Below are 57,671 nucleotides of genomic sequence, written 5' to 3' on the forward strand. Positions count from 1 at the left end.
CTTTGTATAGCTTGTAAAGGCGATAACAATCTTGATGAAATAAAATAAACAATAAAACATGATAAAATTAAAATCACAATAGATGTTATAATTTGATCAAACACATCTTCAATAACTAATTTATCTAAATCATCTTGTTTTTGAATTGCACACGCTACATAGTTAACATGAGTATTTGAATTATTAATATTTGCACAAACTCCAAATCTTTTTTCTCCATTATTTATCCCAGTATATTCAAAAGTCTTATAATCACCTACTATTTTATGGTGATTTTTAATCTCATCGATGTTTGGGTATGATTTTAATATTAAAGACTTATCGTTAGATGCAAAAGGTATTGAACTAGTATTGTCAAAAACAAATACACTTCCTGGTAATTTTTCAAATGTTTTTTGTAGAGATGTTAAAAGTAAATCAACACCCAAAACAGCTATAAGTTTTCCATTTTTTTCAATAGGTACAGAATAAGTAAAACTAGGGAATTTTGTTACTGAATCTTCGTACACATCACTTACAAAAACACCTTTATTTTTTAATGCTCCCTTGTACCAATCTCGCGTAGTCGCATTATATTGAGGATCATCATAATAACTTATACCACCACCTCTTTTTCTAAAAGGTATTCCTTTTTTATCTGATTCTGCATCACTAACAAGCATAGTTCCATCAGGAAAACCAAGATATACTGCTAAAGTATTTGAACCATCTTTAAATACTTTCAAATCCTTAGCAAAATATTCCCCTAATTTATCAAAATTTTCTGTCTGGTATTTTGGTAATGAATCTATATATTTTTTTATAGATAATAGAATTTCAACATAACTTTCAATATAAGTTTCCACTTGAGCAGTAGTTACTAATAAATAATCTTTATTTGCATTTTTACTATTTATAATAAGATTTTCTCTACTTGCATAAAAAGCCATTGCCGTTACTATAAACAAAGCTAAAGCAACTATAATCCCTGTAGTATAAGAAAGTTTATTTTTTACACTAATAAAACTATTTTTAAAAAGCATTTATTTTCCTTGAATTTTATTATCATTATATTAGTAATTCTATTAAAAAATTATAATAATAATTTTAAAAATTCATAAAAAACAAAATATTTTTTAAAAATGTAAAATAAAGTGATAAATATAGAAGTTTTTTAGAAAAATAGCAGTGAAGTAAGACTTCACTGCTATAAAATTATAGTTTACTTTCGTTTTTGCTTAGATAATCAGCAACACCTTTAGGGTCAGCTTTCATGCCTTCATCACCCTTATTCCAACCAGCTGGGCAAACTTCACCATATTCATTAGTAAATAGCATAGTATCAACCATTCTAATCATCTCATCAATGTTTCTTCCAAGTGGCAAGTCATTGATCACTGCATGACGAATTGTTCCATCAGCATCAAGCAAGAAAGAACCTCTTAAAGCAACCGCCTCTTCAAATAAAACATCAAAATTTCTAGCAATTTGTTTAGTTAAATCAGCTACTAAAGGAAATTTAACTTGTCCTATACCACCTTGATTTACTGGCATATTTTTCCATGCAAAGTGAGAAAATTCATTATCGCAAGATACGCCGATTACTTCAATACCTCTATCTTTAAAATCTTGATATCTTTTATCAAAAGCAATGATTTCAGATGGGCAAACAAAAGTAAAGTCTTTTGGATAGAAAAATACTACCGCGCCTTTTGGTCCTATATTTTTATAAAGATTAAAATCTTCAACTATTTGGTTATTTCCTAATACAGCTGGTGCTGTAAAATCAATAGCTTTTTTAGTAACTATCATTTTTTATCTCCTAATTAATAAATTTTATTTGTAACAAAATAATATCATTTGTAAATTTAAAAATTTATTAATTGTGTAAAATTATCCATAATTTAATTTTATTATCAAAATTAATAGATTTTAAGAATAAAATTAACACAATTTTGATAATCTTGCATTCAACATTAATATTAAGGAGTAAAAAATGGCAGTTAAAATTACTGATATTTGTATAGCATGTGGTTCTTGTATAGATGAATGCCCAGTAAGTGCGATCGTAGATGATGCAAATAATCCTGAGGGCGAAGACAGATATTATGTTTATGCAGATAAATGTGTTGAGTGTGTAGGACACAATGATCAACCAGCCTGTGCAAGTGCTTGCCCAACTGATGGCTGTATTGTATGGAGTGATGTAGTGGGTGGTCAACCAAGTCGTGATAACATCGGTAGTGATTTAAGAGACGGTTCAACTCCAGTATTTGCTTAATAAATTTAATGTAAGTATCTTGATTTCAAGTTACTTACAAACCCTTCAATAACTCTAAACTTTTATATAAATTTAAAGCATTTTTTGGTATAATTAGCTCTTTTATAAATATAAAACTTATTTAAATTAAGGGGACAATTTTGGAAAAAACACTTTCTATTATTAAACCTGATGCAGTAAAAAAAGGTGTTATTGGTCAAATTTTAACACGCTTTGAAAACAATGGTCTAAGAATAGCAGCAACAAAAAAAATACAGCTTTCAGAAAAAGAAGCGCAAGAATTTTATGCTGTACACAAAGACAGACCTTTTTTTAAAGATTTAGTTGAATTTATGATCAGCGGTCCGGTTGTGGTTTCTGTTTTAGAAGGCGAAAATGCAGTGTTAAAAAACAGAGAATTAATGGGTGCTACAAATCCAAAAGAAGCAGCTCCTGGTACTATTAGAGCAGATTTTGCAGATAGTATTGACGCAAATGCGGTTCATGGAAGTGATAGCTTAGAAAATGCAAAAATTGAAATAGAATTTTTCTTTTCAAAAACTGAAATTTTATAATGAAAATTGCCTTTGCAAAACTTAGCTCTGTAGCTTATCCTTTTAAGCTAGATCTTGATAATATAGTTTTTGAAGGAACTATTACAAAAGTTAATCCAAAATTAGCAAAAATAAAAGCTAATTTCAAAGGATTTACTTATAGAAACTGTGATCGATGTGGCGATGAAATGGAGCTTGAAATCGATCAAAATATAGAGCTTTTTGCAAGCGATGGAATTTTTAAAGATAAAAATAACACTTTAAGTGACACTATGGAGTTTTTTGACTCTCATGTAGATTTAATAGAACTTGCCACAAGTGAGTTACAATCTTATTTAAGTGATTATTTTTATTGTAATAAATGTTTAAATTAATAAAGGAGTAAAAAATGGCAGTACCTAAGAGAAGAGTGAGTAAAACTCGTGCAGCAAAACGCAGAACTCATTATAAAGTTACCTTACCTATGCCTATAAAAGACAAAGATGGTAGCTATAAAATGCCTCACCGTGTAAATCCAGTAACTAAGGAATATTAATAACGATGACAAGCATTGCTATTGATGCAATGGGTGGTGATTTTGGGGAAAAACCTATTATAGAAGGTGTGATTCAAGCTCTAAAAGAGCGTGAATTTAAAGCTATCTTGGTAGGGGATCCTCAAAAACTAAAAACCTTGATTCCTCAAGAATTAAACTCATACATAGAATACGAAGAAGCTTTTGATGTGTTTGCTATGGATGAAAATTCCACAGATGCACTAAAAAGAAAAGATAGTACTATTTACAAAGCCATTGATTTAGTAAGAAATCAAAAAGCAAAAGCTGTTGTTTCTGCTGGGCATAGTGGAGCTACTATGAGTTTAGCTACATTAAGGCTTGGAAGATTAGCAAATATTGCTAGGCCTGCAATTGCTACTTTAATGCCAAATATCCATTCAAGAACACTTGTACTAGATGTTGGAGCAAATGTTGATTGTAAAAGTGAGCATTTATTTCAATTTGCTATTATGGGCGAAGCCTATGCTAAAGAGATTTTAAAAATTACCAAACCTAGAGTTGCTTTACTATCAAATGGTGAAGAAGAATGTAAGGGAAATGAGCTTACTAAAGAAACTCATCAACTCTTAAAGCAACTTCCAAATTTTGTTGGAAATGCCGAAGGTAGAGATATCTTTAATGGTACTATAGATGTATTAGTATGTGATGGATTTAATGGAAATATTTTACTTAAAACCGGCGAAGGTGTAGCGAGTGTTATTACAAAGCTTCTAAAACAAGAAATTCAAAAATCTTTTTTAGCAAAACTTGGCTATCTTTTAGCAAAACCAGCATTTAATGAATTAAAAACTCATATTGACTATGAAGAATATGGTGGAGCCCCACTTTTAGGCGTAAAAGAATGCGTCATTATAAGTCATGGTAAAAGTGGTCCAAAAGCTATAAAAAATGCTATTTTTCAAGCATTAAATTTCGCACAATCAAATATAAATCAAACCATAGAAAAAGAACTTTCTAATTATGAAATCAACTAAAGCTTCCTTAAAAAGTATAGCTTCTTATATCCCTACAAAAACTCTAAGTAATTTTGACTTAGAAAAAATGGTTCAAACTAGCAATGAATGGATATTAAGAAGAACCGGTATAGAACAAAGACATATAGCAAGTGATGATGAGAATACAAGCAATCTTGGTACTAAAGCAGCTATTAAGGCTATACAAAGAGCTAATTTAAATCCTCAAGATATAGATGCGATCATCGTAGCTACTTTAAGTCCTGATTATTTTACCATGCCATCAACCGCATGCAAAATTGCTCATAATTTGGGCTTAAAAAATATCACCGCTTTTGATATTTCTGCTGCATGCTCGGGATTTATTTATCTTTTAGAGCTTGCTAAATCTATGGTTGAAAGTGGTACTAAAAAAAATGTATTAATCATAGGAGCTGAAAAAATTAGCTCTATTATGGATTATACCGATAGAAGCATTTGTGTGTTATTTGGTGATGGAGCTGGGGCTGGAGTTGTGTCATTAGATGATAATTTTCCTATTATAGACACTCATACTGCAAGTGATGGAGAATTTGGAGATTTATTAATGACTCAAAGAGCTCAAAAAAGCAGTATTTGCTCTCCACTTTCCATGCAAATGAAAGGAAATGAGGTATTTAAAATCGCAGTGAATACTCTAAGTAATGATGTTATTGAAATTCTTGCAAAAAATAATATAAAAAGCGAAGAAATTGATCTTTTTATACCTCATCAAGCTAATTTAAGAATTATCAAGGCCGTACAAGAAAAATTAAACTTCAAAGATGAACAATGTGTAGTTACTGTCCAAAAATATGGCAATACCTCAGCTGCTTCAATTCCTATGGCAATGAATGATGCTTACGAGCAAGGTCGCTTGAAACAAGGCTCACTAATATTGCTTGATGCTTTTGGCGGAGGCTTTACTTGGGGTTCAGCACTACTTCGTTTTGGTGGAGAAAATAACAAATAAGTTTTTTACTTATTTGTTATTAAAAGCTCCGATTTGATCCAATACTGACTTTCTAGTTTGATTATCTGAAGAATCTACACGGATATAAAATTCAACCCTATTGTTTATCTCATCTTCTTTGTTTGCGCTCAAAGGATAATTTTCACCAAAACTAACCACTATAAGCTGAGCTGGGTTAATCCCTCTAGCAATCAAATAATCAGCCACAACTTGAGCTCTTTTACTTGCTAAATCAAAATTTCTTTTAGGGTCTTTATCGCTTGCGTCAGTATAGCCTCTAAGTTCTATTTGAGCTTGCGCAGGCATTCTTTTTAAAACTTCACTAATACGCTTTAGAAAATCTTGTACATCAGCTGAATCAATTTGTGTGCTACCCCTAGCAAATTCAACCCTTGCAGGTAAATTTAAAACGATATTATTTTCTCTTTGATCTAATGCTGCTTTTAATTTTTCTATATTTTCTTGTTGAGTGATACTTAATTTTTTAAGCTTTTCAAGCTCTTCAACATTTGCATTAGATGGTGCACTGTATTTATTATGCACTTTACTTTCTTTTTCCAAAGGATTTGAAGCAGTAAATTCAAAAATTTTAACAAATTCAGTTTTTAAAGCCTCAGTTTTAGCGGGGTTACTTTCAGAAATCGCCCAAAGAGCAATAAAAAGTGCCAAAAGCAAACTTAAAAAGTCTGCATAAGGCACAGCCCATTTTTCACCTGCTGGACATTCTGGACATTTATGTTTTTTTCCCATTTTTTAACTCTTACTTATCAAACTGAGAAATTCTAGGCTCGCCTTGTCCAAGATAATTAAACAATTTAGCCTCTAAATCCCTAGGATTAGCTCCCTCTGCAATACTTACTATAGCATGCGAAATCACTATCCTTTCTTTAATGAGCTCATGAGCATTAGCTTTGATTTTATGACCCCAAGGACCAAATAAAGCATAAGCACCAAAAATCCCAGTTACTGTTGCGGTAAATGCTCCTGCAATACCTGCTGCCATAGCTTGAGGATCATCTAAAAGTTGTAACGCAAGCATAAGCCCCATAACCGCACCAACAAGCCCCATAGTAGGACAAGTTTCACCAAAACGTATCCAGTATTCTGCCGTTTCTTTGTAATATTCTTCCATTTCTTCTATTTGGATTTCCATACTCTCTTTAATCTCTTCTACACTCTTACCATCAACCATCATCATCATGGTTTCTTTTAAAAACTCATTATCAATTTCATTAGTTTTTGATTCTAAAGCTAAAAGTCCATCTCTTCTTGCTATGATAGAGTATTCTACAAGCTCAGCTATTCTCTGACTTAAATTTACCCCTGCACCTTTAAAGGCAAGTTTTAATTCTTTATAAGCTGCTTTAACAAATTTTTTATGAGTTGCTGTCATTGCACAAAATGCTGCAGTTGGAACCACGATCAAAAATGAACTTAAGTGCAAAACATGCAAAGGGTTACCACCCTCTAAAATATCCCCTACAGAAATACTAACAACAGCTAATACCATCCCAAGTATGGTTGAAAGATCCATTAGTTATTCTCCTTATTTTAATGCGCCCCAATTTTTGGCAATACTTGATGAAGTTTTTAATTTAACTTTTAATTTTACAATATTTTCCATAATATCACTAGCATTTTTTGCAAATTCCTCACAAAGTTCATCTTTTACTTCAAAAATAAGCTCATCATGAATTTGTAAAATCAAGCGTTTATTTTCATCTAAATCTTTTGCAATTTCTATCATTGCAAGTTTTATTATATCGGCAGCAGAGCCTTGAAGTGTAGAGTTAATACTCTCTCTTTCATACATTGCCACATGCATAGGCTTTGCATTTTCAAAGTCAAAATAACGCTTACGACCTAGTAAAGTCTTTATAAAACCATTTTGCTTAGCTTCATTTTTTACCTTTTCAAAATAGGTTTTAATGCTAGTAAAATTCTCAAAATATTTCTCAATATATTCTTTAGCTAATTTTGCTTCTATTTTTAAATTTTGACTTAAAGTCTTATAACCCATACCATAAATAAGACCAAAATTTATACTTTTAGCAATACTTCTTGTCTCATAATCACTACGATTAAAAATCATAATAGCAGTTTTTGCATGAATATCCTCATCGTTTGAAAACGCTTCTAGTAATTTCTCATCTTCACTAAAATGCGCTAGCATTCTAAGCTCAATTTGCGAATAATCAAGTGAGATAAAACTAAATCCTTCTTTTGCGACAAAGCAGGATTTATAATCTTTAGCATATTGGCCATGTGCAGGGATATTTTGCAAATTTGGATCTTTTGATGAAAGGCGTCCCGTGGCTGTTCCTGTTTGTAAAAAGCTTGAGTAAATTCTTGAGTTTTCATCTTTTTTAGCTAATTTCAACAAAGGTTCACAATAAGTAGAAACTAATTTTGCAAGCTCCCTATAAGCTAAAATTTCTTTCACAATCAAATGTTCATCTAAAATAGTATTTAAGACTTTTTCATCAGTAGAATACCCTGTTTTGCTTTTTTTACCACTTGGTAGCTTTAGTTTTTCAAATAAAATATCCCCTACTTGTTTAGGAGAGTTAATATTAAATTTTTCACCTGCTAAATCATATATTTTTTCGCTAAGTATTTTGATATCTTGATTAAAACTTTGCATTAAGCTTTCAAGCTTTTGAGTATCAAGCTTAATGCCATTATTTTCCATCATAATAAGCACTTTGATAAATTCAAACTCACTTTTTTGTGCAAGCTCAAATAAAGGCTTTTCTAAATTTTTTAAAAAATACAAATAAAATCTTAAAGTAATATAAGCATCTTCAGCTGCATATTTACAAGCTTTTTCTACATCCACTCCCGCAAAACTTTCTCCTTTTTTTACCAAGTCTTCAAAATGCAAAGTCTCATAATCAAATAATCTTTTTGCTAAATCATCCATATTTACACGTAAACTTGGCTCTTTAAGCCATGCAAGTATCATAGTATCAGCATAATTTTTTGGAGGAAGTAAATTAAAATTATTTTTTATAATCTCAAAATCATATTTAAGATTATGACCTATAACCATGCTTTGATAGATTTTTTCTATACCCCTTTTAGCCACTTGCATAGAAATTTGCTTACAAACACCTAAATAATCATGCGCAAGTGGTACATAAAAGGCTTCACTTTCATGAAAACAAAAACTAAACCCTACTATCTTTGCTTCTTTAGTATCTAAGCCCGTAGTTTCAGTGTCAAAAGCAACAATGCTTTGATTATCAATTTTTTCTAAAATTTCAAATAATTCTTTCTCATCTAAGATTAATCTTGCATTAAATCCTAAATTTTTATCTTTATTAGTAGGATTAGTGCGTAGTTTTTTTAACAAAGCATTTAATTCATACTGCTCTAAAATATCCATAATCTTAAGCAAAGGCTCATCTTTTGGATACTCACAATTTAAAAGCATATCTTTTACATCTAAATCCTCATACAAAGAAGCAAGTTTTTTACTCAAAAAGGCATTTTCTTTACCCTCAAGCAACAAATTACGACTTCTTTCATTACGCACTAGTGTTAAGTTTTCATAAATTCCTTCAATACTTTCAAACTCATCAAGTAAATTTTTAGCACCCTTAGCACCAATTCCTTTTACCCCTGGGATATTATCTGAGCTATCTCCACATAGAGCTAAAAAATCTCTTATCTGGCTAGGTTTTACCCCATATTTTTCCAAACACCCTGCTTCATTATAATCATTTTTTGAAATAGGACTATAAATACTAACTTTATCATCTTTTATAAGTTGATACAAATCTTTATCTTGAGTAATAATTCTTATAAAAATATCCTTATTTTCACACTCTTTAACCAAAGATGCGATGATATCATCAGCCTCATATCCTTCGCAAGAAAAACTTGAAAAACCCATTTTTTCTATCATTTGAATGCAAATTGGAATTTGAGCTAATAAATCAGGTGGAGGTGGAGTGCGGTTGATTTTATAATTTGGATCAATTTCACTTCTAAAAGTTTTTCCTTTACTATCAAGAGCAAAAATAATCATATCGCTAGGATGTTCATTTTTCAAACTATAAATAAAATTAGCAAAACCGCTTATCATATTACTAGGCTCACCTTTTGAATTTTTCAAACCCTTTAAAGCATAAAAAAGTCTAAAGAAAAAGCCAAAAGTATCAATTATCGTTAAAGTTTTCATTTGTTTCCTATATTAAAAAATAATAATAATTATCGCCCAAAATTATTTAAAAGTCGGTAAAAAGTATTAAATTTCCATTTTAAGCATTTTTGAAATTTCAAATAAAGGTTTAATCTTGCAAACAAAATCAATCGCGGATGAAAATTTTCAAACTCCACAAGGAAAAAAGGCCTTTAAAAAGGCTGTGTTTTCGTGTTGGCTAGGAACTGCTATGGAATATGCAGATTTTGCACTTTATGGCTTAGCTGCAGCTACTGTTTTTTCAGAAGTTTTCTTTCCTGAGCAAACTCCTGTTATAGCATTATTGCTTAGTTTTGTTACTTATGGTATAGGTTTTATTGCTAGACCTATTGGAGCTTTATTTTTTGGATATTTAGGAGATAAATACGGAAGAAAAAATGTATTGATGAGCACCATTGCATTAATGGGTATTTCAACTACTTTAATTGGTTTTATACCAAGTTATGCAGTAATTGGAATTTGGGCTCCTATATGTTTGGTTATTTTGCGTTTTATACAAGGCTTTGGCGCAGGCGCTGAGCTTTCAGGTGGAACCGTCATGCTTGGAGAATACGCTCCTAGTAAGCATAGAGGCTTAATCTCTTCTATCATCGCTCTTGGATCAAATAGTGGAACCTTACTTGCAGCTTTTGTGTGGCTTTTAGTTACAAGCATGGATGATGCTAGTTTTAAAGAATGGGGATGGAGAATTCCTTTTATAGGAAGTATCTTCATAGCACTTTTTGCTGTTTATATGCGTTTAAATGTAAAAGAAACTCCTGTTTTTGAAAAACAAAAAGAATTAATGCTAAAAATTCGTCATGAAAATGAAGTGCATATGAAAAAAGATGAAAGAACTTTTTGGCAAAAAAGTCGCGCATTTTGGACTATGGTGGGTATAAGGATAGGAGAAAATGGACCATCTTATCTTGCACAAGGCTTTATAGTAGACTATGTAACTAAAATTTTACTTCTTGATAAATCAGTAGCCACAACTGCTGTTGTTATCGCTTCTTTGGTGGGATTTTTAGTTATACCTTTAGCAGGATATTTAAGTGATAAATTTGGAAGACGCATTACTTATAGAACCTTTTGCTTACTTTTAATGCTTTATGCTTTCCCTGCTTTTATGTTGCTTGATAGTAAAAATGAAATTATCGTGATTTTAACTATCATCGTAGGTATGTCTTTGGCATCTTTAGGAATTTTTGGCGTGCAAGCTGCGTGGGGTGTGGAGCTTTTTGGAGCAAAAAATCGCTATACTTTCAGGGGGAACTGCTCCTATGATAGCTTCAGCTTTGCTTGTTTATTATGGTGCTTGGTGGCCAATAGCCTTGTATTTTGTTATCACTGCAGGAATTGGTTTTATCACAACTTTCTTTGCACCAGAAACTAGAGGCAGGGATTTAAATTTAATAGAAGATGCGATATGATACGCCTTATTTTAGATACTGATATAGGCAATGGCATAGTAGGGACTAATACCGATGATGGTTTAGCCCTTGAGCTTATTTTAGCCTCCAAAGAAATCAAACTTGAAATGATTAGCACTTTAAGTGGTAATGTACAAGCTTTAACCGCTTATAGCGTTGCTAAAGATTTATTAAATAAGCTTAATCTAGACATACCTTTGTATCTAGGTGCTCATGAAGCTTTATGTGAAGATAGTCATTTTTGGAGACAAAGACTAGATAAAAGCGTAGAAGAGTTTAAGCTTACTCATCTTTGGGATCATATAAAACCTATAAAAATCTTAGAAAACATAAGCCCAAATGCTTGTATGAAAATGGGTGAGCTTATTATGCAAAACCCAGGTGAAATTTCAATTTGCGCTATAGGACCTTTAACAAATATAGCCATAGCTATGAAGCTTTTTAAAGACTTTGATAAAAATGTGAAAGAAATTTTTATCATGGGTGGGAGTTTTGATATGCCTTATCATATCAAAGATACAAATTTTGGTTTTGATCCTGAAGCTGCTAGTATAGTTTTAAACTCAAGAGCTAAAATCACACTTATTCCTTATAATGCAACAATGCAAACTATGCTCACACATGAAGATTTAAATGCTTTAGAAAATCAAAATCCTCTTTGTGATTTTTTAGTACAGACTTTAAGAGTTTGGATTGATTATGCAAGCAAAACAAGAGGTACAAATGGCACATGGATACACGATGCATTAACTATTGCTTATATGCTTGATCCTAATTTAGCAAATTTTGATGAGTATTTAGTAAATGTCATTTGTGATAGTGCTTTTGCTAGAGGAAGCACGATAAGGTGTTTTAAAGATGCAAAAATGCCTATGAAAAATCATGAATTAAAAAACACTATAAAAGTTTTAAAAGATATTGATAATGCTAGACTTTTAAATCTTTTAAAATCAAGACTTTTAAATGGAATTTGCTATGAAAATTACAAAAGCATAACGACTTAATTTACCCAAGGCTATAAAAATACTTGCTTTTAAAAAAGAATACTTGGCAAATCCAAGCCCTAGCGCAAAAAGATCTCCCACTATGGGTAAAAAAGTAAAAAAAGCATACAAAGAGCCAAATTTTTTAAAGTTTGCATTGATTTTTTCTAATTTACGCAAAGAGTCTTTAAAATATTTTTCTAAAATTTGACTCTCTCCAAAATAAGCTAACGCATAAGTACTTAAACTACCCAAAGTATTTCCCAAACTTGCTACAAATAAAACCATATAAGCATTAAAATCTAATTTCACAAAAGCAAGTACAAAAGCTTCACTTGCCATAGGCAAAAGTGTGCTAGAGAGAAAACATACTACAAAAAGCCCTATATAGCTTATATCATTATATAAAAAATCAAACATTGCAAATTTTCTTAGTATTTATTTTCCAAACTATCATTTTAAAGAATTTTTAATAATAATTATCTTAGAATGTAAAGTCATTTGGCAATTTTTTAAAAGGAAAAACTATGGAAAGGAAAAAATTTTCTAAACTAAATTTAGAATACTCATTTAACAAAGCTTCTTTTTCTTGGCGTTAAGCCTACTACTACATTTTCAATCATTTTTTATTTTACATTTTTAGTTTTAGTTGATCATTTTTGATTTTATATTGTTAATCATTTTAAGGAAATACTATGAAAAAATATTACGGAAAATTTGGTGGGCAATTTGTGCCAAATGAAGTAAAAATAGCATTAGATGAAGTAGAAAAAGCTTTTTTAAAACTCAAAAAAGATAAAGATTTTAACACAGAATTAAAAGAACTCTTAGTTAATTATGTAGGAAGACCTACGCCTTTATACTATGCTAAAAATTTAAGCAAGCTTTATAATCACGAAATTTATTTAAAAAGAGAAGACTTAACTCACACAGGAGCTCATAAGATTAATAATGCCATAGCTCAAGCTTTAATGGCAAAGAAAATGAATAAGAAAAAAATTATTGCAGAAACCGGAGCAGGACAACACGGGCTTGCAACCGCTACTGCAGCAGCTCTTTTGGGACTTGAATGTGAGATATTTATGGGGGCTATTGATGTAAAAAGGCAAGCCTTAAATGTCTATAAAATGGAGCTTTTAGGAGCAAAAGTTCATGCTGTAGAAAGTGGAAGTAAAACTTTAAGTGATGCGGTGGATGAGGCTTTAAATTTTTGGGTTAAAAATACCAAAGAAGTATTTTATGTAGTGGGAAGTGCAGTGGGGCCTTATCCTTATCCGCAAATTGTTACGCATTTTCAAAGTATTATAGGTAAAGAATGTAAAATGCAACTTAGAAAATTAAATAAAAAAGTAGACTACATCATAGCAGCAGCTGGAGGTGGTAGCAATGCTGCTGGAATTTTTCATGCATTTTTAAAAGATGAAAAAGTTAAACTCATAGGCGTTGAAGCAGCAGGTTTAGGCAAAGATACACCTTATCATGCAGCCACACTTACTAAAGGTAAAGAGGGTGTTATCCATGGTATGAAAACTAAGGTTTTACAAGATGATAAAGGAAACATTGCTCATACTTTTAGCATCTCTGCTGGACTTGATTACCCTGGCATAGGTCCTTTACATGCATATTTACAAGAAAGTAAAAGAGCAAGTTATCATGCTATTAGCGATGATGAGTGTATTAATGCTTTAAAATTATTATGCAAAGAAGAAGGTATTATACCCGCTATTGAAAGCTCACATGCATTAGCTTATCTAAAAAAACTTTGTCCGACTTTAAAGAAAAAAAGTGTGATAGTTGTAAATCTTTCAGGAAGAGGAGATAAAGATATGCAAAGTATTTATGAGTATAAAAAAGGTGAAATTTATGGTTGAAGGATAACTTCAACCAATTTATTTTTTTGTGCTTTTTAGCTCTAAATTTAGATAATACCCTGTATAAGAACCACTTTTTTTATGATTTTTTGCAAGCTCTTCAACGCTACCTTTAGCTATAACCTTACCACCTTTAACTCCACCTTCAGGTCCCATATCGATGATATAATCAGCATTTTTAATCACATCTAAATTATGCTCTATCACAAACACACTATTTCCAAGATCAACTAAATGTTGCAAAACCAAAATAAGTTTATGAACATCTTCAAAATGAAGTCCTGTTGTAGGTTCATCTAAAATATAAAGAGTTTTTCCTGTATCACTTCTGCTTAATTCTTTAGCTAGCTTAATACGCTGAGCCTCCCCGCCACTTAAAGTAGTTGCATTTTGTCCTAAGGTAAGATAATCAAGCCCAACTTTTACCAAAGTATCAAGCTTTTGTTTTATTTTTGGTACAGAAGTAAAAAACTCACTTGCTTCAATAATACTCATATTTAAAACATCAGCTATGCTTTTACCTTTATATTTGATCTCAAGTGTTGCATCATTATATCTTTTACCATTACAAACATCACAAGTTACCATCACATCAGGTAAAAAGTGCATTTCTATTTTAATCTCACCATCGCCACTACACTTTTCACATCTTCCACCTTTAACATTAAAAGAAAAACGCCCTGCTTTATAACCTCGCATTTTAGCTTCTTTGGTGGCTGCAAAAAGATTACGAATTTCATCCATAGCACCTGTATAAGTAGCAGGATTTGAACGCGGGGTGCGACCTATAGGACTTTGATCAAGATAAATCACCTTATCAAGTTTTTCTAAACCTTCTATTTTAACCCCGCTTAGTTTTTTAACTTTTTTAGCACGGTTAAGCTCTTCTTTTGCAAATGGAAGCAAAGTTTGTAAAATCAATGAGCTTTTACCACTTCCTGAAACACCTGTAATTGCCACAAGGTTACGTAATGGAAAATCTACACTTAAATTTTGAATATTATTAATACTCACATCTTTTAAACTAATAAAATCTTTTTGTTCTCTATTTTTTTGATGGGCAATTTGCTTTTTGCCACTCATATAAAGGGCGGTTTGGCTTTTACTTTTTAACAATTCTTTATAAGTCCCACTAAATACAACCTCACCACCAAATTTACCAGCATTTGGACCAATATCTACGATAAAATCTGCCTCTTCTATGGTCATTTTATCATGCTCAACTACGATTAAAGTATTACCCTTTTGCTGAAGATTTCTTAAAGTTTTAATGAGTTTTGCTGTATCTCGCTCATGCAAACCAATACTAGGCTCATCTAAAACATACATCACCCCGCTTAATCCACTACCAATTTGAGATGCTATACGAATTCTTTGAGCTTCACCTCCACTAATGGTTCTAGCATCACGTCCTAAGGATAAATACCCAAGTCCTACATCATAAAGAAAAAACAATCTTTCATTAATTTCTTTAAAAATAGGCTTAGCTATCAATCTTTCTTGCTCACTCAAATACGCAAAATTAGCTTCTTTTGAAAAAAATGCAGTGGTGTTTTCTATGCTCATATCTAAAATTTCACCCAAATTTTTCTCAGCTACTTTTACAGCTAAACTCTCAGCTCTTAAACGATGACCATTACAATCTTTGCAAGTTTTTTCGCTCATATACTCGCTTAAATCTTTTTCATCTTTTAGCATTTCATAGGCATATTTAACCGCACCTTCAAATTTACGATTTAAACGATGTCTTTTCCATAAAAAGTAAATTTCCTTGGCATTACCATAAAGCACTAGACGCTTTTCTTCTTCGCTTAGCTCATTATATGGAATTTTTACCCTGATATCATTTTGCTCACAAAAAGCCATTAAAAACTTATAATAATAACTTTTATTAAACCCATATAATAGCTTTATAGCTCCTGCTTCTAAGCTTAATTCTTCATTGATAAGCTTTTTCATATCAAGCGTATATCTTATACCAAGACCATCACAACTTGGACAAGCGCCTTTTGGAGAATTAAAAGAAAAACTCAAAGGCTCAAGCAAAGGAAAAGAAATTTTACAATCAAAACAAGCATTATGCTCACTATAATGAAAATGTTTTGCTATGTTTAATTCTTCATTATTTAAAACTTCAATTTCCACTTCACCAAAACTCTCACTAAGGCCTTTTTCTATATCGCTTGCAAGTCTTGCTAGCATATCATCTTGCACTTGGAGTCTATCTATTACAAGTTTTATTGTATGTTTTTTGGTTTTAGCAAGCTCAATATCCTCATCAAGACGTGTTAAAACCCCATCAATTTGCGCTCTAACATAGCCTTTTGCGACTAAATTTTCTAAAAGATCTGCAAAAGTTCCCTTTTTTTCTTTAATCAACGGCGCATAAATAATGATTTTTGCTCCTTTTGGAAGCTTTAAGATTTCACCTACGATATCTGCTGCACTCATAGATGAAATTTTTTGACCACATTGATGACAATGTTGTGAGCCAATCCTTGCGTATAAAAGTCTTAGATAATCATAAATTTCAGTAATAGTTCCAACAGTTGATCGAGGATTTTTAGAAGTTGTTTTTTGATCAATAGCAATAGCAGGAGTTAAACCTTCTATTTTATCAACATTTGGCTTACCCACTTTATCTAAAAACTGCCTTGCATAAGCACTTAAACTTTCAATATAGCGACGTTGTCCTTCTGCATAAAGCGTGCCAAAGGCTAAAGTGGATTTACCACTTCCACTAAGTCCTGTAAATACTATGAGTTTATTTTTAGGAATTTCTAGGTTGATATTTTTAAGATTATTCTCTTTAGCACCAATTATATTAATAGTATCATTCATAACTTTTCCTAAATATTTAAAAATAAATTTATGATTTTAACATAAGAAAAATTAAAATATTTTTCTTTTTATAAAGGAAAAATTAAAATACATTCTTAAGTTTTATATAAATAAAAATATATATAATGATTATCAAAATTATTTTAAAGGAGAAAAAATGAAATTTTCAAAAATGGTGTTTTTGAGTTTTTTTATAGCAAGTTCTGCTTTAGCTCATCAATTCTTTCCTATGCAAACTAGCAATGGATATGAAGTAGGTTTTTGGGCTGATGATCACTGGGTACAATATCAACCCGATAGGGTTTTTAGTATAAGTGCAAAAGATTCTCAAGGAAAAAATTTAAAAGCTGGCTATGGCTACGAAAATAACAAAATATTTATTGAGGGAAAACCTGCTGTTGCAAGTGTTAATTATGATTTTGGATATTACACATTTACAAAAAATGGAAAACATTATGCACAAAAAAGATCTGATATTACAGATATTGCTGGTACAAATGAAGTCACTCAAACAAGAAAAATTTTCAAAATGGGAAAAAGTATTTTTTCTTGAGATGAAGGTTAAAAAAACCATTAGGATTAAAATTTGAAATAGTTCCTTTACAAAATCCTTTAACACTACATGAAGGAGATAAATTAAAACTCCAAGTTTTGCTAGATGGAAAACTCGTAAAAGGAGTTCAATTTGAAGATCAAAATGATGATATCGACAACATAGCAACAATCACACTCACAAAACCAAAAGATGGTTTGCAAACAATAGCTGCAAACATCAAATTACCATACAATCTAGACAGATATGGCGATACTTTACAATTGACAGCGACACTAAGTTTTAAGTCTAAATAATTTCAAATTCTTAGTCAATAAAATTAATTTTTAATTGACTAAGAAATATGTTACATTTTGTAATATATTATTTTTTTATTTATCCTATATAGCAATAAAATATAATTCTACGATACACTAAATAAATTCACTAAAGCAAAGGAATTAAATGAATATTACTAACAAAATATTATGGTTTTTTGTTGCCATTATCGGTGCTGTTTGTTTTGGCATATTAGCACTCCAAAATGGCGAAAGTATTTCAGCGATTTATCTTGTTATTGCTGCTTTATGTATTTATATCATAGGGTATAGATTTTATGGTAGATATATTGCCTATAAGGTGCTAGAGCTAGATAAAAACAGAGCAACTCCTGCTGTAGTTAAAAATGACGGATGTGATTTTGTCCCTACAAATAAAATTGTGCTTTTTGGACATCATTTTGCCGCTATCGCAGGAGCTGGTCCTTTGGTAGGTCCTATACTTGCTGCACAAATGGGTTATTTACCCTCTATACTTTGGATATTAATAGGCGGTGTTTTAGCAGGTGCGGTACATGATTTTGTAGTTTTATTTATATCTACGCGTCGTAATGGAAAATCTTTAGGAGAGATGATAAAAGATGAATTAGGACAATTTATCGGCGCAATAGCAATGATTGCTATATTTGGAATTATGCTTATAATTATTGCGATTTTAGCTATGGTTGTTGTAAAAGCTTTAGCAGAATCTCCATGGGGATTATTTACCATCGCAATGACCATTCCTATTGCTATTTTTATGGGAATTTATATGAGATTTTTAAGACCTGGTAGAGTTGGTGAAGCTTCTATTATAGGTTTTATATTGCTCATATTAGCCATACATTATGGAAGTGAAATAGCTGCTGATCCTTATTGGGCGAAAATATTTACCTTTGATGCACCAACTTTAGCGCTTATTATGATGGCTTATGGTTTTATAGCTGCAATTTTACCTGTTTGGTTTTTACTTGCTCCAAGAGATTATTTATCAACTTTTTTAAAAATCGGTGTTATTGTGGTTATGGCTTTAGCTATTGTATTTGTAGCACCTGATCTTCAAATGCCAAAAATTAATTCTCAATATTTAGATGGAAGTGGGCCTGTATTTGCTGGAGCAATTTTTCCATTTTTATTTATTACCATTGCATGCGGAGCTATTAGTGGTTTTCATGCATTAATTTCAAGTGGTACAACTCCTAAAATGCTTGAGAATGAAACTCATGCATTAGCTGTTGGATATGGCTCTATGCTTATGGAAAGTGCTGTAGCGATCATGGCTTTAATTTGTGCTTGTATTTTACACCCTGGTCTTTACTTTGCCATCAATGCACCTACTGCTACTATAGGTGTAGATGTTGCAAACGCAGCTGCCACTATTTCTGGCTGGGGTTTTAAAATAACTCCTGAGGAAATCACTACTTTAACTACAAATATAGGCGAACAAAGCATACTATCAAGAACTGGTGGAGCACCAACATTTGCCGTAGGTGTTGCTTTGATTTTACATGAATTATTTGGCGGAGTGAATTTAATGGGTTTTTGGTATCACTTTGCTATTTTATTTGAGGCCTTGTTTATTTTAACTGCTGTTGACGCTGGAACAAGAGCTTGTAGATTTATGGCTCAAGATATATTGGGTAATGTTTATAAACCTTTAGGAAATATCAATAATACCTTAGCAGGAATTTTTGCAACAGCTTTAAGTGTTGGTGGATGGGGGTATTTTCTCTACCAAGGAGCGATAGATCCAAAAGGCGGAATTTACTCATTATGGCCACTTTTTGGAGTGAGTAATCAAATGCTTGCTGGCATGGCATTGCTTTTAGCAAGTGCGATTTTATTTAAAATGGGGAAAGTAAGATATACTTGGATTACTCTCATACCTGCTTGTTTTGTTTTAATCGCAACACTTTATGGAGGTATTCAAAAAATTCTTCCTTATAAAGAAGGAGATCCAATCCATAATGCTATAAGTCATGTTGCTGCTGTACAAATAAATACGCAAAAAATACAAGAATTTAATTTAAAACTTTCCCAAACACAAGATGAAACAAAGATTGAGCAAATCAAAAAAGATATAAAATTAGCATCTCAAGCTAAAAATTCCAATTTAATAAATACAATTTTATGTGTGTTTTTCATGATTACCACTTTGCTTGTTATACTTTCTTGTTTTGGAATTTTTATCAAAAAATTAAACATTCCTTTAAAAGAAAGCCCTTATATAGCATTAAAAAAGGAAAAAACATGATAAAAAAACTTAAATTATGGTATGAAAAATCCGAAAGATTTTTTCATCCCTTAGTTGGAGTTGCAAGCTATGATAAATATCTTGAACATATGAAAGAAAAACATCCTAAAGCATCTTGTAAAAGTAGAAAAGAATTTTTCAAAGATTTTCTTGAAAAAAAATACAATAGTGGCTTAGGAAAATGCTGATAAATATTAAAGAGTAAAGTTTTTACTATACAAATGATTTTTGGTGAAAATCACCAAAAATCAAGCATGTTTTTTAGCAAAATCTTTCATAAATTCACTTAGCTTTTGAACTTTTTCAATGCTGATAGAATTATAAATACTAGCACGAATTCCACCTAAAATTTTATGCCCTTTAAGACCTATCATGCCATTTTCTTCAGCTTCTTTTACAAAAACTGGCTCTAAGTTTTTATCATGAGCTATGTTAAAACTAACATTCATTAATGATCTATCTTCTTTTTTAGCATGACCTTTATAAAAACCATTACTCTCATCAATCACATCGTATAAAATTTTAGCCTTTTGTATGTTTTGCTCATTGATTTTATCTAAGCCACCTTGATTTAAAAGCCATTTCATTTCAAGATTAAACATATATATAGCAAAGGTTGCAGGTGTATTAAATAAAGAATTATTTTCAGCATAAACACTGTATTTTAACATACTAGGTATATTTTTATTTTTACTACGCTCTATCATATCTTTGCGGATAAATGCACAAGCAAGTCCTGAAATTCCTGCATTTTTTTGCACCCCACCAAAAAGCACAGCAATATTAGAAAAATCTATCTTTTTGGAGAAAAAATCGCTAGAAGCATCAATTATCAAAGGACTTTTAGTCTTTGGATAGCTTTTATATTGGGTTCCATAAATGGTATTATTAGAGCATATATAAGCATAGTCTGCATTATCGCTAAATTCAAATTGTGGGATATGATCAAACTCACTTTCTTGGCTACTTGCTACTATTTTTGTATTTACTCCTAAAATTTCAGCCTCTTTAATAGCTTTTTTAGTCCAAACTCCCGTATTAGCAAATTCACAAAATCCACCCATATATAAATTCATAGGTATCATAGCAAATTGCAAACTAGCCCCACCTTGCATTAAAAGCACTTCATAATCATCATTTGCACCATAAAGTTCTTTTGCCATTTTAATAGCTTCAAAATGCACTTCTTCAAAAACCTTTCCACGATGAGAAACTTCCATAATAGAAAAGCCTTTGCCATGATAATCAAACAAATGTTCCTGTGCTTCTTTTAAAACCTCATCGGGCAAGTTTGAAGGACCTGCGCTAAAATTCATTACTCTCATTTTGTCTCCTTTTTATAGTATTTGAGCTTCTTTACTCTCATTTATTGAGCAAAGTTTTATAATATCTCCTTTTTTTAGTTTTTCAAGAGAGATATTTTTGCCATCTTTTTGTAAATTTATCAAATTTTTGCTTTTATCAAAAAAATTTTTATGCTGAGTTAAAAGCTCTTCAAAATTATTAAGTCTGTTTTCATAATTTAATAATTTTAAATTTAAAACGCTCTTTAGTTGACTTTGTAAAAAATCAAGCTTTTGTTTTCTAAGAAAAAAAGCATTTTCTAAAGATTTAGCTTTGGCTAAATTTTGTAAATGATCGATTTTATTTTGATAAAACTTAAGATGATTTAACATTTGGTTTTTAAAACGCATAGCAAGCTCATCAAGTCCTTGCTCCAAACTTAGTTTATTTGGAAAAATCATGTCAATAGCCGCACTTGGAGTTGGTGCTCTCAAATCTGCTACAAAATCACTAATAACATAATCAATCTCATGTCCAATAGCAGAAACAATAGGCGTTTTTAAAGAAGAAATACATCTTGCAAGTTCTTCATCATTAAAACAAAACAAATCCTCTCTGCTTCCACCACCTCTTGCCAAAATAATCGCATCAAAATTAAACTCATCAGCTTTTTTTAAAGCATTTATCAAAGAATTTGGAGCGCTTTTTCCTTGAGTAAGTGCATTAAAAATAGTTATTTTACAAAGATTGTATTCTTTTTGTGAAATTAGCTTTAACATATCTTGCAAAGCAGCTGAAGTAAAAGAAGTGATTATGCCTATTTTTTTAGGAAATTTAACAATGCTTTTTTTAGCATTTGTATCAAACAAACCTTCTTTTTCAAGCTTTTCTTTTAGAGCTAAAAATTTAGCTTCTAAATCCCCAAGGCTTGTTTTTTGCATACTTTTAGCGATAAATTGATACCTACCGCTTGCTTCATATAAACTCACATAACCTCTAAGATCAAGCATATCGCCAACTTTAGGTTTGGCTTGAACAAATTGATTAAAGCCTTTAAACATCACACAAGCTATGCTTGATTTTTCATCTTTTAAGTCAAAATACCAATGTCCTGAACTATGAATAGTAATTTTAGAAATTTCCCCACTAAGCTCTATATCATCAAGATGAAATTCTAATAAACTTTTAGCTTTTAGATTAAGTTCTGAAACTTTCATTTTTTTCTTGCAATAAACATAGAGCAAACACCAAAGCTAAAACTTTTATACTCTAACATTTCAAAATGCTCACTCAATTCTTTAATAAATTCTTCTTTGCTTAAAAAATCTTCTATAGAATTTGGTAAATACTCATAAGCGCTATAATTTTTACTGATAAATCCACCCACTTTTGGTAAAATATTTTTTAAGTAAAAATCTCTACAAGCAGCTATAAAACCACCCTGCTCTCTTTTGGTAAATTCGAGTACAAGTAAAATTCCATCCTTTTTCAATACTCTTGCAAATTCCTTTATAGCTTCTTTTCTATTTACCACATTGCGTATACCATAACTTATGCTTATGATGTCTGCACTTTCATTTTCAAGTGGAAGTTCTTGTGCTTTTGCTTGGACAAAAGTTGCTTCAGGGATTTTTTTCTTAGCCACTTCAAGCATACCCGCACTTGGATCAACCCCTTTTATACTAATGATATTTTTATTTGCCCTTAAGGCTTGATTTTGCCATTCTATAATCATATCGCCCGTACCACAAGCTACATCAATAATATCAAGTTCATCATTAGAAAATTTAAAAACATCCAAACAAGCTTTTTTTCTCCAACTCACATCACTTCCAAAACTTAAAATTCTATTAGCCTTATCATAAGTTGGTGCTATATCATCAAACATTTTGACTATTTTTTCTTGTTTTTGCATGTTTTTCCTAACTATATATTTTTAATTTTTTAATACTTTTTTCAATTTGTTTTATTATATTTGCATCATATGAAATTTGCTCTAAATGATTGTATTCAAAATAATTTTTTAGTTTTTCAATACTTTTTTCTTCGAACATAGTTGCAAAATAGCATAATAAAAATTTTATTCTTTCTACTTCTTCTTCAAGATTTCTTTGAGATTTTACATTTTTTTTCTTTAAAAAAACTAATTCTTTTCTTAGTTTAAAAGCTACTAAATACTTTAAAATTTGATTTTTTTCTCCTTGATAAAAATCACAATCATTCTTTAAAATAAAATCCATATCAAGAAAAATATCATTGATTTTTTCATCGCTTAAAATAAAAATATATTTTTCTAGTTCAAACTCATGGTATTTTTTCATATTAATTTGATTTATCAAAAATGAAAATTGTTGTTTTAGTTTATTTTGAATATTTTTTTCAAAAAGAGTATCAAAAACATCAAGACAAAAACAAATTTGTTTAAGGCTTATAAAACATTGTTCCAAGTTTTTTTCACTTGAATTTTTTAAAAAATTTAATCTGTCATTTTTTAAGTTTTTTAAAAGAACAAAAAGTAAAATTTTACCAGCTGAAAAACTTTGAATTTGATTTGGAAAATGCAAGTTAATATCTTTTTGTTTATCTAAAATTTTAATACATCTAGCACTATCAAAAACTTTAGAAAGATCCCCATATAATGCTAAATTTTTACTATAAAAATTCTCATCATCTGTAATTTCTTTATAATTTTTAAAAAAATGAGGTAAATCAAACCGCTTTGCTTCTTCAACGGTGGAAAAAATCACTTTTAAAATGACTAAATTTTTTAAATTGTTTTTAAATTTATAAAGGAAAAATTGGGTATTATCAATCTCAAAACTAATTCTTGTTTTTTTTATTATATTGGCTATAGCATTTTTACTTTGATGTTTAAAATCTTTTTTAGATATTTTATGAGTTTTTTTATCTAAAATATCATGTAATTTATAAAATGTAAATTGATAATAATCTTGATTTATTTTTTTATATTTGATATCACAAAAAGGATTTATACATGTAAAAAATACACGTATTTTATCCTTAGAATAAGCAAGTTTTTCTTCTTTTAAAATTTTGATAAAATCATCGTTTTCAATTAAAAAGCGTCTTTGTACTTCACAAATCATTTTACTTGCAAAATTTACAACCATTCACATAAGCAAACACGCCAAGATAGTCAATAATATTACCAATCTTTTTCTCAAGATCTTCTTGGTATTTATTAATCCCACTATCTTCATAGCGTACATCTTCTATGTGATTGCATTTACTGCAAATTACATGAATATGTGGATATTCATAAATATCATAACAAGTCTTTTGATTTGGAGTATTAATTTCTACTACCAAACCTTGTTCTTTTAAGGTATTTAAATTTTTATATACCGTAGCTAATGAGATAGAAGGATATTCTTCTTTAATACTTTCATACAAAGATTCTATATTAGGATGCTCGTGGCGTTTTAAAATTTTTAAAATACAAAGTCTTTGTGGAGTAGCTTTTAAATCACAGTTTTTAAGCATTTGAATAAGTTCCATAGTCTATTCTCCAAATATTTTACTTATAGTATAACTCTTTTTTTATAAAAAAATGATTATATTAAAAGATATTTTTTATCTTTTAATAAATTTTAATTTTTTGACACAATGAATCAATATCAAGTTCTAAAAATTTTTCCACTTCACTTGTTTTGCCATGGGCTATAAATTGATCTTCAAATTCAAAACTTACTAGTTTTATATGATAAAGATTTTCTTTTTGTAAAAAATTTGCAATCAAACTTCCCACTCCACCTATTTTAGCACTATCTGAAAAAACAAACCAAGTTTTTGTATCTTTTGCCAACTCTTTTAAAAGCTCTTCATCTAAAGGCTTTGCAAAAATCAAATCTATTAAGCTCGCATAATCTAATCCAAGTTTATCTAAAGCTAATTTTGCCTTAGCCACACCTTGACCAAAACCTAAAAATACTTTATCGCTTTGTACTTTAGATAAAATTTGAGCTTTAGCAAGTTTTATCTCACATGGATTAAAATCATCATTTAATAAAAAATTACCCCTAGGATAGCGAAAAGCAAAAACGCCTTGATGAAAATATGCATATTCCATAATATTTTCCATCATAGCCTCATCTCTTGGAGCTGCTAGAGTAATATTTGGTATAGCACTTAAAAAGCTAATATCAAAAACACCCTGATGAGTTTCCCCATCTTCTCCTACAATTCCTGCTCTATCCATAGCTATAACTACATTTAAATTCATAATAGCACAATCATGAATTACTTGATCATAAGCTCTTTGCATAAAAGTACTATAAATTGCTATAAAAGGTTTAAAACCTTCTTTTGCCATAGCCGCCATAGAAGTAACTGCATGTTGTTCTGCAATTGCGACATCCCAAAAACGTTCAGGATATTTCTCTATTAATTTATCAAGTCCAGTACCACTTGGCATAGCAGCAGTTACACCCACTATATTTTCATATTTTTGAGCTAAATTCAGTAGGGTATTTGAAAAAATTTCTGTGGCGCTTTTTTTATTTATATTTGCCTTTAAACTCTCCCCGCTACTTCTATCAAAAGCACCTACTCCATGCCATTTAGCATTTTTTCCCTCGGCTAATGCATAACCCTTGCCTTTGATAGTTTGCACATGCACAACGCAAGGTTTTTTCATAGCTTTTGCTTGATTGAGCGCATTAATAACCTCATTTAAATTATGTCCATCAATAGGCCCAATATACTCAAGCCCTAATTCTTCAAACAAAAGTCCTGGTGTAATAAGTCTTAAACCTTCTTCAAAACGCTTTGCCATATAAGATGCACCTTGAGGAAAGTATTCTAAAAGATTTTCTATGCGTTTTTTAAACTTTTGATAAAACTGCGTTGCCATTGCTTGAGAAAGATATTTTGAAATAGCTCCAATTGGCCTTGATATACTCATCTCATTATCATTTAAAATAATTACACAAGGATATTCTCTATCACCAAGCTCATTTAAAGCTTCATAAGCCATACCCGCACTAAGTGCTCCATCGCCTATTAATACAACAGGCAAACGATCTTCGTTTTTTAATCTTATAGCCTTGCAAGCTCCAACTGCTAAAGATATAGAAGTGCTTGAATGTCCTGCTACAAAATAATCTCCCTCATCAGGCTTTGTATAACCACTTAAACCATTAAACTGTCTTAGAGTATGAAAATTATTTATTTTACCACTTAAAAGCTTGTGTGGATAAGATTGGTGTGAAACATCAAAAATAAAAGGATCTTTTTTTACATCAAAAACATAATGCATAGCTATACTAAGCTCAACTACACCCAAATTCGAACTTAAATGCCCACCATTTTTACTCACTGTGTCTATAATAACTTCACGCAAATTGTTAGCTAAATTTTCTAACTCTTTAATTTGCATATTTTTAATATTTAAGTTATTTAAGTCTATCATTCATTAACCATATTTTTGATTTTTTGCAAACGATTATTAAGGTTTGATTCTATATTGCCTGCATCACTTAATATTAAAATACTCCCCTTATTAATCGCATCATCAAGGCTAAATTTGATATTATTTTGCTCTTGTTCTAAATGTGATTTTACATATTCAAAATCATCAGGGCTAAGTTTTAATTCTATTTTAGTAGCATTTTTAAGCTCATTCATAAGCTCTTTTGCTAAATTTAATGCTATAAGTGAGGAATTTTCCTCAAGTTCTTTTGCAATCACTTCTTTTGCGATAATTACAGCTGTATCGGCTAATTCTTTTTCATTTTTAGATAAAAACTCATTTAAATTTTGCACTGTGTTTTCAAGTTTTTCCACACTTTTTAAGTATTTTTCTTTTAAAGCTTCTAATTCACTTTCAAAATTTTTTTGAGCTTGTTCAAAACCTTCTTTGGTAAATTTTTCTTTTGCATGTTCTAATTCTGTATTTAAGCGATTATTAAATTCAGCCTCTTGGCTTTCTATTTGCATTTGTAACTTAATAATATTTCCTGACATTTCATCAGTTTTTTTAAGCAAATCTTCTACAAAATCAGGTTGGATTTGTGGTTGTGGGGCTTGTGGGGTAGTTTCTACTGTTTGATTTTCCACTGCTTGCTGAGTAGTATTTTGAGCCAGAGGAGTTTGATTTATAGTTTGAGTTTCTTCTTGTTTTTGCTCTTCATTAGAAGACATTTCACTCATAACTTTAAAATGATATCCCTCAACTACATGAGCAGAAATATTTTCAGGTGAAATTACATTAGTTAATTTAGCCATAATCTTACTCTATCATCTCATCAGCCTCACCCACTTGGATAAGACCTTGTTCTGCAAGTTTTTGCACCACTTCTACAACTTTTCTTTGAGCCTCTTCAACATCTTTTACACGCACAGCACCCAAAAAGCCCATTTCTTCTACAAAAGCTTCAGCAGCACGCGTTGACATATTTGCCATAAATTTTTGTTTTAAATCCTCGCTTGCACCCTTTAAACCTATCATCAAATCGCGTTTATCAGCAGCTTTTAAAACTTCTCTAATCGCATTAGTACTAAGCTGAGAAATATCATCAAAAGTAAACATTAAATCTTTAATGGTTGTAGCAAGTTTTTCATCACTTTGCTCAATATAAGAAAGTGTTGTTTTAGATGCTTTTTGACCCAAGCGATTAAGCACTTCAGCAACCGCTCTTGGACCACCCACTTCAACTTTATAAGAAGTAAGACTTTCAAGTTTACTTTCAAGCACAGCAGATACTCTTTTGATAATTGAAGGTGAAATATCCCCAAGATTTGCCATTCTTATTACAACCTCAGCCCTTAACTCATCACTAAAATATTCCAAAGTTTCAGCAGCTTGAGTAGTATCCATATGAGCTAAAATCAAAGCTATGGTTTGAGGATGTTCTTTAATGATAAAGTCAGCAAGCTGTTGTGGTTTGATTTGAGAAAGATAAGCAAAATTTTGGTTATTTTCCATACTTTTGGTAAGTTTTTCCAAAATTTTATTGGCAATTTCAGGACCAAAAGTTCTAAATAAAATTTCTTTTGCATATTCCAAACCGCCGCTTTTTAGATATTGGTTTGATTGTAATAAAGTATAAAATTCTTCTAAAACTGCAGTAGCAACTGGTTTGTCAACATTTTTTGCTAAAGCGATATAGCGAGAAATTTCAGTGATGACATTAATATCCATATGAGAAAATAAAACTGTCGTTACATCTTCTCCAAGTTGAATTAAAAAAATTGCGACCTTTTCTGGCATAGAAAGGTCATCATAGACCATTTTTTGTTCTTCACTAAGCTTTATCATCAGATATCCTTCTCACCAAATTCAGCTTCATTTTCAACAAGTTTTTGTAACAATAATGCCACTTCTTCACCTTTTTCATTAGCCACTACTCTTAATTTTTCGAGCAAGACATCATATTGAAGCGCATCTTCATCAAAATTATCCCCAAAGCCAAGTTGTTCTTCAACTTTCTTACGTGCTGCGTTGAATTTTTCAATAGCATCTTCAGCCTCATCAATGATTTGCCCGTCTTTTCCTTCCATCTCTTCTTCAAGCTTGATATCTGCAAGCATTTTTTGTGAAAATGGCACAATAACTTTTTTATAAAAGATGAAAAGTAAAATCGCAGCAAAGACATACTTAACAGGTGGGATAAATGGCTCAACAAATCTTGAATAGAAAGTTTGAACCTTATTTTCAACTTTAGCTGTTCTATGAAATTCCAAATTATTTACTTCAACCGCATCACCTCTAGCAAGATTAAAACCTATAGCGCCTTTAGTGAGATTTTCAATAGCTTGAATTTCTTTATCGCTCAAAGGAATATATTCATTAGTAATATTTCCCTGATCATCAGTAATTACTTTGTATTTTCCATCTACTACAACGGCTGCAGAAATTCTTTTAACGGTCGCAAATTGCTTAGTGGTATTGGTGATTTTTTTAGAAATTTCATTATTAGTTGTGGTTTGGTTTTTAGTGTAAACCTCGCGTGCACCTTTATCATCTAAACCTTCTACAGGACCGATGTTTGAAACAGCACCTGGCACACCTTGAATTTCTTTATCTTTATAGCCTTCTCTATGTTCTTCTAAAGTTTGTTCACTACGCACGACTGTGTTTGGATCATATACTTCACTTTGTGATTCTTCTTTAGAAAAATCATAATCAATACTAACCTTTGCCACTACTCTATCATAACCACCCGCAAATGGAGCAATAGAAGCAATAATTTTTTGCTCTAATTCATATTCTTGATCTCTTTTATATTTAATTTGAGCAGCAATTAAATCACTCTCAAAAGCACCCTCATCATCTAAAGGAATACCTTTTTGATCCATGATTTTTACATTTTCAGGGGTAAGTTTTGTCACTGAAGAAGCAATTAAGTTTTTAATCCCCATAATTTGCTTTTTATTAAGCTTTAAGCCTTCTTTTATCGTCAAAGTTACTGAAGCAGTTGGTGGGACTTGTTGTTGAGTAAAAAGTGTATCTTTAGCAAAAGCAATATGCACTGTGGCACTATGGATAGGCTCTAAACTTTCAATCGTTCTAGCAAGTTCACCTTCTAATGCTCTTTGGTATTTTACCTTTTGCTCAGCTTCTGTTGCGCCAAATTCTTGTTTATCAAAAAGCTCAAAACCTACTTTATTATCTTTTGGCAATAACCCTGCAGAAGCAATAGCTAAACGCTGTTTATACACTTGTTCATTAGGTACTAAAATAGTTCCCTCATCACGCAAAATATAAGGAACCCCGCTTTTTTCAAGTTGCGTTACTATCATCGCTGAATCACTAGTATTAGCATTTTCAAATAATACTGAATATCCAGCCTCACTAGCTACTGTAGAACCACTTCTAAAAAGGGTTAAAAATACTAAAAATCCAACTACAACAACAATAGAAGCAGCAATGATAATACGCTGTCTTAAACTTAAATTTTGATAAAGCTGACCTACTTGGTGCAGTATAGTTTTATAATCCATTTATTTCCTACAAACTAAAAATTTTTAGAAAACTCTTCAAAAAACCTTGAATTTTCATACTCTGTACCTATACTTATACGCACAGCATTTAAACCATAACTTTGTAAATTTCTTATTATTATACCGTTTTTAAGCAGTTTTTCAGATAAATCTGTACTATTTTTTTCATCAAAAAAATAAGTAATAAAATTTGTATAGCTTGGAATATATCGAATTTTATAATTTTTAGCAAAATCTTCATAAAGTTTCATTTGCAAAAAATTATTTTCCAAAGTTTTTTGCACAAACTCATCATCATCTAACGCAGCAACAGCAGCTTTTAAACTCAAATTAGTCACATTAAAAGGTGCTCTTAATTTATAAAACGCATTAATAATTTCCTTGCAAGCTATACCATAACCTACTCTCATACCACCCAAACCATAAAGCTTAGAAAAGGTTCCTAGATATACTGTATTTTGAAATTTATGGATTAATTCCTTAGGGTTGATATGTTTTTTGCTATCTTTAAATGAAGCAAATTCATTATAAGCTCCATCAATGGCTACCAAACAATCCTCATCAATTTTTTCTAAAAACTCAAAAACCGCACTTGCGTCTAAACACTCACCTAAAGGATTATTTGGCAAACATAAAAAGATTACTTTGATTTCATTTTTATGCTTTTGATATAACTCATACAACTCATTTAAATCATGGGTTAAGCTTGGAGTTTTATAAACCTTAACTCCTAGTTGTTTTGCATAAATTTCATACATAGCAAAGCTAACCCCGCATTGCAAATAAGCCTTAGAATGATCAAGTTTTGCATGCACTATATATTCTATGATTTGATCACTCCCACTACCTATGATGAGATTTTCTTTTAAAATATCATATTTTTGTGCTAAAGCTTGTTTTAATTCACTCATAGTATCATCAGGATACAAATGAGCTAAATGTGCATTATTTATAATGGCTTCTTTAGCTTTTTTACTTGTGCCATAAGGATTTTCATTACTCGCTAATTTAATAACTTCTTTTAAACTATATTCTTTAGCAATTAAATCCATATCCTTACCACTTTCATAAGTTTTAATAGCTTCCAAAAAAGGATTAAATTTCATTACTTTCTCCTGATAAATACGATCCAAGCCATTTTATATGCTCAGCTTTTTTTAATACTCTTTGGACATTTTCATCATCAATATGTCCTTCAAAATCTATATAAAAACTATGTACAAATTCTCTTGTTTTTATAGGGCGTGATTCAAGTTTTGTTAAATTTATCCCCTCTTTTTTAAACTCATATAATAAATCACTAAGCCCACCTGGTTTATGTGCAGCAAGTGCTAAAATAGAAGTTTTACAATGAGGCATTTGAGGTATTTTTATATCACTTAAAATCAAAAACCTAGTGCGATTTGCCAAATTATCCTCAATCGTTTCAAATAATATAGGCACATTATAAAGTTTTGCTGCAATCTTAGAACAAATCGCAGCTGAAGTAACATCTTGCGAAGCTAAGCAAGCCGCATGAGCTGTAGATTTGCTTGCTACAAATTCTACTTCACTTAAATCATGACTTTCTAAAAAATTTCTACATTGATTATAGCCTTGTGGATGAGAATATATGCGTTTAATATCTTTTAAATTTTCACTCATACTTACAAAAGAATGATGAATATCCATATAAATTTCAGCAAAAATCTTTACATTTTCATATTTTCCAAGACAATCAAGCGTCACACCCACTGCACCTGCTGTATTATTTTCTATAGGTACTACTCCATATTTTGCTTCTTTGTGAGCTAATTCTTTAAAAACATCTTCTATATTTGCAAGCGGAGTATAACGACTCATAGCACCAAAACGCGTTCTTGCTACTTGATGAGTATAACTTCCCTCAGGGCCTAAATAAGCTATGCTTTGGGGCATTTCTAAATTTCTTGATACAGCAAAAATTTCTTGATAAATTGCTTCGATTGCATTTTGATCTAATAAACCATGATTATAATTTTTAAGTCTATTTATAATAGCTCTTTCACGCTCAGGTCTATAAATACTTCCACCTAAATTTTGCTTAATAACTCCTATATCTTTAACATGAAGCATTCTTTCATTAAGTAAAGCCAAAATTTTATCATCGATAGTATCAATTTTATTGCGTAATTTTTCTATATCTTTCATTTAAACCTCGATATGTAGTAATCCTTAATACTATCATATACAAAATTAAGTTTAGTTGTATCAAGACCTTGAGTGTTAGAAATTTTACCGCTTAAAACTAAGGCTGTTTGTATGCCAAGCTCATAAGCACCAAGCAAATCGCCTTTAAAATCATCACTAATAATCAAAGTCTTTTTAAAACTCACATTACAATCTTGCTGTTTTAATAAATTTAAAGCACTTTCATAAAAAGCCTTACTAGGTTTTCCTATCACTTTATAATCAAACTCGCATGCATTTTTAAGCATAGACATAATACTTCCAACACCTGGATAAAGCCTTGAGTTTTTCTTATAAATACTACTTTCATGCATTGCTATAGCTTGCACGCCATTTTTAAGATACTCTATCATACTAGCAAAATCTTGAAATTTAAAATCATCATAACTTGCTAGTAAAAATGCTTTTGGGTTTTTATAATCAAGCTCATAACCTAACTCTTGAAGTGAATCTAAAAATTCTTTTGCTCCAAAAGCTGCTATTTTGCAAGGCTTTAAATGATCTTTTAAAACACAAAAAGGATCAATATAAACTTTTTCATTAATTTCAAAACCCAAATTTTGCAAATAATTTAAAAAATCTAATTTTTTGGTATTATTAGTAATAATCACATAAGGAATTTTTTCTTTATTTAAAGATTTAATGAGTTCTAAAGCACCATTTATAGGACTTTTATCATGATCTGAAATCAAAGTCCCTTGTACATCTAAAAATAACATTTCAATCCTTTAAAAAATCAAACTCTAAAGCAATTTGATCCTCATAACTTTCTCTTTTTCTAATCATTCTTACCGTGCCATTTTCACAAGCTAGCTCACATACTCTATTGCGAGTATTATAATTACTACTCATGCTAAAACCATACGCACCTGCACTTTTAACTATGATCAAATCTCCTGCTTTTGTTTTAGCTAATTTTCTATCTTTAGCTAAAAAATCTCCACTCTCACAAACCCCGCCAACAATATCACAAAGGCTCTCTTCTTTATTTTCGCTCAAAAGCTTGATTTTATGATAAGCGCTATATAAACTTGGACGTAATAAATCATTCATCGCCCCATCAACAATCACAAAACGCTTTTTATCATTAAATTTTTCATATAAAACTTTAGTAACAAATTCACCTGCATTTGCTACCAAAAACCTGCCAGGTTCCATACCTATACACACATCAAGACCTTGTAAACTTGCTAAAATTCCTTGAGCATAATCATATAAATTTGGTTCTTGCTCATCTTTATAACAAACCCCTAAACCCCCACCTATATCAAAGAATTTAATATTAATTTTTAAAGCCAAAAGTTCTTTTACTAATTTTGCAACAATCACAGAAGCCTCATGAATACTGCTTATATCAAGAATTTGCGAGCCTATGTGAAAATGCACACCAACTGGCTCTAAAAATTGTGAGTTTTTAGCATAAAGATACATTTTTTTGGCACTTTCTATATCTACACCAAATTTATTTTCATGCAAACCTGTAGAAATATAAGGATGTGTTTTAGCATCTACATTTGGATTTACTCTTATGCTTATACGAGCTATCTTTTGATTTTCTTTAGCAATTTGTTCTAAAAGAAGCATTTCTTCATAGCTTTCTAAATTTACATAAAGTATATTTTGCTCTAAAGCATATTTTAACTCATCAGCACTTTTACCTACCCCACTAAAAATAATTTTATAATTTTTAGCCCCTGCTTTTAAAGCTCTATAAATCTCACCCGCACTAACACAATCAAATCCACTATCTAAAGAAGCTAAAAGTTTTAAAACACTTAAATTAGAATTCGCTTTAACTGCATAAAAAATTTGTGATTTTCTTGCTTTAAAAGCAACTTTTAACATTGCGAAGCGTTCTTTGATTTTATCAAAATCATAAATATAAAATGGTGTATTGTATTCTTTTGCTAGTTTTAAATAATCCATAAAAACCTCACTTGTAGTTATTTGTGTTTAAAATAATAAAAACTTCCTATACTCATTAAAATAAATACTGGTAACATTATACCAAGCTCTGGAAGTAAAATTTCATTTTCACTCAATCTTGTTAATAAAAACAACAAGCCCCAAACCAAAAGTATGCACACAAAAAATACAAAAGCTAAAAGTGCGAGATTAAAAAATCTTGCTGTTAAAGGGAAATAATAATACACAATAAGCATTAAAAATGGCGCAAAAAATGGTGTAAGAACTAAAGAATACAAGCTTGTTCTAAGTGTATTAGTAGAAATATTTTGTTTTGCAAAAATTACCATACTTTCTAGTGCGTCTAAAATAGAATAAGAAGGATTGCTCTCTACTAAAGAAATTCTTTCTAAAATTTTTGGAGAAAAATCTTCTAAACCTTTAATATTTTTAAATTCTTCTATACTTAAACCCTCTTTTGAAACAATCAAATTTTGTGGTACATTAGTAGCTTTAGCATCATTTAAATCCCAAGAATCTCCATTAAATTTAGCAGTTTTTGCATGGATTATACTTTGAATGTCTAAATTTTTTATGTCAAATATTTTTACATTATATAGGGTTTGAGAACTTGTTTTTTGTATATAAATAAATTTATCATTATATTTAATCAAAACTTCCCCACCCTCTCTATCTACAACGCCACGCTTAAGAATATTACTTTTATATTCATCTGCATAAGCAAAAGAGCTAAAATTAAGTCCTACATAAACACAACAAAAAAACATAGCCCATAAAAAAGGATAAAAAATCACTTGATTTTTACTTAAACCCAAAGCATATAAGCTAACAAATTCATTCGAGCGTATCATATTAAAAATACACAAAACCAAAGCAAGGACTATAGCTAAAGGTAGTATATAAGAAGCTGCTGAGCATGTTAAGAAAAATATATATAAAAGCTCTAAATTTGCACTTTTTGGCAGTCTATTGAAATTGAGCAAAAAATCAATCGCTACAAAGAAAAAAGTCAAAGAAAAAAATAAAATAAAAAATGATTTTAAATACAAAGATGAAATATAGCGAAAAAATATACTCATCGTTTAACTTTTTAAAGAATATTTTGAAGCGATTTTTTCTATATCAGAATTTAAAAGCTCAAGTAAGGCTTTTTTGCTATGTTCTAAAACCTTAGTTAAGCTTTCTTGTTCTTCTTGTTTAAATTTCCCCAAAACATGAGAAATTATATCTTGTCCTTTTCCTACTCCTATGCGTACTCTCTCATAAGCATTACCACAAAGATTATCTATACTTTTAAGTCCATTATGCCCACCACTTGATCCACCTATTTTAAATTTCAAAGCACCTAAATTTAAATCTATATCATCATGGATTACAATAATTCTATCGCATTTATAGTATTCACTAACAGCTTTTACGCTTTCTCCGGATAAATTCATATAAGTAGAAGGTTTTAAAAAAAGAGTAGAAGAGCTTTTAAAAAGCTCTCCTTTAAATTTAGCATTTGAAAGCTTTGTTGTTTGCAAGTCTTTCAAAATTAAGTCAATTAGCATAAACCCTACATTATGACGGGTTTGGGCGTATTGTTCTCCTATATTACCAAGTCCTACGACTAAGGTCATTTTATCTTGCTTTTTCTACGCCAACTACAGCTACTCTATCAGCATCAACCATAGTTACACCCTCAGGTACAACCACATCGCGGATTAAAAGTGCATCACCAACATCAAGTTTAGTTACATCTAATTCAAAATAACTTGGTAAGTTTTCAGCTGCACATTTTACTTTTAATCTTCTTTTTGATTGGATTAAAACACCTTTATTTTTAAGACCCATAGCTGTTCCTACGATTTTTACAGGAACCATATATTTAGAAATAACACCTTTTTGTGCTACTTTTAAATCTACGTGTTTTAATTCTGCAGTTACAGGATCTTTTTGATAATCAACTACCACAACATTTAATACTTTATCTGCTACTTTTACATCAAAAGCTAAAGTAGTTTTTTTGCGTACTTCTTTAATAAATTCATTTACTTTAAAAGCAGCATTAATGTTTTCTAATCCTTTTCCGTAGATGTTTGCGATTAGATAACCATCTCTTTTTAAAGCTTTAGCAGCTTTTCTACCGATACTCTCTCTAACGATACCTTCTAACATCTGTTTCCTTTCTAAAAAAATAAACGCTAATTATAGCTAAATAAGTTTATAAAGATTTTAAAATATCTTCATAAGCTATGCAAAATTGCTCTAAACCATCATCAAGCAAATCTTTACAAGCTTTACTCAAAGCATCTTTTGAAATATTTGCATTCAATTTTTTCTCTATACATTCATCTTTCAAAGGCTCTTTAAATATAATTTGCTTACCTTTAAAAGCCTTAATAGCATCTAGTGGAGCAGTATTAATAGCTTTATCATAGAGTAATTCTTTAATATAATAATCTTTTTCTAAATCATCACCCTTAACACCCGTACTTGCAAATAAAGCTCTAATATTTGCTTCATTTTGTTTGATGATATAATTATAAGCCTTAGTTGCAGTGAGAATTCCTATATAATTTTTATCTAAAACTTGATTATTTAATAATCTATCAAAACGACTTACAAAAATACTAATAACAGCTTGAGGTTCTTTTTTGGCTGCAATATTATTTTTTCTAAATTCCTTTAAACCTAAATTTAAAGCTTCAAAACATTTTTTAGTTTGCTCAAAATCAAAAATCAAAGTAGCATTTACACTAATACCATTTTTCATTAATTCTTGCATTACTTCATAAGAAGCTTCTGTTGCAGGAATTTTCATCATCACATTTTCTTTTGCAATTTGCGTGTATAATCTTTTTGCCTCAGCCAAAGATAAGCTAGTATTATCTTTTAATCTTGGGTCAATTTCAATACTAATAAAACCATCATTATTTTCATAATAATTAATAGCTAATTTATCTGCGGCCTTAGCAATATCTTCTACCGCAAGATACTCATATAAAGCTTTTTTATCTTTGAGATTTGATTTTTTGATTTTTTCTTTATAAATAGCTGAGTTTAAAATCGCATTTTTAAAAATAGCAGGATTTGAAGTAGCACCATTGATTGTTCTTGAGTATATTAAATCCAAAAATTCATGATCTAAAAATTCATTTTCTATAAAATCACACCATAGCGAAAATTTTTTCATTGTATTACCTTTATTATTTCTTTTAAATCTTTTTTATCTACACAAATATCTGCATGAGATCTTAAAATTTCTTTGGCACAAAAAGCTATTTTTAATCCACATTCTTTAAACATAGAAATATCATTAGCTCCATCGCCCACACACATAATTTCTTCTGTTTTTAAATTTAAAAATTTCTTAAGTCTTTGTAGTATAATACCTTTTGAGTTGTTAAACATAATTTCTCCACCAACTTTTCCCGTTAAAACACCGTTTTTACTATGCAAAAAGTTAGCAAAACCGAAATCAAAATGAAGTTTATTTTGTATTAAGTCAATTCCCTCATGAAATCCACCGCTAAAAACAATAATTTTTATATTTTTATTTTTTAAATACTCGCATAATTCTTTAGCGCCATTCATCAAAGGTAAATTTTCACAACACTTTCTTACTTGATCAACTGGCATTCCCTCAAGCAAGGCTACTCTAGTACTTAAGCTTTCAAAAAAATCAAGCTCACCATTCATTGCTTTATCGGTGATACTTTTAACAGCATCACCGACATTATACTCTTGTGCTAAAATATCGATGGTTTCCCCATCCATTAGCGTAGAGTCAAAGTCAAAGGCACAAAGCTTTATCATTAAAACTCACGCTTTAATAAAGCTTCGGCTTTTAATATAGTTAAAATATTTTCCTCTCTTTTACCTATACCAAAAATCATACCTTTTTCTTTTAGTAAAGTTTCAGGTGGCGGATCAATTCTGCTTCTGTGAATTTTGATAGCCTCTGTTAATCTATCTATCACAAAACCCGCATTACCTGCAGGAGTTTGATTTCCATTTGCTACGCCTTTTAAAACAATATATCTAGTTTGAGGTGTCATTTTAGAACTACCTTGATTAAATCTTTTCGCAAGATCAATCAAAGGCATAACATTACCCCTCATATTAAACACACCTAAAACATAATCAGGAACACTTGGAACCCTAGTATATTCTATAGGTTTAATAATTTCTTGGATATTAAGAATAGGAATAGCATATTCCTCATCTCCTACCACAAAACCAACAAGCTGAATAATATCCTCTTCTTTATCCACATCTGGTTCTGCAATTTGCGCTTGTTGTTTTTGCAAAACCTGGCTTAATTTATCATTCATCTTCTTATCCTAGTTTTAAATTTTTTCTAACTACATTTTCTAAGTACTCTGGAGAGTAAGGCTTAGTAATATACTCAGTCATTCCTACTTCCACACCTCTTAGACGGTCTGATTTACTAGTTCTTGAAGTTACCGCAACAAGTGGAAGGTTTTTGTATTTAGAATATTTTCTAATTTCACCTGCTAAGGTATAACCATCCATTCTTGGCATTTCAATATCAATCAGCACAGCATCAATATCATGTTCGCCTGATTTAATTGTATTTAATGCCTCAACGCCGTTAGTTGCTTCTATAATACTCACACCTAGTGGTTCTAGTGATTTTTGTATGATATTTCTATCCATCTTAGAATCATCCACTATAAGTACTGTATAATCGCTTGGTTTTTCTTTCACAACCTTTTTAGCTTGCGCTTCAATTTGTGCTTTAATATCTACTTTGATCTCTTTAGCTATATCCATCATAGCAGCAACATCAATAATCAAAGTAACTCTACCATCACCACGAATCGTCGCTCCTGCTATACCCTGGATGTTTTGTAAATATTCGCCCATAGACTTAATAACGATTTCTTCTTGACCTACTAAAGTATCTACTATAATACCAAGCTTACTTTCTGCTACACCTATAACAACTACATAAGTTTGATCAGTATTTTCAAGCACTTGTTTTACACCAAATACATCTGAAAGTCTTACTAAAGATAAAACCTCATCTCTTAAGCGAAGTACGTTTTTACCTTCAATGGTATAAATATCATCAATTGGCACCCTAACTGTCTCAAGAACACTTGCAAGAGGAATAGCATAAAACTCTTCTTGTGTACCTACAAGCAATGATTGAATAATTGCTAAAGTAAGTGGGATTTTAAGCTTCATCACAGTGCCTTTACCAAGTTCACTGTCAATCTCAATCACACCATTTAGTTTTTCAATATTAGTTTTAACAACATCCATTCCAACACCACGACCTGAAACATTAGTGATTTTAGCAGCAGTTGAAAAACCTGGTTTGAAAATCAATGCAAACGCTTCTTTATTACTCATTTGATCAGCTTCGCGCTCTGTGATTAAGTTTTTCTCTATAGCTTTTGATTTTAAAGCATCCGCATCAAGCCCTTTACCATCATCAGCAATTTCCACTACAATGTGGTTTCCTTCATTGTATGCTTTAAGATTAACGGTTCCTTTTTCTGGTTTACCATTAGCCACACGTGTTGCTGGATCTTCTATACCATGATCACACGAGTTTCTAATCATATGCATAATAGGATCGCCAATTTCTTCCACAATAGACTTATCAAGTTCAGTTTCTTCCCCTGAAATTTCAAGCTCCATTTGCTTGCCAAGTTCACGACCCAAATCACGTACAACTCTTGGGAATTTGTTGAAAACTTTTGCAATAGGTTGCATTCTTGTTTTCATAACTGCTAATTGAATATCTGTAGTAACAATGCTAAGTTGCGATACTACTTGGTTTAATTCTTCTAAGAATTTTTCCCCATCATATCTTTCTTCAACATCATCATAAATTTTTAATAAGCGGTTTTTACCAAGAACAAGCTCACCAATTAAGTTCATCAAATGATCAAGTCTTTTTACTTCAACCCTAATGGTTTGATCCATATTTGCACCACTGCTTCCACCACCTGCTGCAGGAACTTTTTTCTCAGCAGTTGCATTTTGTGCTTGAGCAGCTGGTTTACTTGGAGCTGGATTAGCTTCTTGTGTTTTTTTCTTTTCAGCACGTCTTGCTTGGTCTTCAGCTTTTCTTACTTTTAAAAGTCTTTCAATTTCAGCTTCAACCTCATCATCGCTAAGTTTATTTACATCAACTTCAGGTTCTTCAACCTTTGACTCTTCTTTTACTTCTTCTTTTGGCTCTTCAGTTTTAGCCGGTGCAACAGACTCTAAGCTTTCACCTTCTGAAATAGCGGTTAATCTTGTACAAATTGGAGCTATATCAAGCCCTATTGCTGTATCATTTCCATTATCTCTAATAGAATTTAATAAGGTTTTCATCATATCAATAGACTCTAAAACCACATCCATTACTTCAGGAGTAATTTTAAGCTCATTATGTCTTGCTTTATTTAAAACATCTTCCATGTGATGAGTAAGTTTTGTTAAAACATCAAAATTTAAAAAGCTTGATGAACCTTTAACAGTATGTGCGACACGGAAAATTCTATTTAATAGTTCTAAGTCTTCAGGATTTGCTTCTAATTCAACCAAATCATGGTCAATTTGCTCAACTAGTTCAAAGGCTTCAACTAAAAAATCCTCAAGTATTTCTTGAATATCTTCCATTTTTACTCCTCACCTTTTTCATGTTTTTTAATAACACGAGAAATTTCAGCAAAGAAATCACTTGCGTTAAATTTAACCAAATACCCCTCACCACCTGCTTCTTTAACACCTTTATCACTCATAAACTCATTTGATAAAGAAGAGTTAAACACGATAGGAATATTTTTAAATCTCTCATCTTCTCTTACTTTAGCTGCAAAGTGGAAACCATCCATTTGAGGCATTTCAACATCACTTACGATAATCTTTAGATGTTTATTTAAATCACCACCATATGCCCCATATAGTTCTTGAAGTTTTTGTAAACCTTCAACACCATCTTTTGCTTCTACAACTTTTAAGCCGATTTTATTAAGTAAATCTTTAACAAGTTTTCTTGCAGTAGAGCTATCATCAAGCGCTAAAGCCATACCTTCGATTTTTTGGATTTTATCATCTTCAATATCAGTTTGTGGAGTATAAATTCCAAGCTCTTGCACAATGCTTTCTAAATCTAGGATAAGTAAAACCTCATCTCCTTCGATTTTAGTCACACCGGTGATTTTACCCTTATCTAAACTTCCTGCACTTGTTGCAAAAGTAGCTGGTTCTATATTTTTCCAATTAATCCTACGAATTCTTTTTGCTTCATGCACAATAAAACCAATTAAAACATTACTAAATTCAGTAATGATTACCCTAGGTTTTATATTTGTCATTTCTGGTTCTTGAATTTGCATCCATTTTGCTAGGTTGATTACAGGAATCACCACACCACGAAGATCAAAAATACCTTCCACATAGTCAGGTACCCCTGGAATTTCAGTCAAAAAAGGAATTTTAATGATTTCTCTAACCTTAGAAACATTTACACCATAAATTCCCTCATAGACTTTATCGTGGCCTTGCTTAAAGATGCGAAAATCAACAAGTTCCATTTCATTTGAACCTGTTTTAACGACATTCTCATCAAACATTATGCCTCCTTAAGTTCTATTTTGTGAAATCTGATTTCTGGCTCATATTTTACTACAAAAAAACTTTCCTTGTATGCAAAAGTAGCTAAATTTAAATATTTTATATTTTCGTATTCTAAAAACACATCTTGATGATAATGACCTTCTATTACAAAACCTATATTATAGTGCTTTAAACGCTCTTTTGCTAAGGCAGAAAAATGGGGAATTTTTCTAATAAGTTGTTTTTTGTTTTGATTTTTTAGAATTTTTTGAGTAATTTTTTCTTTACTAATAACATTTAAAAAATTTAAAAAAAGTAGTAAATAATGATTTCTTAAACTTTTTAAGTAAAATTGCAAAAAAGGTTTTAAAAAAATATCTCCATGAGCTAATTTTACTAAGGTTTTATCTTGGAATTTACAAAGTAAAGGTTGCTGTTTTATGCTAAAAACCTTAACATTTTTAAAAAATTTAGCCAAATTAAAATCATGGTTACCTTCTAAATAAATGATTTCAATTTCATTAGCAAGTTCTTCAAGTAAATCTATATAAGCTTTTGCAAAATCATGTGTGGCTTTTACTTCATAAATTAAAAGATCAAAAATATCACCCATTAAAAAAAGCTGCGGGACTTGAATTTTTTTATTTTTTAAGGCTTGTAAAAACTCCCAAAAACCACGCCTATTTTCATTTTCATGTGCATCAGCGATAAAAATAGCATTTTCTTTTATACAAATCAATATCTTGCTTTCTCGTATTTTAACACTTTATCATAATCCACTTCGCCATTAAAAATTCTAATCCTATTAGAATTAAATTCATCACTTAACACATCTCTAGCGGGATCATAATCCTCGACTTTAATACCACCAATAGTTGTCATCGTATGAATCAAATCATCTATCATAAATGGTCTATTTTTGGCTTTTATTATCCTATCTACTAATTCAGGATTGTTTTGTTTAAATTTATCACTAACTATAAAAAAGAACGGAATTTCAGCAGTGAATCTTGAAGTTACAAAATGTTCCGCTCTATCTCTATATTCATAGACACTTTCTCCATGATCACTAATATAAACAATAATCGCTTCTTTATCTTTGAAAAAACTAAACACTTCATTGACAAAATAATCATTATAGAGTACCGCATTTGCATAGTTAGCAATATTTACTTTAAATTTCTTATCTAAATTTCTTTTTATATCTTTACTTGTAAATTTAGCAAACTGTTTCTCATATCTTCTGTCATACTTAAAATGCGTACCCATTAGCTGAATTACAAAAAAATCATAAATATTACTAGCATTTTTTATATATGGTAACATTGCACCATCTGGTTGTTTTGTAAAAATTTTATCATCTGTAGTGAATTCATCCAAATATATAGTTTTATTAGCTCTGCTAGCAACAGCTCGAGTTATACTAGTATGACCTGATAAGGGTTCGTGGTTAGATATAAACATACTCTTATATCCCGCTAAATTATACAAATCCACTATGTTTATTCTATCATACCAATTTTTCTCATTTTCTATATTTGAGAAATTCATAACCCTTCTTAATGAAGCTTGAGTGTTTGCAAAAGGCGATATCGTGTCGCTAAATTTAATCAAGCTTCCATTTTTTTCTAAAATATCTAAATTTGGTGTAGTTTTTAAATCATAGCCATATAAACTCATATAATTTCTTTGAGTACTTTCACCTACAATAAAAACCACATAAGAGATTCTTTTTTCAGATATAGTAGTTATCCTATTTTTATAATCATTTGCGATTTTCTCATAGTTTTTTAAATAAAAATTATAATCAGCCCAAATGCCATTTTCACCATAATATCTTAAAAATTGTTCTGGAATATCAATAAAAAATGAAAAATTAATCTTATCAATCGAATTAATTCCCTGTTTTTTTATAAAATATCTATTAGCACAATCTAAAAGCAAACCAACAATTATTAAAATATATATTATTTGAAATACTTTAATAGTGTTATCTTTTACATATTGTTTCAATTTTATTTTTTTACAAAAATATAAAAATATACCTATCAAGACAATAAAAGTGAGACATAAAATAAAATATTTTTTGTCAATATAGGTTTCTATAAATTCTAATGTTTCTTTTGGAGATATTTGTGAAAAAACATCTATAAACATAGGGTTAAATTTGGCAGAATAATTTACCAATAAATAGGTTTGCAATATAAAAGCAATGACAGCATAAACTGTTAAAAAATATATAATATACCTAGCTCTTTCTTTAAAAAAAAGAAAAAATATATGAATGATAAAAATTTCTAGTATAAACACTATAAATACATTTTTTATAGCCTTAAATAATATCCATTCGTAAATTTCCCTTTCAAATGTTAAATAACTCCACCACAATGAAATACTTACATCTAAAATAAAAATCAAAGATATATATGGAAAATATTTAATAATAAAATCAAAGTATCTTTCTTTTTGCATTAAAATTCCAAAGCTTTGTATTCTATAGAAATGATTTCAAATTCACTCTCGCCTTTTGGTAAACGCACTTTAAAATCATCCCCTTCTTTTTTACCAAGCATTGCTTTAGCAATAGGCGAGCTAATGGAAATATAACCTTTTTCTAAATTTCCCTCATTTACCCCTACCAAAGTATAAGTGCTTTGCTTTTCACTTTCTAAATCTTCCACCACAACAGTTGAGCCAAATTTCACACTATCATGCTCATAAGAAGATGGATCGATGATTTGCGCTCTTGAGATCAAATCCCCAAGTTCAGCTATCTTTCCTTCTATAAAAGCTTGTTTTTCTCTAGCTGCGTGATATTCTGCGTTTTCTTTTAAATCACCATGGCTTCTTGCTATGTCTATTTCTTCTACTACTTTTGGGCGTTCAACTTTCTTTAAATGTTCTAATTCTTTTTCTAATTTCTCATAGCCATATTTACTCATAGGTTCTTTTTGCATGATTTATCCTTATTTGATTTCATAAAGTATTTTAGCTAAATTTTTTGCACTTGCAAATTGCAAATATTCTTTTAAAAAATCTACTTTATCAAAAAATGCCTTATAATCGTATTTAAGATAAGCTTGATATAAATTTTCCACATTTACTTGCTCTTGTAAAAATTCAGGATTAAGCTCACTTTTTCCTGCAAAATCTAAAAAAATATTTGCAAGACCTATGTGTTTAAGTTTTACAAAACATCTTGCGATAAATACATCAATAGCTTTAGCTTTATAAGCAAGCACAAAAGGCGTGCCGACCAAAGCTGCTTCAAGTGTAGCTGTGCCACTACAAATAAAAGCAAAATCAGCATTTTTTAGCACTTTTGGGGTGTTAGTTTGAATTTCAAAATTACTCACATCCCCGTAAATTTCTAGTCTTTTTAAATTAAACTCGGGTACACAAAGAATTTTTTTGCCTTTAAATTTAGTACTTAATTCTCTAAAAATAGGCATTAAACGCTTTATTTCACTTTTTCTTGAACCAGGCAAGAAAGCGATGATTTTTTCATCATCTTTTTTTGAAAGTATATTTTTTATATCTTCTTGGTTTTTAAACTCCTTTATCTCATCTAAAAGCGGATGTCCTACATAAGTGCTTTTGCTAAAAAACCCACTATCAAAAGGCAAGATAGAAGCTAGCACATCAAAATGACTTTCTATGATAGGTATGCGTCCTTTTTTCCATGCCCAAACTTGAGGTAAGATATAATAAATTCTTTTTGTTTTGGAATTTGCTTTTTTTAAAGCCTTTGCAAAAGGTATGTTAAAAGCAGGAGAATCTATACATAAAATCGCATCAATTTTTTGAGCAAGACTTAAATTTACTAGCTCTTTTATAGCTTTTTTGGCTTTTAAAATGAGTGGCAAAACCTCTATAAAACCCATGGCACTAAACTCATGTGAGCTATAAAGTGGCTTGGAATTTAGACTAAATTCTTTACACAAACTCTCATCATAAATTCCCACTAAATCAAATTCTTTATATTCATTTTTATAAGCTTTTAAAACTTCTTTTAAATGCAAATTTGCTGAAGGCTCTAAGGCACAAACTAAAAAGGTTTTCATTAACCTACCTTATATCAATTTTAAAAGACATTCTAACAAAAAATAACTTAGAGTTTAAACCCGCAAAAGCGGGTTAATTTAATAAACCGGAGTTGCTTCAACAATAGCAGGAGCAAAGAAAAATAATTCTTTTAATTCTATAGGCACAGATGGATTTACAGTGCAATCATCCAAGCCAAAACGATTTTCTATAGGCACGCGTGCTTCATAAAAAGTACTCATGCATTTTACTCCACCGTGCGTTAAAGATCTAATTTGCACAGCAGAGCTTGTAGTAGGCATGATAGAAAAAACCGTTTGCATTTGTCCATCTTGTAAATCTTGCTTGCAAGATTTTGTTCCAAAAGTTTTTTCATCTAAAACAGCCAAACACACATCAGCACCTCTAGGGTTTATAAACTGCACATAACCAAAAGGGCGTTGCACAGCATATCTATCTTTTTCTTTTAACTCTTCGCTAAGTATTATTTCTTTTAAAAACCAATTTTGCTCTTCTAGTATTTCAGAGCTATATCTAAAAGGACTTAGCGAAATTCCTGTTTCTAAAGATCTTATGGCAAACATAGGTGTAAAATCTTCTAATTCATCTAAACTAACCTCAGCTCTTAAAAAACTCAAAGCCATAAAAAATAAAATACAAATTTTTTTCATTATTTACTCCTAAGGTCTTCTAAAATTCACAGGAAAATGATCAGAAGCTAAAAAAGTCCTAAGCCCTGCTACAGCTAAAAGAGCGATGATTGGAGGTGGATTGTATAAAGAAGCTATATTGGAATTTCCTGTGATAGCATAGTCAATGATCCTTCCGCTAGTTTGAGTATTAGTATTTGGAGGGACCACACGCGTACGTGCTCTTAAATCTGGATCAAGTAAAGAAACCAAAGCCCCTGCTTCTCTATTAAAATCACCCAAAATCATCCAATTAATCTCTGGTCTATTTCTAAAAAATTGATCTACAGCGCTCACAATAGCTCCACCATCATTACCTCCGCTTGCTAAAGCATGTATGCTAAAAAATGCGTCATTTCCTATACGAATGCCTATAATAGGTCTTGAAGCAACAGTTGGAGGTGGCAAAACAAAAACCTCATCAGCTTGCACTCTACTTACTATAGCCATATTCACACGATTTGCACCAACATCAACTCTTGAATAATAAATAAAAACAGAATTTGGACGGCTTGATGAGCCCAAATTCCACTCATACTCATGTATAGGGATTCCAACACCAACAGGTTGAACTTGTCTTGGTGTCATTACTGCGGTACTAGGTAGAGTTCCTGCTTCTTGAACAGCCAAAATATCCATAGGATTAGCACCCGTTACAAGCTGTCTAATGCTAATATTCCATTTACTTTCAGTAGAAGCCGATGAACCTTGTAAATTCCAAGTTCCACTATTGTAATTTTCTAAAGCTCCAAATAATAAATTAAAACCTAAAACTAAAAATATTATCTTTTTCAAAATACTCCTCCTTCAGCATAAGGTGATCTTGTTTGAAAAGCAGGTGCACTAATACTCCATTGTCTATCTAAATTTTTTTCTTTTGATTTCAAACAAGGTGTTAAATATATACTATAATAATCAAAATTAAATTCCTCCATTACATTTGCAACCGTTGTTTGTATGCATTGTTGTGTAGCATAATTTTGAATTTGATAGGCACCATTACTCATAGGATAAAGTCTCCAAAATTGCGTAAAATTGCTTTGATCGCAAGGATAATGCACTATACCATTACCATAAGCATTTAAACAAGTATTAGTTTTTGCATTTTTAATCATTACTTTATTATTTGGAAATTCAATGAGCTGCCACACTCTTGCATCACCAAAAGACTTACTATCAAATAAATTATAACCCCATATCCAATTCCCTGGATTTAATGCCCAAACAGTTAGTGCAGCACCGTTTGGATTCATAATAGTTACAAAATCACTTGCAATACCTGAATTTTCATACAAAGCGTTTGAAGTAAATTTATTATCCGAAGTTAACCTTGGCAAGGGTCCTTTTATGGGATTATCCCCTTTAAAAGTATTTGTAGTAATTACTGGTGGCACAAGCGGTATAGCAGGAAAATGTTTCCCATCTACTAAAGCTGGTGTTTTTTGCTTAGCAGGTGGTGTTGGATTTTTACCTATTTTTAAAGGATCAATATCATTTACACCGCCCAAAGAACGTGCCAAAGGATTAAATTGCTCTTTAGAAGAACATCCGATAAAAAAAGCTACAAATACACTAAATATCATTATGAATTTAATTTTTTGCATTTTTCCTCCTTGAATATTTAAATTTAAATATATTATCATAATTATAAATAAATTGTAATACAAAACACCATTAATAATTTTTTCTTTATTTTAAAAAATATTTTATCACTTGTGTTAAAATTTAAAAAAAGGAAAAATATGAAAGAAATTTTAATAACAAACGATGATGGCTATGAAAGTGAAGGCTTAAAAAAGCTTATAAAAATACTAAGAAAGCATTTTAAAGCTAAAATTACCATAGTAGCTCCTGCTAGTGAAAAATCAGCATGCTCGCACTCCATAACACTAACCAAACCTTTGAGATTTCACAAGGTTGGTAAAAGATTTTACAAGCTTGATGATGGCACGCCTGCAGATTGCGTTTATCTTGCTTTACATGCTTTATATAAAAAGCGTTTGCCTGATCTTGTCATAAGTGGGATCAATAAAGGTGCTAATGTAGGCGAGGATATAACCTACTCAGGAACTTGCGCAGGTGCTATGGAAGCTGTGCTTCATGGAATTCCTGCCATAGCTTTATCACAATTTTACAAAGATAATCAAAAAGAGCTTGATTATAAACTTGCTTTAAAGCTTACTAAAAAAATAGTCAAAAATATCTTTGAAAAGGGCTTTCCTTTAGATAAAAAAGAATTTTTAAATATCAACTTTCCTTCTAGCAAAACATCCTTTCAAGGCTTAAAAATTTGCAAAGCAGGTAAAAGAATTTATAGTTATGAAGCACACTCAAATACAAATCCAAGAGGTGTAGAATACTACTGGCTAGCTGCTGCTAATCTTGATCATGAAAATGAAAAAGACTCAGACATAGCACTTTTAAAACAAGGCTATGCCACAATAACCCCTATAATGCTTGATCTAACAGCTTATAAACAAATGAAAAATCTCAAAAAATGGATGAAAAATGGATAGATACACGCGCATAAAATGGCTTGTTAATGAAGAAAATTTTATTAAATTTCAAAATACCAAAGTTTTAGTTTGCGGACTTGGTGGAGTTGGTGGAATTTGCGTTGACGCGCTTTTTAGAAGTGGCTTTAGCAATCTAACTTTAATTGATGCGGATAAATTTGAAACTACTAATCAAAACCGCCAGCTTCATAGTGAAAATATAGGTGAAGAAAAAGCTAAGATTTTTGAACGCATTTACAATGCCAAAGGTATAGTTAGCAAAATCGATGATGAGTTTTTAAAAAGTTTTGATTTGAGCGAATTTGATCTTATCATTGATGCGATTGATGATATACCTGCTAAGGTTGCTTTGGCTAATTTGGTTGATTTGAAAAAACAAATTTTTATCTCATCAACCGGTGGAGCTAGAAAGCTTGATCCAACGCGTATTAAAACGACAAGCATATTTAAAACACATGGCGATGCTTTAGCTAAAAAATTCCGTTATGAACTTAGAAAATCAGGCTTTAAAGGAGACTTTGATGTAGTATTTTCAGATGAAGAAGCCCATTGTAAAGATCTTGGCTCATTTATGGGTGTAACAGCTTCTTTTGGACTTGCTCTAGCTTCTTTGGCTTTAAGGAAAATGCTTGATAAGAAAGCTTGATATAAAAGACTTAGCTTCTTGTATCAAGCTTTTTAAGCAAAGCGTAACTACTCTTTGTAAAAATGATTACACAAAAGAACAAATTCATGCATGGATTAATATAGACCAAAAAGCTTGGGAAAGAAAATTTCAAAATCAACTAGGCTTTGTTTATGAAGAAAAAGGTCAAATCATATCTTTTATAAGTATGAATTTAGAAGAAAAAACACTCGATCTTTGCTTTACTCATGCAAACTATGCTCATCAAGGTTATGGCAAAGCTTTATTAAAATTTACTCTTAAAAACTACCCTTATAGTGAAATTTATACTTTTGCTAGTCTTAGTGCTAAAAATTTCTTTTTAAAAGCAGGATTTAAAATCATCAAAGAAAACATTGCTATAAGAGATCAACAAGAATTAAAAAATTTTTTAATGAAAAAGGAAATAAATTGAAAAAAATACTTTTACTTTTTAGTCTTTTTTGCTCTTTTGCTTTGGCAAATGAAAATTTAAAAGATCTTTTTAAAGATTACAATGAAAGTGGAGTTTTTATAGCTTATGATGGCAAGGATTACTATAGTAATGATTTTACAAAAGCAAACAAATGCATTTTACCTGCCTCTACTTTTAAAATTTTCAATGCCCTAATCGCACTCAATGAAGGCGTTATAAAAGATACTAATGAGATTTTTTATCATTACAAAGGCGAAAAAGTATTTTTACCCTCTTGGAAAAATGACGCAAATTTAGCCCTAGCTATGCAAAGATCTCAACTACCTGCTTATAAAGAACTATCTAGAAAAATAGGCTTAGAAAAAATGCAAAAAAACCTAAGTAAACTCAACTATGGCAACCAAAAAATAAGTAAAATCGATGAATTTTGGTTTGATGGTTCTTTGCAAATTAGCCCCAAAGAACAAGCTACTTTACTTTTTAACCTTGCCAATTTAACACTAGATTACCCTAAAAATATACAAAAAGAAATTATAAATATAATAAAATTTAGTGAAAATAGCCATTATGAGTTTTTTGCAAAAACAGGCTGGGGTAAAGAAAGATACGGACAAATCGTAGGTTTTATAAAAAGTAAAAAAGTAACAAAATTTACGCTTTTGCTTTAAATATGAATATAAGTGATTTTAACAAGCTTTATCTAAGAGAAGAAATAGTACAACTGTATCTAGATCAATTATAAAAAGGATTTTATATGATGGCTTTAAGCACTCATCTTTTTTTGGCTATTTCTTTGGTGTTGCTTTCACTTGATAAAGCTAAAATATCATATTTATTTTTACTCTTTTCAATTATATTAGGATATATATTTAAGATTATAGATATAACTTTTATAGCAATTAATGTATTAGTTTTTTTAGCGGCTATATTGTATCAGTATAAAAAATTTTTCATATTAGAAATAGCATTATTTACCTATACTTTAGCTTTATTTCTTCATTTTATCCCAGGCGTAAACAACATCAAAGTTTTAGATCAAGTTTATGCAAGCACAAATAGTACACCTTTTAATCTTTACTTTAGTATTGACAAACCACTAGGAGTTTTTATACTTTTTATTCTTTTTCCTATTTTGTTTAAAAACACAAATTACACCAAAGCTTCAGTATTAAAATGGAGCTTATTGCTTTTATCTCCTATTCTTTTGCTGTGCGTGCCTTGGTATTTGGGTGTTATCAAACTAGAAATAAGCATACCATCATGGATTTTATATTTTTTATTTTCAAATCTTTTGTTAGTTGCTTTAGTAGAAGAAGCTTTTTTTAGAGGTTATCTCCAACAAAGACTTACGCAATTCATTCACCCTAATCTTGCTTTATTAATCGCAAGCATAGCTTTTGGATTAGTGCATTATAAAAGCGGTGTTTTGATGATTGTATTTGCTAGTGTTGCAGGTGTGATTTATGGCTTAGCTTATAAATACTCAAAAAGCTTATGGATAAGCGTATTGTTTCACTATGGATTAAATTTAATCCATTTGATATTTTTTACCTATCCATTTTACTTAAAACATTAGTGATTATAGTTTTCTAACTAGAAAAAATAAAGGATGATAAGTCAAGGTGTTTTGAAATTCTTTTTCGTAGTTTTTTAAAAATACCTTGCTTATAAAAAATTTTTCACTCAAAGCATTTACCCCGCTTAATTTCAAATGTCTAAAAAGCTCTAAAGTATGATCAAATTTTAACTCTTTTAACTCTTCTTTTACCTTTATGATCTTAAATTTTTTAGAAAGCTTTTGTGCAATTTGCTCTAAAGTTAAATATTCAAGTGATAAATTAGTGCTTTGCTTTATTTGAGTGAAATTTTTTTCTCCAAAAGTAGAAAAAAGCAAAACCCCATTTTTATTTAACATATTTGCAAGATTTTCTAAAAGCTCATCTATCTTTAGCCACTGCATGCAAGCATTGGAAGCTATAAGATCAAATTTTTTCGTATAAAAATGATGATTTTTAAGTTCATTCATATCAAAAACACCAAATTCATCAAACTTACAAGGATTTTCAAAAGGATAAATATCATTTAAAAAATAATGCTTAAATTTAATATGCTCTTGCAAAGCCTTACTAAAATCCCCTACCCCACAGCCAAACTCAAACACCGCTTCAAAATCTCTAAAATCACTCTCACTAAGCATTTTACAAAGCTCTTTAGCCATATCTTTTTGCACAGGTGTATTTGCGCTATAAGTGTCTTTTGCTCTTATGAAAGTTTGCAAAGCTCTTCCCAAGTGTGGTATTTAAAAAATACAAAATGTGGCTCATCGATAAACATTGCCTTTTCTTTGAAAAATTTTAAAACATGCTTTGATGGAAAGATCTTATCCTCTTTGCTAATTATGGCTTTATCCCAAGTGAATTTTTCATTTAAATCTTTAGCGCAAAACTCATATAAGCTTAAAAGCTCTGCTTTTAAATGCTCGTTTTTTTCAAAATAAAATCCATCACTTAAACCCATTCTTTTTTCAAGTAAATTTGATTTAAAATCCTCTAAAGCAAATCTTTTCATCGTAAGTTTAAAAATAGCTTTTTTGATCCCAAATTCATCATCTATAGGCAAATTTGTACCATTTATGGCTATTTTTTTATCAAATTTTATATCTTTTAAAATTTTACTCGCTACACAAACTCCCATAGAAAAGCCAACAAGAGTGATTTTTTCAAATTTATGAAGATTAATTTCCCAACCAAAACTCGTATAATCATACACCATTAAAACATTTACATCACTTTTTAAATGCGCAAAATGGCTAAAATGTGAGCAAAACCCTGAAAAAAATAAAATCAACTCAGATGAATTTTCATTTTCATGTAAAAAATGAGTTTTCAAAGTACCTCCAAAACCTTTTCTAAGTCTTTTTTCACTAGCCCAGCATGCAAAGAAAAGCGAATTCTGGCTGTATTTTTAGCTACGGTTGGCTCTTTAATAGCAGGTGCAAAAATACCATTTTCTAAAAGCTTTTTAGAAATTTCACTAGCTAGTGCATTTTGTCCTAAAATAAAAGATATCACATAAGCCTCGCCTAAAACTGCACCTTTACTTGCTAAAGCATTTTTAAACCAAGTGCTTAACTCTAAAAGCTCTTTTCTTTGAGCGCTAAATTCATGCAAATGCTTAAAAACATGCAAAGTCCAAGCTACATTAATAGGCGCAATAGCAGTTGAGTATATAAAGGCTCTTGCTTTGTTGATAAAAAAATCTTTGTCATTACTTATCATGCAAGCCCCCATAGAAGCTATGGCCTTACCAAAGGTAAAAATTAAAAAATCCACTTCCTTCTCTAAGCCCAAAAATCTCACATAACCCAAACCATCATCATTAAAACACCCTATGCTATGAGCTTCATCAATATAAATTTTGATATTTTTAAACTCTTTTTTTAAATTTATGAATTCTTTTATAGGTGCAAAATCCCCATCCATACTAAACAACGCTTCACTTACGACGATGATAGTTTCAAATTCTTTATAATGTTTTGACACTAAGCTTTGCAAATGCTTTATATCATTGTGCTTAAATCTTATAAATTTAGCCCCGCCAAGCCTTAAACCATCGATGATACTTGCATGCACTTGCTTATCTGCTAAAAACAAAGTATTTTTAATGCTTGCTAAAGCTTGTAAACAGCTAACATTTAAGGCATAGCCGTTGTTAAAATACAAGATTTTTCTGCCTAATTTAGCTTCTAAAAAGCTTTCAAATTCATCAAAAATCGCATAATTTCCGCTCAAACTTCTTGAACTTGAACTAGAAAATTCAAATTCTTTTAAATGTGTTAAAAAATCTTGCTTTAATGTTTTTTCATTACTTAAATTTAGATAATCATTCCCCGCTAAATTCAGCAATTTTTGCCCATTATAAACGACATATTTTCCCTCATGTTTTAATGAGCGTAGAATTCTAAAATTATCTTGTTGTTTTAACTCATCTAAAATTTGTGCAATTTGCATTATCGTTTAAGCCTTGCGTAGTTTTCACAACCCTCATCGCTTTTTAAATCACAAGCCTTGCCAAAATATTCTAAAGCTTTAGAAAGATCCTTTCTAACACCTTTTCCATTTGCATACATAGCTCCAAGATTAGAACAACCCAAACCATCATTTAAATCACAAGCTTGCTGAAATAATTCCATTGCCTTAAAATTATCTTTTTTTACCCCTTCACCAAATTTATACATAGCACCAAACATTACCGCAACCAAAACCATCATTTAAATCACATGCTTGTTTGTAATACTTCATAGCATTTATATAATCACCACTCTCATAAGCTTTAAATCCTTTTACAAATAAATCCTCTTGCGAATATGCAAAATTTAAAAATAAAATCGCTAAGATAATCAAAAATTTTTTCATACTTTACCTCTAAATTTAAGATAAAAAGCTAATTATATAAATATTTTCTAAATAATCCTTTTTCGTTTTAAAGCATAAATTTGAGTAAAAATTGTAGTATCATTAGTAATAAAAATCAAAGAAGTAAAAATGAATTTAAAAGAACTAGACTTAAAACACATTTGGCACCCTTGCACGCAAATGAGCGATCATGAGTTTTTACCTTTAATACCTATAAAAAAGGCTAAAGGAGTGTATTTGTATGATTTTGATGAAAAATCCTACATAGACTGCATTAGCTCTTGGTGGGTAAATATCTTTGGTCATTGTAATGAATATATCAATGAAAAAATCAAAGATCAGCTTCAAAATTTAGAGCATGTCTTGCTTGCAGGCTTTTCACATGAGCCTATCATAAAGCTTTCACAAAGACTTTGCAAGCTTTTGCCTTTTGATAAATGCTTTTTTGCAGACAATGGTAGTTCAGCCATAGAAGTGGCTTTAAAAATGAGTTTTCAATACCACTTAAACAATGGCTCTAAAAAGGATAAATTCTTATCACTTAGCAATTCTTACCATGGTGAAACCTTAGGTGCATTAAGCGTTGGCGATGTAGCACTTTATAAAAAAACCTATGAGCCTTTACTTTTAAAAAGCATCACAACACCTGTGCCAACAAGCAAGGACTATGCAAAAGAACTTGAAATTTTAGAAAGCATTTTAAAAAATCATCATCATGAAATTTGTGCTTTTATACTTGAGCCTTTACTTCAATGTGCGGGCAATATGCATATGTATGAGCTTGGGTATTTAGATGAGGCGGTTAAACTTGCTAAAGATTATGGTGTGCAAGTGATATTTGATGAGATAGCCACAGGTTTTGGACGCACAGGGGAAATGTTTGCGCTTGATTATTGCTCACAAAGTATTGATTATATATGTCTTTCTAAAGCTATCACAGGTGGGTATTTACCACTTTCAGTGGTGCTTACTAAAGATGAAATTTATGAGAAATTTTATGATAGCTATGAGAGCCAAAAGGCCTTTTTACATTCTCACTCTTACACGGGTAATGCCCTAGCTTGTGCAGCGGCTAATGCGACTTTGGATATTTTTGAAAAAGAAAATATCATCGCAAAGAATAAAATCAAAAGCGCTTTTATAAAAACTCAATGGGAGAGTTTAAAAGAATTTGACTTTTTAGGAAATTTTAGAAATTTAGGTATGGTAAGTGCATTTGATATACAAAAAAGCAAATACCAAAGAGCAGGACTTGAAGTCTTTCAAAGAGTCTTAGAAAAAGGCTTGCTTTTAAGACCACTTGGAAATACAATTTACTTCATGCCACCATATGTTATAAATGAAGTTGAAATTAATTATGTCGTGCAGTCTTTAAGAGAGATTTTCAAGGATTTTTGAAAGATTTTCACACACTTTATCATCAAATTCTATGATAGGAATTTTAGCGTATTTGCTTATAAAATCCTTGCTAAAAGTATCTTGGGTTTTTAAGATTAAAGCAAGGATTTTAATATCTCTTTGTTTTAGTGCTTCTATGCTTAAAAGCGTGTGATTGATACTTCCTAGATAATCTTTTGTAACTAAAATCGCAGGGTGCTTAAACGCACTCATATAATCAATCATTGTTTTTTCATCATCAAGGGGCGAAAAAAGCCCACCAGCTAGCTCGATGATAAGTTTTTCACTTTGTGGAATTTGTATATCAAAAGCTTTATAGCTTAAATTTTCTAAAATCCTACCTTTGTGCGGTGAAGCAGGAGTTTGTAAAAACACACCTTCTTTAAAAATCTTAGTTTTTGAACTAAACTGAGCTACTACCTCGCTATCTTTTGGCATACCTGCTTGGATAAGCTTAAAATAATCAAAACCCAATTCTTTACAAATTCTAGCACTTAGATAAGTTTTACCAACATCTGTGTCTATGCCGCTAATGTATATTTTCATTTTAAACCTATGAGAGTATTTTTAAACTCACAGTGCAAGCAATGATAAGAGCAATCAAAAAAAGCTTTAAAAAGCTTTTACTTTCTTTATAAAAAAGCACTCCGATGATAACCCCGCCTGCAGTTCCAGCTCCTGTCCATATAGAATAAGCCACACTCATAGCAATGCTTTGCATACTAAGGCTTAAAAACCCAAACGAAAAACCAAAACACACTATCAAAGCTAAAAGATAAAGCTTATTTTTAGTGCTTACAAGTTGCTTCATGATAATCACACCAAAAATTTCAAAAGCAGTCGCTAAGAATAAAAAAAACCATTCCATTATTTAGCTTCCTTGCTAATGATTTTAAGGCCTATGATACTTAAAAGCAAAATGGCTATTAAAGCAAGCTTAGTAATGGAAGTTGACTCATTGAAAATAAACATCTCATTAAGCACCACTCCAACTGTACCAATACCTACAAAAACACTATAAGCAATACTTACTTCAAGTCTTTCACAAGCTTTTAAAAAACATGTAAAAGATATACACACCCCAATGGCTGTTAAAGCATAATGCCAAATTTCAGTTGAGTATTTTAAGCCACTTACCCAAAAACACTCAACCAAACCACCTAAAATTACCATAAACCAACCAAAATTAGAGCTTATTTTTGTTCTTTCTATCATAATCTACCTTTTTTCAAAAGCGCAAATTATAACTAAAATTACAAAATAAAAATTTAAGCAAAAAATAATTTTAATAAAAAAGCTATGTATTTTATAAATATTTTTAAATATTTCTCTAATATTAATTTATATTTAATTTTTATTATTATAGAATTTTTAGCTTACAAAAAAGGAGATACATATGAAATTTTTAGCAGGTAGTAAAAAGGCTTTATTAGTATTAGCTAGTTTAGCATTTTTAACAAGCAACAATACTTTTGCAAAAGATTTTGAGCCAATTATCGTTATACACGGTGGCACAAGTGGCTTAGGGCTTACTAAAGAGGAATTTGCTAAAAGAGAAAAAGTAATGAAAGAATCTTTAAAAGCGGGTCAAAGCATACTTGAAAAAGGCGGAAGCTCGGTTGATGCGGTTATAGCTGCCATTAAAGTCATGGAAGATAGTCCTGAATTTAATGCTGGAAAAGGTGCTGTTTTTACTTCTGATGGATTTAACGAACTTGATGCATCATTAATGGATGGAAAAAATTTAAGAGCAGGTGCAGTTGCTATGGCTAGGACGATTAAAAATCCTATCGAAGCAGCAAGACTTGTTATGGAAAAAACACCCCACACTTTAATAGCGGGCGAAGGTGCTGATAAATTAGCCAAAAA

The 57,671-nt window shown here is 30.6% G+C and carries 60 protein-coding genes and 3 pseudogenes (1 of these 63 running past the window's edge); 20 read left to right on the forward strand and 43 right to left on the reverse strand.

The features are described from left to right. Together CAMP18498_RS02850 and CAMP18498_RS02855 are read right to left on the reverse strand one after the other, a co-directional pair. Positions 1–1,022: cache domain-containing protein (locus CAMP18498_RS02850; RefSeq protein WP_337197385.1), on the reverse strand; the 1,022-nt coding region annotated here is incomplete at its 3' end. 172 nt (positions 1,023–1,194) lie between these two features. Next, complete coding sequence (locus CAMP18498_RS02855; RefSeq protein ID WP_337197387.1) at positions 1,195–1,791, reverse strand: peroxiredoxin; 597 nt, start codon at positions 1,789–1,791, stop codon at positions 1,195–1,197. A gap of 184 nt (positions 1,792–1,975) precedes the next feature. Between CAMP18498_RS02855 and CAMP18498_RS02860 the strand changes: the two genes are divergently transcribed. The 6 genes from CAMP18498_RS02860 (at position 1,976) to CAMP18498_RS02885 (ending at position 5,293) form a co-directional block, all read left to right on the forward strand. Next, complete coding sequence (locus tag CAMP18498_RS02860; protein ID WP_173786825.1) at positions 1,976–2,260, forward strand: DUF362 domain-containing protein; 285 nt, start codon at positions 1,976–1,978, stop codon at positions 2,258–2,260. Positions 2,261–2,400: 140 nt separating this feature from the next. Then, positions 2,401–2,814 (forward strand): nucleoside-diphosphate kinase, encoded by a 414-nt coding sequence (gene ndk / locus CAMP18498_RS02865; protein WP_173786824.1) that lies wholly within the window; start codon positions 2,401–2,403, stop codon positions 2,812–2,814. Continuing rightward, positions 2,814–3,167, forward strand: a complete 354-nt coding sequence (locus CAMP18498_RS02870; RefSeq protein WP_337197390.1) for a hypothetical protein — start codon at positions 2,814–2,816, stop codon at positions 3,165–3,167. Before ndk ends, CAMP18498_RS02870 begins: the two co-directional genes overlap by 1 nt. Before the next feature lie 14 nt (positions 3,168–3,181). Continuing rightward, positions 3,182–3,328, forward strand: coding sequence for a 50S ribosomal protein L32 (gene rpmF, locus CAMP18498_RS02875; protein ID WP_012662034.1), 147 nt, complete (start codon positions 3,182–3,184; stop codon positions 3,326–3,328). A 5-nt stretch (positions 3,329–3,333) separates the two neighbouring features. Then, a complete protein-coding gene (plsX, locus tag CAMP18498_RS02880) occupies positions 3,334–4,323 on the forward strand; it encodes a phosphate acyltransferase PlsX (RefSeq protein ID WP_337197392.1) in 990 nt (329 codons plus the stop codon). Then, positions 4,310–5,293, forward strand: coding sequence for a beta-ketoacyl-ACP synthase III (locus tag CAMP18498_RS02885; RefSeq protein ID WP_337197393.1), 984 nt, complete (start codon positions 4,310–4,312; stop codon positions 5,291–5,293). Before plsX ends, CAMP18498_RS02885 begins: the two co-directional genes overlap by 14 nt. A 9-nt stretch (positions 5,294–5,302) precedes the next feature. On the opposite strand, the gene motB is transcribed toward CAMP18498_RS02885, so the two are convergent. The 3 genes from motB to polA are packed head-to-tail and all read right to left on the reverse strand — an operon-like array spanning position 5,303 to position 9,479. Then, a complete protein-coding gene (motB, locus tag CAMP18498_RS02890; protein WP_337197395.1) occupies positions 5,303–6,043 on the reverse strand; it encodes a flagellar motor protein MotB in 741 nt (246 codons plus the stop codon). Between the two features lie 10 nt (positions 6,044–6,053). Then, positions 6,054–6,827: a flagellar motor stator protein MotA gene (motA, locus tag CAMP18498_RS02895; RefSeq protein WP_039619177.1), complete on the reverse strand. Its 774-nt coding sequence runs from the start codon at positions 6,825–6,827 to the stop codon at positions 6,054–6,056. Positions 6,828–6,839: 12 nt separating this feature from the next. Beyond that, positions 6,840–9,479 carry a DNA polymerase I gene (polA, locus tag CAMP18498_RS02900; RefSeq protein WP_337197398.1) on the reverse strand — a complete coding sequence of 880 codons (2,640 nt, stop codon included), beginning with the start codon at positions 9,477–9,479 and terminating at the stop codon, positions 6,840–6,842. A gap of 112 nt (positions 9,480–9,591) precedes the next feature. Here polA and CAMP18498_RS02905 point away from each other — a divergent pair. Then, positions 9,592–10,912 (forward strand): annotated as a pseudogene (locus tag CAMP18498_RS02905) (MFS transporter). Further along, positions 10,912–11,916 carry a nucleoside hydrolase gene (locus tag CAMP18498_RS02910; protein ID WP_337197562.1) on the forward strand — a complete coding sequence of 335 codons (1,005 nt, stop codon included), beginning with the start codon at positions 10,912–10,914 and terminating at the stop codon, positions 11,914–11,916. The pseudogene CAMP18498_RS02905 and the gene CAMP18498_RS02910 overlap by 1 nt, the downstream one beginning before the upstream one ends. Here the strand turns inward: CAMP18498_RS02910 and CAMP18498_RS02915 are convergent. Then, positions 11,872–12,315, reverse strand: a complete 444-nt coding sequence (locus CAMP18498_RS02915) for a YqaA family protein (protein WP_263666629.1) — start codon at positions 12,313–12,315, stop codon at positions 11,872–11,874. The two genes, CAMP18498_RS02910 and CAMP18498_RS02915, sit on opposite strands and share 45 nt — an antisense overlap. Positions 12,316–12,590: 275 nt before the next feature. Here CAMP18498_RS02915 and trpB point away from each other — a divergent pair, with 275 nt between their 5' ends. Then, a complete protein-coding gene (gene trpB / locus CAMP18498_RS02920; RefSeq protein ID WP_337197400.1) occupies positions 12,591–13,766 on the forward strand; it encodes a tryptophan synthase subunit beta in 1,176 nt (391 codons plus the stop codon). 18 nt (positions 13,767–13,784) lie between these two features. On the opposite strand, the gene uvrA is transcribed toward trpB, so the two are convergent. Beyond that, the gene (uvrA, locus tag CAMP18498_RS02925; protein WP_337197401.1) at positions 13,785–16,607 is read right to left on the reverse strand and encodes an excinuclease ABC subunit UvrA; all 2,823 of its coding nucleotides are present in this window, start codon (positions 16,605–16,607) and stop codon (positions 13,785–13,787) included. Positions 16,608–16,764: 157 nt separating this feature from the next. Here uvrA and CAMP18498_RS02930 point away from each other — a divergent pair, with 157 nt between their 5' ends. From CAMP18498_RS02930 to kcuS, 4 genes and pseudogenes are all read left to right on the forward strand, one after another. After that, the gene (locus CAMP18498_RS02930; RefSeq protein ID WP_337197402.1) at positions 16,765–17,160 is read left to right on the forward strand and encodes a hypothetical protein; all 396 of its coding nucleotides are present in this window, start codon (positions 16,765–16,767) and stop codon (positions 17,158–17,160) included. A gap of 23 nt (positions 17,161–17,183) precedes the next feature. Further along, positions 17,184–17,456, forward strand: a pseudogene (locus CAMP18498_RS07980) (DUF4198 domain-containing protein); the annotation flags it as partial. Positions 17,457–17,604: 148 nt separating this feature from the next. Then, a complete protein-coding gene (locus tag CAMP18498_RS02935) occupies positions 17,605–19,710 on the forward strand; it encodes a carbon starvation CstA family protein (RefSeq protein WP_337197403.1) in 2,106 nt (701 codons plus the stop codon). Beyond that, positions 19,707–19,898, forward strand: coding sequence for a KCU-star family selenoprotein (gene kcuS / locus CAMP18498_RS02940; RefSeq protein ID WP_337197404.1), 192 nt, complete (start codon positions 19,707–19,709; stop codon positions 19,896–19,898). The genes CAMP18498_RS02935 and kcuS overlap by 4 nt, the downstream gene beginning before the upstream one ends. Before the next feature lie 60 nt (positions 19,899–19,958). On the opposite strand, the gene serC is transcribed toward kcuS, so the two are convergent. The 28 genes from serC to CAMP18498_RS03080 all read right to left on the reverse strand — a co-directional run bounded on the left by serC (position 19,959) and on the right by CAMP18498_RS03080 (position 47,998). Continuing rightward, positions 19,959–21,035, reverse strand: a complete 1,077-nt coding sequence (serC, locus tag CAMP18498_RS02945) for a phosphoserine transaminase (protein ID WP_337197405.1) — start codon at positions 21,033–21,035, stop codon at positions 19,959–19,961. A 12-nt stretch (positions 21,036–21,047) separates the two neighbouring features. Beyond that, the gene (gene xseA / locus CAMP18498_RS02950) at positions 21,048–22,211 is read right to left on the reverse strand and encodes an exodeoxyribonuclease VII large subunit (protein ID WP_337197407.1); all 1,164 of its coding nucleotides are present in this window, start codon (positions 22,209–22,211) and stop codon (positions 21,048–21,050) included. Next, the gene (gene ubiE, locus CAMP18498_RS02955; RefSeq protein WP_337197409.1) at positions 22,208–22,909 is read right to left on the reverse strand and encodes a bifunctional demethylmenaquinone methyltransferase/2-methoxy-6-polyprenyl-1,4-benzoquinol methylase UbiE; all 702 of its coding nucleotides are present in this window, start codon (positions 22,907–22,909) and stop codon (positions 22,208–22,210) included. Before ubiE ends, xseA begins: the two co-directional genes overlap by 4 nt. A 7-nt stretch (positions 22,910–22,916) precedes the next feature. Then, positions 22,917–24,101 (reverse strand): hypothetical protein, encoded by a 1,185-nt coding sequence (locus CAMP18498_RS02960; protein WP_337197410.1) that lies wholly within the window; start codon positions 24,099–24,101, stop codon positions 22,917–22,919. Between the two features lies 1 nt (position 24,102). Next, the gene (perR, locus tag CAMP18498_RS02965) at positions 24,103–24,513 is read right to left on the reverse strand and encodes a peroxide-responsive transcriptional repressor PerR (protein ID WP_263663926.1); all 411 of its coding nucleotides are present in this window, start codon (positions 24,511–24,513) and stop codon (positions 24,103–24,105) included. Positions 24,514–24,595: 82 nt separating this feature from the next. After that, positions 24,596–26,425: a 1-deoxy-D-xylulose-5-phosphate synthase gene (gene dxs, locus CAMP18498_RS02970; protein WP_337197412.1), complete on the reverse strand. Its 1,830-nt coding sequence runs from the start codon at positions 26,423–26,425 to the stop codon at positions 24,596–24,598. After that, entirely contained in the window at positions 26,422–27,240 is an 819-nt protein-coding gene (gene fliH, locus CAMP18498_RS02975; protein ID WP_337197413.1) for a flagellar assembly protein FliH, read from the reverse strand. Before fliH ends, dxs begins: the two co-directional genes overlap by 4 nt. Positions 27,241–27,244: 4 nt before the next feature. After that, the gene (fliG, locus tag CAMP18498_RS02980) at positions 27,245–28,273 is read right to left on the reverse strand and encodes a flagellar motor switch protein FliG (RefSeq protein WP_012662055.1); all 1,029 of its coding nucleotides are present in this window, start codon (positions 28,271–28,273) and stop codon (positions 27,245–27,247) included. After that, on the reverse strand, positions 28,273–29,958 hold the full coding sequence (gene fliF / locus CAMP18498_RS02985) for a flagellar basal-body MS-ring/collar protein FliF (protein ID WP_337197415.1): 1,686 nt from the start codon (positions 29,956–29,958) through the stop codon (positions 28,273–28,275). Before fliF ends, fliG begins: the two co-directional genes overlap by 1 nt. A 14-nt stretch (positions 29,959–29,972) precedes the next feature. Further along, positions 29,973–31,064 (reverse strand): histidinol-phosphate transaminase, encoded by a 1,092-nt coding sequence (hisC, locus tag CAMP18498_RS02990; protein ID WP_337197416.1) that lies wholly within the window; start codon positions 31,062–31,064, stop codon positions 29,973–29,975. Further along, entirely contained in the window at positions 31,054–32,127 is a 1,074-nt protein-coding gene (pheA, locus tag CAMP18498_RS02995; RefSeq protein ID WP_337197418.1) for a prephenate dehydratase, read from the reverse strand. The genes hisC and pheA overlap by 11 nt, the downstream gene beginning before the upstream one ends. Continuing rightward, positions 32,124–32,885 (reverse strand): HAD-IIA family hydrolase, encoded by a 762-nt coding sequence (locus tag CAMP18498_RS03000; protein ID WP_337197419.1) that lies wholly within the window; start codon positions 32,883–32,885, stop codon positions 32,124–32,126. Before CAMP18498_RS03000 ends, pheA begins: the two co-directional genes overlap by 4 nt. Position 32,886: 1 nt before the next feature. After that, entirely contained in the window at positions 32,887–34,092 is a 1,206-nt protein-coding gene (gene lysA, locus CAMP18498_RS03005) for a diaminopimelate decarboxylase (protein ID WP_337197421.1), read from the reverse strand. A gap of 17 nt (positions 34,093–34,109) precedes the next feature. Then, positions 34,110–35,171, reverse strand: a complete 1,062-nt coding sequence (locus CAMP18498_RS03010; protein WP_337197424.1) for an LptF/LptG family permease — start codon at positions 35,169–35,171, stop codon at positions 34,110–34,112. Between the two features lie 3 nt (positions 35,172–35,174). Beyond that, complete coding sequence (gene pth / locus CAMP18498_RS03015) at positions 35,175–35,714, reverse strand: aminoacyl-tRNA hydrolase (protein ID WP_337197426.1); 540 nt, start codon at positions 35,712–35,714, stop codon at positions 35,175–35,177. A gap of 1 nt (position 35,715) precedes the next feature. Continuing rightward, positions 35,716–36,252, reverse strand: coding sequence for a 50S ribosomal protein L25/general stress protein Ctc (locus CAMP18498_RS03020; RefSeq protein WP_337197427.1), 537 nt, complete (start codon positions 36,250–36,252; stop codon positions 35,716–35,718). Positions 36,253–36,298: 46 nt separating this feature from the next. Continuing rightward, positions 36,299–37,270 carry a transaldolase gene (locus CAMP18498_RS03025; protein ID WP_337197429.1) on the reverse strand — a complete coding sequence of 324 codons (972 nt, stop codon included), beginning with the start codon at positions 37,268–37,270 and terminating at the stop codon, positions 36,299–36,301. Next, positions 37,267–37,893: a phosphoserine phosphatase SerB gene (gene serB / locus CAMP18498_RS03030; protein ID WP_337197430.1), complete on the reverse strand. Its 627-nt coding sequence runs from the start codon at positions 37,891–37,893 to the stop codon at positions 37,267–37,269. Before serB ends, CAMP18498_RS03025 begins: the two co-directional genes overlap by 4 nt. Beyond that, positions 37,893–38,411, reverse strand: coding sequence for a chemotaxis protein CheW (locus CAMP18498_RS03035; RefSeq protein WP_039668837.1), 519 nt, complete (start codon positions 38,409–38,411; stop codon positions 37,893–37,895). The genes serB and CAMP18498_RS03035 overlap by 1 nt, the downstream gene beginning before the upstream one ends. 4 nt (positions 38,412–38,415) lie before the next feature. Beyond that, complete coding sequence (locus CAMP18498_RS03040; protein WP_337197432.1) at positions 38,416–40,722, reverse strand: hybrid sensor histidine kinase/response regulator; 2,307 nt, start codon at positions 40,720–40,722, stop codon at positions 38,416–38,418. A 2-nt stretch (positions 40,723–40,724) separates the two neighbouring features. After that, positions 40,725–41,678 carry a chemotaxis protein gene (locus CAMP18498_RS03045; protein ID WP_337197434.1) on the reverse strand — a complete coding sequence of 318 codons (954 nt, stop codon included), beginning with the start codon at positions 41,676–41,678 and terminating at the stop codon, positions 40,725–40,727. After that, a complete protein-coding gene (locus tag CAMP18498_RS03050; protein ID WP_337197435.1) occupies positions 41,678–42,400 on the reverse strand; it encodes a UDP-2,3-diacylglucosamine diphosphatase in 723 nt (240 codons plus the stop codon). The genes CAMP18498_RS03045 and CAMP18498_RS03050 overlap by 1 nt, the downstream gene beginning before the upstream one ends. Continuing rightward, positions 42,397–43,674 carry a phosphoethanolamine transferase gene (locus CAMP18498_RS03055; protein ID WP_337197436.1) on the reverse strand — a complete coding sequence of 426 codons (1,278 nt, stop codon included), beginning with the start codon at positions 43,672–43,674 and terminating at the stop codon, positions 42,397–42,399. Before CAMP18498_RS03055 ends, CAMP18498_RS03050 begins: the two co-directional genes overlap by 4 nt. Before the next feature lie 458 nt (positions 43,675–44,132). Next, a complete protein-coding gene (greA, locus tag CAMP18498_RS03060; protein WP_039619215.1) occupies positions 44,133–44,618 on the reverse strand; it encodes a transcription elongation factor GreA in 486 nt (161 codons plus the stop codon). A 9-nt stretch (positions 44,619–44,627) separates the two neighbouring features. Beyond that, on the reverse strand, positions 44,628–45,725 hold the full coding sequence (gene lpxB / locus CAMP18498_RS03065) for a lipid-A-disaccharide synthase (protein WP_337197438.1): 1,098 nt from the start codon (positions 45,723–45,725) through the stop codon (positions 44,628–44,630). 78 nt (positions 45,726–45,803) lie between these two features. Further along, positions 45,804–46,376: a cytolethal distending toxin subunit A gene (locus CAMP18498_RS03070; RefSeq protein WP_337197440.1), complete on the reverse strand. Its 573-nt coding sequence runs from the start codon at positions 46,374–46,376 to the stop codon at positions 45,804–45,806. Between the two features lie 9 nt (positions 46,377–46,385). Continuing rightward, a complete protein-coding gene (locus tag CAMP18498_RS03075) occupies positions 46,386–47,189 on the reverse strand; it encodes a cytolethal distending toxin subunit B family protein (protein WP_337197442.1) in 804 nt (267 codons plus the stop codon). Next, on the reverse strand, positions 47,186–47,998 hold the full coding sequence (locus tag CAMP18498_RS03080) for a cytolethal distending toxin subunit A/C (RefSeq protein WP_337197444.1): 813 nt from the start codon (positions 47,996–47,998) through the stop codon (positions 47,186–47,188). The genes CAMP18498_RS03075 and CAMP18498_RS03080 overlap by 4 nt, the downstream gene beginning before the upstream one ends. A 138-nt stretch (positions 47,999–48,136) precedes the next feature. Here CAMP18498_RS03080 and surE point away from each other — a divergent pair, with 138 nt between their 5' ends. The 5 genes and pseudogenes from surE (at position 48,137) to CAMP18498_RS03105 (ending at position 51,565) form a co-directional block, all read left to right on the forward strand. Further along, positions 48,137–48,910: a 5'/3'-nucleotidase SurE gene (gene surE, locus CAMP18498_RS03085; RefSeq protein WP_337197446.1), complete on the forward strand. Its 774-nt coding sequence runs from the start codon at positions 48,137–48,139 to the stop codon at positions 48,908–48,910. Next, a complete protein-coding gene (locus tag CAMP18498_RS03090) occupies positions 48,903–49,556 on the forward strand; it encodes a ThiF family adenylyltransferase (RefSeq protein ID WP_337197448.1) in 654 nt (217 codons plus the stop codon). Before surE ends, CAMP18498_RS03090 begins: the two co-directional genes overlap by 8 nt. Further along, complete coding sequence (locus tag CAMP18498_RS03095; protein WP_337197450.1) at positions 49,540–49,989, forward strand: GNAT family N-acetyltransferase; 450 nt, start codon at positions 49,540–49,542, stop codon at positions 49,987–49,989. Before CAMP18498_RS03090 ends, CAMP18498_RS03095 begins: the two co-directional genes overlap by 17 nt. Continuing rightward, positions 49,986–50,731 (forward strand): annotated as a pseudogene (blaOXA, locus tag CAMP18498_RS03100) (OXA-493 family class D beta-lactamase). The gene CAMP18498_RS03095 and the pseudogene blaOXA overlap by 4 nt, the downstream one beginning before the upstream one ends. Positions 50,732–50,743: 12 nt before the next feature. After that, positions 50,744–51,565 (forward strand): lysostaphin resistance A-like protein, encoded by an 822-nt coding sequence (locus CAMP18498_RS03105; protein WP_442867705.1) that lies wholly within the window; start codon positions 50,744–50,746, stop codon positions 51,563–51,565. Between the two features lie 3 nt (positions 51,566–51,568). Here CAMP18498_RS03105 and CAMP18498_RS03110 read toward each other — a convergent pair whose 3' ends face one another. From CAMP18498_RS03110 to CAMP18498_RS03130, 5 genes are read right to left on the reverse strand one after another with little or no spacing between them, the layout of a single operon-like run. Then, positions 51,569–52,267, reverse strand: coding sequence for a methyltransferase domain-containing protein (locus CAMP18498_RS03110; RefSeq protein ID WP_337197452.1), 699 nt, complete (start codon positions 52,265–52,267; stop codon positions 51,569–51,571). Further along, a complete protein-coding gene (locus CAMP18498_RS03115; protein WP_337197454.1) occupies positions 52,252–52,878 on the reverse strand; it encodes a pimeloyl-ACP methyl esterase BioG family protein in 627 nt (208 codons plus the stop codon). The genes CAMP18498_RS03110 and CAMP18498_RS03115 overlap by 16 nt, the downstream gene beginning before the upstream one ends. Further along, the gene (locus CAMP18498_RS03120) at positions 52,875–53,999 is read right to left on the reverse strand and encodes an aminotransferase class I/II-fold pyridoxal phosphate-dependent enzyme (RefSeq protein ID WP_337197456.1); all 1,125 of its coding nucleotides are present in this window, start codon (positions 53,997–53,999) and stop codon (positions 52,875–52,877) included. The genes CAMP18498_RS03115 and CAMP18498_RS03120 overlap by 4 nt, the downstream gene beginning before the upstream one ends. Continuing rightward, positions 53,999–54,259, reverse strand: coding sequence for a tetratricopeptide repeat protein (locus CAMP18498_RS03125; RefSeq protein WP_337197457.1), 261 nt, complete (start codon positions 54,257–54,259; stop codon positions 53,999–54,001). Before CAMP18498_RS03125 ends, CAMP18498_RS03120 begins: the two co-directional genes overlap by 1 nt. Then, positions 54,219–54,404 carry a hypothetical protein gene (locus tag CAMP18498_RS03130; protein WP_337197459.1) on the reverse strand — a complete coding sequence of 62 codons (186 nt, stop codon included), beginning with the start codon at positions 54,402–54,404 and terminating at the stop codon, positions 54,219–54,221. The genes CAMP18498_RS03125 and CAMP18498_RS03130 overlap by 41 nt, the downstream gene beginning before the upstream one ends. 129 nt (positions 54,405–54,533) lie before the next feature. Here CAMP18498_RS03130 and CAMP18498_RS03135 point away from each other — a divergent pair, with 129 nt between their 5' ends. Beyond that, positions 54,534–55,802 (forward strand): adenosylmethionine--8-amino-7-oxononanoate transaminase, encoded by a 1,269-nt coding sequence (locus CAMP18498_RS03135; protein WP_337197461.1) that lies wholly within the window; start codon positions 54,534–54,536, stop codon positions 55,800–55,802. Here CAMP18498_RS03135 and bioD read toward each other — a convergent pair. The 3 genes from bioD to CAMP18498_RS03150 are packed head-to-tail and all read right to left on the reverse strand — an operon-like array spanning position 55,776 to position 57,017. Further along, entirely contained in the window at positions 55,776–56,348 is a 573-nt protein-coding gene (gene bioD, locus CAMP18498_RS03140; RefSeq protein WP_337197462.1) for a dethiobiotin synthase, read from the reverse strand. The two genes, CAMP18498_RS03135 and bioD, sit on opposite strands and share 27 nt — an antisense overlap. A gap of 7 nt (positions 56,349–56,355) precedes the next feature. Further along, positions 56,356–56,670: a DMT family transporter gene (locus tag CAMP18498_RS03145; protein WP_337197464.1), complete on the reverse strand. Its 315-nt coding sequence runs from the start codon at positions 56,668–56,670 to the stop codon at positions 56,356–56,358. Continuing rightward, the gene (locus CAMP18498_RS03150) at positions 56,670–57,017 is read right to left on the reverse strand and encodes a DMT family transporter (RefSeq protein WP_337197466.1); all 348 of its coding nucleotides are present in this window, start codon (positions 57,015–57,017) and stop codon (positions 56,670–56,672) included. The genes CAMP18498_RS03145 and CAMP18498_RS03150 overlap by 1 nt, the downstream gene beginning before the upstream one ends. A 181-nt stretch (positions 57,018–57,198) precedes the next feature. Between CAMP18498_RS03150 and CAMP18498_RS03155 the strand changes: the two genes are divergently transcribed. Continuing rightward, positions 57,199–57,671: the 5' end (the start) of an isoaspartyl peptidase/L-asparaginase family protein gene (locus CAMP18498_RS03155; RefSeq protein WP_337197468.1), read on the forward strand. Its footprint extends 562 nt past the window's final position; the window shows 473 of its 1,035 coding nt (coding positions 1–473); it begins with the start codon at positions 57,199–57,201; its stop codon lies off the right edge, out of view.

This window comes from Campylobacter sp. W0066.2, assembly GCF_024723515.1.
In the GTDB taxonomy this organism is placed as follows: domain Bacteria; phylum Campylobacterota; class Campylobacteria; order Campylobacterales; family Campylobacteraceae; genus Campylobacter_D.

Coding starts and splice junctions, on each gene's coding strand:
- CAMP18498_RS03080 (WP_337197444.1), bottom strand. CDS start 47,998: ATGCAAAAAATTAAATTCATAATGATATTTAGTGTATTTGTAGCTTTT.
- lpxB (WP_337197438.1), bottom strand. CDS start 45,725: ATGAAAACCTTTTTAGTTTGTGCCTTAGAGCCTTCAGCAAATTTGCAT.
- CAMP18498_RS02935 (WP_337197403.1), top strand. CDS start 17,605: ATGAATATTACTAACAAAATATTATGGTTTTTTGTTGCCATTATCGGT.
- rpmF (WP_012662034.1), top strand. CDS start 3,182: ATGGCAGTACCTAAGAGAAGAGTGAGTAAAACTCGTGCAGCAAAACGC.
- hisC (WP_337197416.1), bottom strand. CDS start 31,064: ATGAAATTTAATCCTTTTTTGGAAGCTATTAAAACTTATGAAAGTGGT.
- CAMP18498_RS03020 (WP_337197427.1), bottom strand. CDS start 36,252: ATGTTAGAAGGTATCGTTAGAGAGAGTATCGGTAGAAAAGCTGCTAAA.
- CAMP18498_RS03125 (WP_337197457.1), bottom strand. CDS start 54,259: ATGATGGTTTTGGTTGCGGTAATGTTTGGTGCTATGTATAAATTTGGT.
- motA (WP_039619177.1), bottom strand. CDS start 6,827: ATGGATCTTTCAACCATACTTGGGATGGTATTAGCTGTTGTTAGTATT.
- ubiE (WP_337197409.1), bottom strand. CDS start 22,909: ATGCAAAAACAAGAAAAAATAGTCAAAATGTTTGATGATATAGCACCA.
- dxs (WP_337197412.1), bottom strand. CDS start 26,425: ATGATAGACTTAAATAACTTAAATATTAAAAATATGCAAATTAAAGAG.
- CAMP18498_RS03120 (WP_337197456.1), bottom strand. CDS start 53,999: ATGCAAATTGCACAAATTTTAGATGAGTTAAAACAACAAGATAATTTT.
- fliF (WP_337197415.1), bottom strand. CDS start 29,958: ATGGATTATAAAACTATACTGCACCAAGTAGGTCAGCTTTATCAAAAT.
- CAMP18498_RS03145 (WP_337197464.1), bottom strand. CDS start 56,670: ATGGAATGGTTTTTTTTATTCTTAGCGACTGCTTTTGAAATTTTTGGT.
- CAMP18498_RS03135 (WP_337197461.1), top strand. CDS start 54,534: ATGAATTTAAAAGAACTAGACTTAAAACACATTTGGCACCCTTGCACG.
- fliG (WP_012662055.1), bottom strand. CDS start 28,273: ATGATAAAGCTTAGTGAAGAACAAAAAATGGTCTATGATGACCTTTCT.
- serC (WP_337197405.1), bottom strand. CDS start 21,035: ATGAGAGTAATGAATTTTAGCGCAGGTCCTTCAAACTTGCCCGATGAG.
- CAMP18498_RS03070 (WP_337197440.1), bottom strand. CDS start 46,376: ATGAAAAAAATTTGTATTTTATTTTTTATGGCTTTGAGTTTTTTAAGA.
- CAMP18498_RS02885 (WP_337197393.1), top strand. CDS start 4,310: ATGAAATCAACTAAAGCTTCCTTAAAAAGTATAGCTTCTTATATCCCT.
- polA (WP_337197398.1), bottom strand. CDS start 9,479: ATGAAAACTTTAACGATAATTGATACTTTTGGCTTTTTCTTTAGACTT.
- perR (WP_263663926.1), bottom strand. CDS start 24,513: ATGGAACTTATTCAAATGCTTAAAAACTGTGATTTAAAAGCTACTCCA.
- CAMP18498_RS03130 (WP_337197459.1), bottom strand. CDS start 54,404: ATGAAAAAATTTTTGATTATCTTAGCGATTTTATTTTTAAATTTTGCA.
- uvrA (WP_337197401.1), bottom strand. CDS start 16,607: ATGAATGATACTATTAATATAATTGGTGCTAAAGAGAATAATCTTAAA.
- CAMP18498_RS02860 (WP_173786825.1), top strand. CDS start 1,976: ATGGCAGTTAAAATTACTGATATTTGTATAGCATGTGGTTCTTGTATA.
- CAMP18498_RS02930 (WP_337197402.1), top strand. CDS start 16,765: ATGAAATTTTCAAAAATGGTGTTTTTGAGTTTTTTTATAGCAAGTTCT.
- motB (WP_337197395.1), bottom strand. CDS start 6,043: ATGGGAAAAAAACATAAATGTCCAGAATGTCCAGCAGGTGAAAAATGG.
- CAMP18498_RS03000 (WP_337197419.1), bottom strand. CDS start 32,885: ATGTTATTTTTAGATGTACAAGGGACTTTGATTTCAGATCATGATAAA.
- xseA (WP_337197407.1), bottom strand. CDS start 22,211: ATGAAAGTTTCAGAACTTAATCTAAAAGCTAAAAGTTTATTAGAATTT.
- CAMP18498_RS02915 (WP_263666629.1), bottom strand. CDS start 12,315: ATGTTTGATTTTTTATATAATGATATAAGCTATATAGGGCTTTTTGTA.
- bioD (WP_337197462.1), bottom strand. CDS start 56,348: ATGAAAATATACATTAGCGGCATAGACACAGATGTTGGTAAAACTTAT.
- trpB (WP_337197400.1), top strand. CDS start 12,591: ATGAAAAAATATTACGGAAAATTTGGTGGGCAATTTGTGCCAAATGAA.
- CAMP18498_RS03040 (WP_337197432.1), bottom strand. CDS start 40,722: ATGGAAGATATTCAAGAAATACTTGAGGATTTTTTAGTTGAAGCCTTT.
- CAMP18498_RS03105 (WP_442867705.1), top strand. CDS start 50,744: ATGATGGCTTTAAGCACTCATCTTTTTTTGGCTATTTCTTTGGTGTTG.
- CAMP18498_RS03090 (WP_337197448.1), top strand. CDS start 48,903: ATGGATAGATACACGCGCATAAAATGGCTTGTTAATGAAGAAAATTTT.
- surE (WP_337197446.1), top strand. CDS start 48,137: ATGAAAGAAATTTTAATAACAAACGATGATGGCTATGAAAGTGAAGGC.
- CAMP18498_RS03035 (WP_039668837.1), bottom strand. CDS start 38,411: ATGAATGATAAATTAAGCCAGGTTTTGCAAAAACAACAAGCGCAAATT.
- pheA (WP_337197418.1), bottom strand. CDS start 32,127: ATGAAAGATATAGAAAAATTACGCAATAAAATTGATACTATCGATGAT.
- fliH (WP_337197413.1), bottom strand. CDS start 27,240: ATGGCTAAATTAACTAATGTAATTTCACCTGAAAATATTTCTGCTCAT.
- CAMP18498_RS03045 (WP_337197434.1), bottom strand. CDS start 41,678: ATGTTTGATGAGAATGTCGTTAAAACAGGTTCAAATGAAATGGAACTT.
- CAMP18498_RS03150 (WP_337197466.1), bottom strand. CDS start 57,017: ATGATAGAAAGAACAAAAATAAGCTCTAATTTTGGTTGGTTTATGGTA.
- CAMP18498_RS02960 (WP_337197410.1), bottom strand. CDS start 24,101: ATGATTTGTGAAGTACAAAGACGCTTTTTAATTGAAAACGATGATTTT.
- CAMP18498_RS03010 (WP_337197424.1), bottom strand. CDS start 35,171: ATGAGTATATTTTTTCGCTATATTTCATCTTTGTATTTAAAATCATTT.
- kcuS (WP_337197404.1), top strand. CDS start 19,707: ATGATAAAAAAACTTAAATTATGGTATGAAAAATCCGAAAGATTTTTT.
- pth (WP_337197426.1), bottom strand. CDS start 35,714: ATGACCTTAGTCGTAGGACTTGGTAATATAGGAGAACAATACGCCCAA.
- CAMP18498_RS02855 (WP_337197387.1), bottom strand. CDS start 1,791: ATGATAGTTACTAAAAAAGCTATTGATTTTACAGCACCAGCTGTATTA.
- plsX (WP_337197392.1), top strand. CDS start 3,334: ATGACAAGCATTGCTATTGATGCAATGGGTGGTGATTTTGGGGAAAAA.
- CAMP18498_RS03025 (WP_337197429.1), bottom strand. CDS start 37,270: ATGAAAAAATTTTCGCTATGGTGTGATTTTATAGAAAATGAATTTTTA.
- greA (WP_039619215.1), bottom strand. CDS start 44,618: ATGCAAAAAGAACCTATGAGTAAATATGGCTATGAGAAATTAGAAAAA.
- CAMP18498_RS02870 (WP_337197390.1), top strand. CDS start 2,814: ATGAAAATTGCCTTTGCAAAACTTAGCTCTGTAGCTTATCCTTTTAAG.
- serB (WP_337197430.1), bottom strand. CDS start 37,893: ATGATAAAGCTTTGTGCCTTTGACTTTGACTCTACGCTAATGGATGGG.
- lysA (WP_337197421.1), bottom strand. CDS start 34,092: ATGGATTATTTAAAACTAGCAAAAGAATACAATACACCATTTTATATT.